40 protein-coding genes and 1 other annotated feature are annotated in these 42,226 nt (G+C 54.5%); of the genes, 17 read left to right on the forward strand and 23 right to left on the reverse strand.

The features are described from left to right. Positions 1 to 133 precede the first annotated feature (133 nt). Positions 134 to 280 (reverse strand): pleiotropic regulatory protein RsmS, encoded by a 147-nt coding sequence (gene rsmS / locus M987_RS10855; RefSeq protein ID WP_014069162.1) that lies wholly within the window; start codon positions 278 to 280, stop codon positions 134 to 136. A 12-nt stretch (positions 281 to 292) separates the two neighbouring features. Continuing rightward, positions 293 to 820, reverse strand: a complete 528-nt coding sequence (gene priC / locus M987_RS10860; protein ID WP_014069163.1) for a primosomal replication protein N'' — start codon at positions 818 to 820, stop codon at positions 293 to 295. A gap of 50 nt (positions 821 to 870) precedes the next feature. Between priC and M987_RS10865 the strand changes: the two genes are divergently transcribed. The 9 genes from M987_RS10865 to M987_RS10905 all read left to right on the forward strand — a co-directional run bounded on the left by M987_RS10865 (position 871) and on the right by M987_RS10905 (position 10,275). Continuing rightward, entirely contained in the window at positions 871 to 1,248 is a 378-nt protein-coding gene (locus M987_RS10865; protein ID WP_014069164.1) for a DUF454 family protein, read from the forward strand. Between the two features lie 153 nt (positions 1,249 to 1,401). Further along, positions 1,402 to 1,953, forward strand: a complete 552-nt coding sequence (apt, locus tag M987_RS10870) for an adenine phosphoribosyltransferase (RefSeq protein ID WP_000127359.1) — start codon at positions 1,402 to 1,404, stop codon at positions 1,951 to 1,953. An 88-nt stretch (positions 1,954 to 2,041) separates the two neighbouring features. Next, positions 2,042 to 3,970 carry a DNA polymerase III subunit gamma/tau gene (gene dnaX, locus M987_RS10875; RefSeq protein ID WP_014069165.1) on the forward strand — a complete coding sequence of 643 codons (1,929 nt, stop codon included), beginning with the start codon at positions 2,042 to 2,044 and terminating at the stop codon, positions 3,968 to 3,970. After that, positions 3,300 to 3,364: a sequence feature (DnaX frameshifting element), on the forward strand. (Overlaps the previous gene by 65 nt.) A 54-nt stretch (positions 3,971 to 4,024) precedes the next feature. Further along, positions 4,025 to 4,357, forward strand: coding sequence for a YbaB/EbfC family nucleoid-associated protein (locus M987_RS10880; protein ID WP_003858972.1), 333 nt, complete (start codon positions 4,025 to 4,027; stop codon positions 4,355 to 4,357). Beyond that, positions 4,357 to 4,962, forward strand: coding sequence for a recombination mediator RecR (gene recR / locus M987_RS10885; protein WP_014069166.1), 606 nt, complete (start codon positions 4,357 to 4,359; stop codon positions 4,960 to 4,962). The genes M987_RS10880 and recR overlap by 1 nt, the downstream gene beginning before the upstream one ends. 110 nt (positions 4,963 to 5,072) lie before the next feature. Beyond that, complete coding sequence (gene htpG, locus M987_RS10890; protein WP_014069167.1) at positions 5,073 to 6,947, forward strand: molecular chaperone HtpG; 1,875 nt, start codon at positions 5,073 to 5,075, stop codon at positions 6,945 to 6,947. A gap of 228 nt (positions 6,948 to 7,175) precedes the next feature. Further along, positions 7,176 to 7,820 carry an adenylate kinase gene (gene adk / locus M987_RS10895; RefSeq protein ID WP_014069168.1) on the forward strand — a complete coding sequence of 215 codons (645 nt, stop codon included), beginning with the start codon at positions 7,176 to 7,178 and terminating at the stop codon, positions 7,818 to 7,820. A 125-nt stretch (positions 7,821 to 7,945) separates the two neighbouring features. Next, complete coding sequence (gene hemH / locus M987_RS10900) at positions 7,946 to 8,908, forward strand: ferrochelatase (RefSeq protein WP_014069169.1); 963 nt, start codon at positions 7,946 to 7,948, stop codon at positions 8,906 to 8,908. A gap of 62 nt (positions 8,909 to 8,970) precedes the next feature. Next, complete coding sequence (locus M987_RS10905) at positions 8,971 to 10,275, forward strand: inosine/guanosine kinase (protein ID WP_014069170.1); 1,305 nt, start codon at positions 8,971 to 8,973, stop codon at positions 10,273 to 10,275. 117 nt (positions 10,276 to 10,392) lie between these two features. Here the strand turns inward: M987_RS10905 and ybaL are convergent, their stop codons facing one another. After that, positions 10,393 to 12,069 carry a YbaL family putative K(+) efflux transporter gene (ybaL, locus tag M987_RS10910; RefSeq protein WP_014069171.1) on the reverse strand — a complete coding sequence of 559 codons (1,677 nt, stop codon included), beginning with the start codon at positions 12,067 to 12,069 and terminating at the stop codon, positions 10,393 to 10,395. Between the two features lie 232 nt (positions 12,070 to 12,301). Beyond that, the gene (locus tag M987_RS10915) at positions 12,302 to 13,522 is read right to left on the reverse strand and encodes an MFS transporter (RefSeq protein ID WP_014069172.1); all 1,221 of its coding nucleotides are present in this window, start codon (positions 13,520 to 13,522) and stop codon (positions 12,302 to 12,304) included. Between the two features lie 169 nt (positions 13,523 to 13,691). On the opposite strand from M987_RS10915, the gene ushA reads away from it, so the two are divergent. Continuing rightward, the gene (gene ushA / locus M987_RS10920; RefSeq protein WP_014069173.1) at positions 13,692 to 15,344 is read left to right on the forward strand and encodes a bifunctional UDP-sugar hydrolase/5'-nucleotidase UshA; all 1,653 of its coding nucleotides are present in this window, start codon (positions 13,692 to 13,694) and stop codon (positions 15,342 to 15,344) included. 133 nt (positions 15,345 to 15,477) lie between these two features. Here ushA and ybaK read toward each other — a convergent pair whose 3' ends face one another. The 3 genes from ybaK to copA form a co-directional block, all read right to left on the reverse strand. Continuing rightward, a complete protein-coding gene (gene ybaK / locus M987_RS10925) occupies positions 15,478 to 15,957 on the reverse strand; it encodes a Cys-tRNA(Pro)/Cys-tRNA(Cys) deacylase YbaK (protein WP_014069174.1) in 480 nt (159 codons plus the stop codon). Between the two features lie 199 nt (positions 15,958 to 16,156). Then, complete coding sequence (locus M987_RS10930) at positions 16,157 to 16,951, reverse strand: TraB/GumN family protein (protein WP_014069175.1); 795 nt, start codon at positions 16,949 to 16,951, stop codon at positions 16,157 to 16,159. 50 nt (positions 16,952 to 17,001) lie between these two features. Continuing rightward, complete coding sequence (copA, locus tag M987_RS10935) at positions 17,002 to 19,500, reverse strand: copper-exporting P-type ATPase CopA (protein WP_014069176.1); 2,499 nt, start codon at positions 19,498 to 19,500, stop codon at positions 17,002 to 17,004. A 108-nt stretch (positions 19,501 to 19,608) separates the two neighbouring features. On the opposite strand from copA, the gene cueR reads away from it, so the two are divergent. Next, a complete protein-coding gene (cueR, locus tag M987_RS10940; protein ID WP_014069177.1) occupies positions 19,609 to 20,019 on the forward strand; it encodes a Cu(I)-responsive transcriptional regulator in 411 nt (136 codons plus the stop codon). On the opposite strand, the gene M987_RS10945 is transcribed toward cueR, so the two are convergent. The 4 genes from M987_RS10945 to M987_RS10960 form a co-directional block, all read right to left on the reverse strand. Continuing rightward, positions 20,016 to 20,468: an NfeD family protein gene (locus M987_RS10945; RefSeq protein WP_014069178.1), complete on the reverse strand. Its 453-nt coding sequence runs from the start codon at positions 20,466 to 20,468 to the stop codon at positions 20,016 to 20,018. The genes cueR and M987_RS10945 overlap by 4 nt on opposite strands. After that, a complete protein-coding gene (locus M987_RS10950; RefSeq protein WP_014069179.1) occupies positions 20,465 to 21,379 on the reverse strand; it encodes an SPFH domain-containing protein in 915 nt (304 codons plus the stop codon). The genes M987_RS10945 and M987_RS10950 overlap by 4 nt, the downstream gene beginning before the upstream one ends. 151 nt (positions 21,380 to 21,530) lie before the next feature. Beyond that, a complete protein-coding gene (locus tag M987_RS10955; protein ID WP_014069180.1) occupies positions 21,531 to 22,385 on the reverse strand; it encodes a hypothetical protein in 855 nt (284 codons plus the stop codon). A 533-nt stretch (positions 22,386 to 22,918) separates the two neighbouring features. After that, positions 22,919 to 24,163, reverse strand: a complete 1,245-nt coding sequence (locus M987_RS10960; RefSeq protein WP_014069181.1) for a collagen-binding protein — start codon at positions 24,161 to 24,163, stop codon at positions 22,919 to 22,921. A 418-nt stretch (positions 24,164 to 24,581) separates the two neighbouring features. On the opposite strand from M987_RS10960, the gene fetA reads away from it, so the two are divergent. Both fetA and fetB read left to right on the forward strand, forming a co-directional pair. Beyond that, positions 24,582 to 25,253: an iron efflux ABC transporter ATP-binding subunit FetA gene (fetA, locus tag M987_RS10965; protein ID WP_014069182.1), complete on the forward strand. Its 672-nt coding sequence runs from the start codon at positions 24,582 to 24,584 to the stop codon at positions 25,251 to 25,253. Then, a complete protein-coding gene (gene fetB, locus M987_RS10970) occupies positions 25,246 to 26,028 on the forward strand; it encodes an iron efflux ABC transporter permease subunit FetB (protein WP_014069183.1) in 783 nt (260 codons plus the stop codon). Before fetA ends, fetB begins: the two co-directional genes overlap by 8 nt. Before the next feature lie 49 nt (positions 26,029 to 26,077). Here fetB and M987_RS10975 read toward each other — a convergent pair whose 3' ends face one another. From M987_RS10975 to tesA, 3 genes are read right to left on the reverse strand one after another with little or no spacing between them, the layout of a single operon-like run. After that, positions 26,078 to 26,932, reverse strand: a complete 855-nt coding sequence (locus M987_RS10975) for a thioredoxin family protein (protein WP_014069184.1) — start codon at positions 26,930 to 26,932, stop codon at positions 26,078 to 26,080. 59 nt (positions 26,933 to 26,991) lie between these two features. Beyond that, a complete protein-coding gene (locus tag M987_RS10980; protein WP_176408567.1) occupies positions 26,992 to 27,801 on the reverse strand; it encodes an SDR family oxidoreductase in 810 nt (269 codons plus the stop codon). Then, positions 27,782 to 28,414, reverse strand: a complete 633-nt coding sequence (gene tesA / locus M987_RS10985; protein WP_041162005.1) for a multifunctional acyl-CoA thioesterase I/protease I/lysophospholipase L1 — start codon at positions 28,412 to 28,414, stop codon at positions 27,782 to 27,784. Before tesA ends, M987_RS10980 begins: the two co-directional genes overlap by 20 nt. Here tesA and ybbA point away from each other — a divergent pair. From ybbA to M987_RS11000, 3 genes are all read left to right on the forward strand, one after another. Continuing rightward, positions 28,385 to 29,071 carry a putative ABC transporter ATP-binding protein YbbA gene (gene ybbA / locus M987_RS10990; RefSeq protein ID WP_014069187.1) on the forward strand — a complete coding sequence of 229 codons (687 nt, stop codon included), beginning with the start codon at positions 28,385 to 28,387 and terminating at the stop codon, positions 29,069 to 29,071. The genes tesA and ybbA overlap by 30 nt on opposite strands. Then, positions 29,068 to 31,482, forward strand: coding sequence for a putative ABC transporter permease subunit YbbP (gene ybbP, locus M987_RS10995; protein ID WP_014069188.1), 2,415 nt, complete (start codon positions 29,068 to 29,070; stop codon positions 31,480 to 31,482). The genes ybbA and ybbP overlap by 4 nt, the downstream gene beginning before the upstream one ends. 182 nt (positions 31,483 to 31,664) lie before the next feature. Beyond that, a complete protein-coding gene (locus M987_RS11000; RefSeq protein ID WP_014069189.1) occupies positions 31,665 to 32,810 on the forward strand; it encodes a porin in 1,146 nt (381 codons plus the stop codon). Between the two features lie 90 nt (positions 32,811 to 32,900). Here M987_RS11000 and mnmH read toward each other — a convergent pair whose 3' ends face one another. The 7 genes from mnmH to ppiB form a co-directional block, all read right to left on the reverse strand. Beyond that, positions 32,901 to 33,971 carry a tRNA 2-selenouridine(34) synthase MnmH gene (gene mnmH / locus M987_RS11005; protein WP_014069190.1) on the reverse strand — a complete coding sequence of 357 codons (1,071 nt, stop codon included), beginning with the start codon at positions 33,969 to 33,971 and terminating at the stop codon, positions 32,901 to 32,903. 86 nt (positions 33,972 to 34,057) lie between these two features. Further along, entirely contained in the window at positions 34,058 to 35,125 is a 1,068-nt protein-coding gene (purK, locus tag M987_RS11010) for a 5-(carboxyamino)imidazole ribonucleotide synthase (protein ID WP_014069191.1), read from the reverse strand. Then, a complete protein-coding gene (gene purE / locus M987_RS11015; protein ID WP_014069192.1) occupies positions 35,122 to 35,631 on the reverse strand; it encodes a 5-(carboxyamino)imidazole ribonucleotide mutase in 510 nt (169 codons plus the stop codon). Before purE ends, purK begins: the two co-directional genes overlap by 4 nt. A gap of 174 nt (positions 35,632 to 35,805) precedes the next feature. Further along, complete coding sequence (locus M987_RS11020) at positions 35,806 to 35,991, reverse strand: hypothetical protein (protein WP_014069193.1); 186 nt, start codon at positions 35,989 to 35,991, stop codon at positions 35,806 to 35,808. Between the two features lie 70 nt (positions 35,992 to 36,061). After that, entirely contained in the window at positions 36,062 to 36,271 is a 210-nt protein-coding gene (locus M987_RS11025; RefSeq protein ID WP_014069194.1) for a YdgH/BhsA/McbA-like domain containing protein, read from the reverse strand. 151 nt (positions 36,272 to 36,422) lie between these two features. Then, on the reverse strand, positions 36,423 to 37,145 hold the full coding sequence (lpxH, locus tag M987_RS11030; protein ID WP_014069195.1) for a UDP-2,3-diacylglucosamine diphosphatase: 723 nt from the start codon (positions 37,143 to 37,145) through the stop codon (positions 36,423 to 36,425). Positions 37,146 to 37,148: 3 nt separating this feature from the next. After that, a complete protein-coding gene (gene ppiB, locus M987_RS11035; protein WP_014069196.1) occupies positions 37,149 to 37,643 on the reverse strand; it encodes a peptidylprolyl isomerase B in 495 nt (164 codons plus the stop codon). Positions 37,644 to 37,817: 174 nt separating this feature from the next. Between ppiB and cysS the strand changes: the two genes are divergently transcribed. Next, positions 37,818 to 39,203, forward strand: coding sequence for a cysteine--tRNA ligase (cysS, locus tag M987_RS11040; protein WP_014069197.1), 1,386 nt, complete (start codon positions 37,818 to 37,820; stop codon positions 39,201 to 39,203). A gap of 87 nt (positions 39,204 to 39,290) precedes the next feature. On the opposite strand, the gene malI is transcribed toward cysS, so the two are convergent. Continuing rightward, entirely contained in the window at positions 39,291 to 40,307 is a 1,017-nt protein-coding gene (gene malI / locus M987_RS11045) for a Mal regulon transcriptional regulator MalI (protein ID WP_014069198.1), read from the reverse strand. An 86-nt stretch (positions 40,308 to 40,393) separates the two neighbouring features. Next, the gene (locus M987_RS11050; RefSeq protein ID WP_064555856.1) at positions 40,394 to 41,893 is read right to left on the reverse strand and encodes a PTS transporter subunit EIIC; all 1,500 of its coding nucleotides are present in this window, start codon (positions 41,891 to 41,893) and stop codon (positions 40,394 to 40,396) included. Positions 41,894 to 42,226: the final 333 nt, after the last annotated feature.

A 42,226-nucleotide genomic window follows, 5' to 3' on the forward strand; every position in this document is an offset into this window, starting at 1 on the left:
CGCCTCGCCCCGGCCTACAGGAAACGCTTCGGCGATTTTCGGCCGGACCATGGCCGCCGCTGTAAGCCTTTTATTTCAATGGCGTTATTTCATCGCGGAATAAAGACAAAAATTACTGGGGAACCTTTTCCCCTCAGGATGAAGGTAATTTACCCTCAAAATCTTTGCGTACAATCTCCAGCGCCTTCAACACTGTCTCTACCGGGAGCTCATGATTCTCCAGCAGCATAATCAAATCAACGGCCAGTTTGACCTCATCGGGGGCATTTTCCAGTGACATTCGCGGCTCCTTTTAGCGGGTCAGACGTTCTATAACGCGTTCAATTTCATCCAGCGCCTGACGGCAGCGGACAAGGCGTCCTTCCAGGGCGGTGATTTCTCGCATCAATAATTGCTGTTCTTCCAGGGTTTCACTGTTGCTGAGGCGCGTTTCACGCTCGCGCTTCATCTCAAACAGGCGGCGTTCAAATTCCTGGTTCTCGAGCCGCTTGCGCTGCCATTTGCCCGCACCCGATGAAGCGCTGTCCCACATACGCAGCGGCCAGGCCGCAATTTCACGGTGCAGGGCGGTTATCTGTTCGGTGAGGTGCTCCGCAAGCCAGGCCACCTGTTCGGCGTGCTCGCTCTGAACCGCGTGGCGCAACTCATCGAGGTTCGCCTGTGCCTCATCAAGATAATCCTTTATCAAGGTGCTGCGGGTGCGAAAAAGCTGCCGATCAAAGCGCGGTTTCAGCGTTGCATGTCCCATCAGCGGTGTAGCCTGCTCACGCAGAAGCGCCATCTGATTTTGCAGCGTATTCAGAAGCAAGTCTGTTTTCAATCCGCTCTCCAGTGGTAAAGTAGCCGTTCAGTTTGATAACGATTCGCATTATGAAGCGTACTATTCTAATCATCATTGGCTGGCTCGCGGTAGTGCTTGGCACTCTGGGCGTTGTTTTACCGCTCCTGCCAACCACGCCTTTTATTCTGCTGGCGGCCTGGTGCTTCGCCCGTTCTTCGCCACGCTTTCACCACTGGCTGTTGTATCGTTCATGGTTTGGCGGTTATCTGCGCCACTGGCAAAAACATCGTGCGATGCCGCCTGGCGCAAAGCCACGGGCGATTGCCGTTATCCTGTTAACCTTCGCCATATCGTTATGGCTGGTGAAAATGATGTGGGTACGCATCCTGCTGCTGGTGATCCTGACGTGTCTGCTCATCTTTATGTGGCGGATCCCGGTGGTTGATGAAAAGCAACAAAAGCACTGACGCCTTATAATGTCTGTTGCAATTATCTTGCGTAGCCAGTAAATTCGACCGTTTTCGAGCACAGGTGCACCTGGTTAAAGGTTAAACAATTGTTACCTTTGCCAACCTCTTACGTGCGCTGTGAGTAACACTGTTTTATTTAGGCACAAACCGATGACCGCAACTGCACAGCAGCTTGAATATCTGAAAAACAGCATCAAAAGCATCCAGGATTATCCAAAGCCTGGCATTCTTTTCCGTGATGTCACCAGCTTGCTGGAAGACCCGAAAGCGTACGCGCTCAGCATTGAACTGCTGGTTGAGCGTTATAAGAACGCCGGGATCACCAAAGTAGTAGGTACTGAAGCCCGTGGCTTCCTGTTTGGCGCACCGGTTGCGCTGGCGATGGGCGTTGGCTTTGTGCCGGTGCGTAAACCACGCAAGCTGCCACGCGAAACCATTGCAGAAAGCTATGAGCTGGAATACGGCACCGATCAGCTGGAAATCCACGTTGATGCGATCAAGCCAGGCGACAAAGTGCTGGTGGTGGACGATCTGCTGGCGACTGGCGGCACGATTGAAGCGACCGTGAAGTTGATCCGCCGTCTGGGTGGTGAAGTGACTGACGCCGCATTCATCATCAACCTGTTCGATCTGGGCGGCGAGCAGCGCCTGGAAAAACAAGGTATTACCAGCTACAGCCTGGTGCCATTCCCGGGTCACTGATCCCGATAGTCACAACCTCGCTCAATGGGTGAGGTTGTGATAGCATTCCCCTCCATAAATTCACCTTCCAGCGTTGCAGAGCCTGCCCATGAGTTATCAGGTGTTAGCCCGTAAATGGCGACCACAAACCTTTGCTGACGTTGTCGGTCAGGAACATGTGCTGACGGCCCTGGCGAACGGCTTGTCGCTAGGTCGCATCCATCACGCCTATCTTTTCTCCGGCACCCGTGGCGTCGGTAAAACTTCTATTGCCCGTTTGCTGGCAAAAGGTCTGAACTGCGAAACCGGGATCACCGCGACACCCTGTGGCGTGTGTGATAACTGCCGCGAAATCGAGCAAGGCCGTTTTGTCGATCTGATTGAGATTGATGCCGCCTCGCGCACCAAAGTCGAAGATACCCGCGATCTGCTGGATAACGTCCAGTACGCACCGGCGCGTGGGCGATTTAAGGTCTACCTGATCGATGAAGTGCACATGCTGTCGCGTCACAGCTTCAACGCCCTGCTGAAAACGCTGGAAGAGCCGCCTGCGCATGTGAAATTCCTGCTGGCGACCACCGATCCGCAAAAGCTGCCGGTGACGATTTTGTCTCGCTGCCTGCAATTCCATCTTAAGGCGCTGGACGTTGAACAGATCCGCGCTCAGCTTGAGCATATTCTCGATGAAGAGAAGATTGTTCATGAGCCACGTGCCCTGCAACTGCTGGCACGCGCGGCAGACGGCAGTCTCCGTGATGCATTAAGCCTTACCGATCAGGCGATCGCCAGCGGTGACGGTAAACTCTCGACCGATGCGGTCAGCACCATGCTCGGCACGCTGGACGATGACCAGGCGCTGTCGCTGATTGAAGCGATGATCGCCGCCAACGGCGAGCGTGTGATGTCGCTGGTCAACGCGGCGGCTGCACGCGGCGTTGAGTGGGAAGGGCTGTTGGTTGAAATGCTCAGCCTGCTGCACCGCGTGGCGATGCTGCAACTTTCTCCATCGGCCATTGGTGCCGATATGGCGGTGATAGAACAGCGGATGCGTGAACTTGCCCGCACCGTGCCGCCAACTGATGTGCAGTTGTATTATCAGACGCTGCTAATCGGCCGCAAAGAGCTACCGTTTGCACCTGACCGCCGTATGGGCGTTGAGATGACCCTACTGCGCGCGCTGGCGTTCCACCCGCGGATGCCGCTGCCGGAGCCGGAAGTCCTGCAACAATCTTTTGCCCCGGTCGCGCCCACGGCTGTAATGTCGCCACAGCAGGTGCCACCGCAGCCGACACCGCCGCCACAGCAAAATGTGCCGCTGTCGGACGCCACCAGTTCGGTGCTTGCCGCACGAAGCCAGTTGCAACGTGCGCAGGGAGCAACCAAACCAAAAAAGAGTGAACCGGCAGCGCCAGGCAGAGCGCGGCCGGTAAATAACGCCGCGCTTGAACGACTGGCTTCGGTAACGGAGCGCGTGCAGTCGCGCCCTGCGCCATCCGCGCTTGAGCAAAAAGCCCCGGTGAAGGAAGAGGCTTATCGCTGGAAAGCGACCACGATTATCGAAACGGTAAAGGAAGAGGTCGCGACTCCGAAAGCGCTGAAAAAGGCGCTGGAACATGAAAAAACGCCGGAACTGGCCGCGAAGCTGGCCGAAGAATCTATTGAGCGCGATGCCTGGGCCGCAGAGGTCAGCAAATTACAGCTGCCGAAGCTGGTGGAGCAGGTAGCGCTTAATGCCTGGAAAGAGCAGGACGGCAATCAGGTTCGCCTGCATCTGCGTCCGGGGCAGCGGCACCTGAATTCCCCGGGTGCGCAAAAAGCGCTGGCTGAGGCGCTCGCCACATTACAGGGTTCGCCGGTTGAATTGACTATCATTGAAGATGATAATCCGGCGGTGCGAACGCCACTGGAGTGGCGACAGGCTATTTATGAAGAGAAGCTCGCGCAGGCGCGTGAGTCGATTATTGCGGATAACAACATCCAGACCCTGCGCCGGTTCTTCGATGCAGACCTGGATGAAGAGAGTATTCGCCCCATTTGATCGTGAGTCTGACTTACGGTTGTAATCATTAAACGTGAAAGAAGAGAGAAGCCTATGTTTGGTGGTAAAGGCGGTCTGGGTGGCCTGATGAAGCAGGCTCAGCAGATGCAGGAAAAAATGCAGAAGATGCAGGAAGAGATCGCTCAGTTGGAAGTCACGGGTGAATCTGGCGCGGGTCTGGTCAAAGTGACCATCAACGGTGCGCACAACTGCCGCCGCGTTGAAATCGATCCAAGTCTGCTCGAAGACGACAAAGAGATGCTGGAAGATCTGGTTGCTGCGGCGTTCAACGATGCTGCTCGCCGTATCGACGAAACTCAGAAAGAGAAAATGGCCTCTGTATCCAGCGGTATGCAACTGCCGCCGGGCTTCAAGATGCCATTCTGATGCAAACCAGTCCGCTGCTCACGCAGTTAATGGAAGCACTGCGCTGCCTGCCGGGCGTTGGCCCGAAGTCAGCGCAGCGCATGGCGTTCACGCTCTTGCAGCGCGACCGCAGCGGCGGGATGCGCCTGGCGCAGGCTTTAACCCGCGCCATGTCAGAAATTGGTCATTGTGCGGATTGCCGTACGTTTACCGAGCAAGACGTCTGTAACATCTGTTCAAACCCGCGTCGTCAGGAAAACGGTCAGATTTGCGTGGTGGAGAGTCCGGCGGACATCTACGCTATCGAACAAACCGGGCAGTTTTCGGGGCGCTATTTCGTGCTGATGGGGCATCTCTCTCCGCTGGACGGTATTGGCCCGGATGATATCGGTCTTGACCGCCTTGAACAGCGTCTTAAGTCCGAAACGATCAAAGAGGTGATCCTCGCCACCAACCCAACGGTGGAAGGGGAGGCAACGGCCAACTACATCGCCGAACTGTGCGCAGAGGCAGGCGTTGATGCCAGCCGTATCGCCCACGGCGTACCGGTTGGCGGCGAGCTGGAAATGGTCGATGGCACCACGCTATCGCACTCTCTGGCCGGACGTCACAAGATTACTTTCTGAACAAACGGAGGCTGCGATCGTGGCCTCCGCTTGAAAACTCTCTTATCTATCCCCATCTTTCACTCAACGTTTTAAAACCCCATTAAATGGCATTGTTGAGGTCGACTTAGATGAAAGGACAAGAAACCCGTGGTTTCCAGTCAGAAGTAAAACAGCTTCTGCATCTGATGATCCATTCCCTTTATTCCAATAAAGAAATCTTCCTGCGTGAGCTGATTTCCAACGCCTCCGATGCGGCGGACAAGCTGCGTTTCCGTGCGCTGTCTAAGCCGGATCTGTATGAAGGCGACGGCGATCTGCGCGTGCGTGTCTCTTTTAATCAAGAGAACCGCACGCTGACCATCGCCGATAACGGCATTGGTATGACCCGTGATGAAGTCATTGACCATCTCGGCACCATCGCTAAATCAGGCACCAAAGCGTTCCTGCAATCCATGGGCTCAGACCAGGCTAAAGACAGCCAACTGATTGGCCAGTTTGGTGTGGGCTTCTACTCTGCATTTATCGTGGCGGACAAAGTGACCGTACGCACCCGTGCTGCGGGTGAGAGTGCTGAAAACGGCGTGTTCTGGGAATCCCAGGGTGAAGGCGAGTACACCGTTGCGGATATCACCAAAACGGATCGCGGGACTGAGATCACTCTGCACCTGCGTGAAGGCGAAGACGATTTCCTGAACGACTGGCGTGTACGTTCGATCATCAGCAAGTATTCCGACCATATCGCGCTGCCGGTTGAGATCGAAAAACAGGAAGAGAACGACGGCGAAACCGTAGTTTCCTGGGAGAAGATCAACAAGGCGCAGGCGCTGTGGACGCGCAACAAGTCTGAAATCAAAGACGAAGAATACAACGAATTTTACAAGCACATCGCCCACGACTTTACTGACCCGCTGACCTGGAGCCACAACCGTGTGGAAGGTAAGCAGGAGTACACCAGCCTGCTGTATATCCCGGCACAGGCGCCGTGGGATATGTGGAATCGCGATCACAAGCACGGCCTGAAGCTGTATGTCCAGCGCGTGTTCATCATGGATGAAGCCGAGCAGTTCATGCCGAACTACCTGCGTTTCACCCGTGGTTTGATCGATTCCAACGATCTGCCGCTGAACGTCTCCCGTGAAATCTTGCAGGACAGCACCGTCACCCGTAACCTGCGTAACGCGCTGACCAAACGCACGTTGCAGATGCTGGAAAAACTGGCGAAAGACGATGCTGAAAAATATCAGACCTTCTGGAAACAGTTCGGCCTGGTGCTGAAAGAAGGCCCGGCGGAAGATTCCGGCAATATCGAAGCCATTGCTAAGCTGCTGCGCTTTGCCTCCACGCATACTGACTCTTCAGCACAGACCGTGTCGCTCGAAGAGTACGTCGCACGCATGAAGGAAGGGCAGGAGAAGATTTACTACATCACCGCCGACAGCTATGCCGCCGCGAAGAGCAGCCCGCACCTGGAGCTGCTGCGTAAGAAAGGCATCGAAGTTCTGCTGCTTTCCGATCGCATCGACGAATGGATGATGAACTACCTCACCGAGTTCGCCGGCAAAACCTTCCAGTCCGTTGCCAAAGCCGATGAATCCATCGACAAGCTGGCAGATGAAGTGGATGAAACCGCGAAAGAAGCCGAAAAAGCCCTGGAGCCGTTCGTTGAGCGTGTGAAAACCTTGCTGGGCGACCGTGTGAAAGAGGTGCGTTTCACGCATCGTCTGACCGACACCCCGGCGATTGTCACCACCGATGCCGACGAAATGGGCACCCAGATGGCAAAACTGTTCGCTGCGGCGGGCCAGGCGATGCCGGAAGTGAAATATATCTTCGAGCTGAACCCGGATCACCCGCTGGTCAAACGCGCGGCAGATACTCAGGACGAAAGCCAGTTTGCCGAGTGGGTTGAACTGCTGCTGGATCAGTCTCTGCTGGCCGAACGCGGTACGCTGGAAGATCCTAACCTCTTCATTAAACGTGTGAATGCGCTGCTGCTGGCGTAACTGACCACCTACCCCTCACCCTGCCCTCTCCCCAAAGGGGAGAGGGTGTTCAAATTCCCTCTCCCCTATGGGGAGAGGGTTAGGGTGAGGGGGAATCAATCGCACTAACCCAAATATTCTCCCTCATTAACCGTTTCAGCCGTCCCGCCTTCCTTGAGCCACGTCCGTTCTGGTGGTATTGTTTAGCGCTTTTGAAAAATTGAACCAACTTTTGAGGGGATTTTCGCAATGCGTATTATTCTGCTTGGCGCTCCGGGCGCGGGTAAAGGAACTCAGGCTCAGTTCATCATGGAGAAATACGGTATTCCGCAAATCTCCACCGGTGACATGCTGCGCGCCGCTGTTAAATCTGGCTCCGAGCTGGGTAAACAAGCGAAAGACATCATGGACGCAGGCAAACTGGTTACTGACGAACTGGTTATTGCTCTGGTTAAAGAGCGCATTGCTCAGGAAGACTGCCGTAACGGTTTCCTGCTGGACGGCTTCCCACGTACCATCCCACAAGCTGACGCCATGAAAGAAGCGGGCATCAACGTAGACTATGTTCTGGAATTCGACGTGCCAGACGAGCTGATCGTTGACCGTATCGTGGGTCGTCGCGTACACGCTGCTTCTGGCCGCGTTTACCACATCAAATTCAACCCGCCTAAGGTTGAAGGTAAAGACGACGTGACCGGCGAAGAGCTGACCACCCGTAAAGACGATCAGGAAGAGACCGTGCGTAAGCGCCTGGTGGAATACCATCAGATGACTGCGCCGCTGATCGGCTACTACTCTAAAGAAGCGCAGGCGGGTAACACCAAATACGCGAAAGTAGACGGCACCCAGGCTGTTGCTGACGTTCGTGCAGAGCTGGAAAAAATCCTCGGCTAATTGCACTTCTCTCACCCGGGTTCTCCGGGTGAGAAATCTTCTCATTTTCCCTTTCGCTGTAATTGGTTTCGTTTAATCGCATTTCCGCTACAATTGACAACCATTCAAATGGTTAAGAGGCGTGAATGAGTCAGGCGAAAACCGGCATCCTGCTTGCCAATCTGGGTACTCCAGATGCACCCACTCCAGAAGCGGTAAAACGTTACCTGCGACAATTTCTGAGCGACACCCGCGTCGTGGATACCCCGAGACTGCTTTGGTGGCCGCTGTTGCGCGGAGCCATTCTGCCGATTCGTTCCCCGCGTGTGGCGAAACTCTATCAGTCCGTCTGGATGGAAGAGGGGTCGCCGCTGATGGTCTACAGTCGTCGCCAGGAGAAAGCCCTTGCGGCCCGTTTACCGGATATGCCGGTGGCGCTGGGAATGAGCTACGGCAAACCTTCGCTTGTCAGTGCGGTTGATGACCTGCTTTCACAGGGCGTTGATCATATCGTGGTGCTGGCGCTTTATCCGCAATACTCTTGCTCGACGGTTGCCGCGGTATGGGATGAACTGGCGCGTATTCTGGCCACTCGCCGCCGTATTCCGGGTATCACGTTCATTCGCGATTACGCTGATAACGCACTCTATATTAAAGCGCTGGCAAGCAGTGCCCGGGCATCGTTTGCAAAACACGGTGAGCCGGATGTGTTGCTGCTCTCTTACCACGGTATTCCTCAGCGTTATGCCGATGAAGGTGATGATTATCCTCAGCGCTGCCGTGATACCACGCGAGAGCTGGTTTCAGCGCTCGGATTGCCGCCAGAGAAAGTGATGATGACCTTCCAGTCGCGCTTTGGCCGCGAGCCGTGGCTCACGCCGTATACCGATGAAACCCTGAAAATGCTGGGCGAGAAGGGCGTGAAACACGTTCAGGTGATGTCGCCGGGCTTCTCGGCAGATTGCCTGGAAACGCTGGAAGAGATAGCGGTGCAAAACCGGGAATTTTTCCTGGAGGCTGGTGGTACGAAATACGAGTACATTCCTGCACTTAACGACGATTCAGAGCATATCGATATGATGGTGTCGCTGGTGGCAAACAGCCGCTGATCGCGCTATAGGCCGGGTTTGTGCTACCATTCCCGGCCCATATTCTTTGCATAGCTCATACCATGAAATTTCCCGGTAAACGTAAATCCAAACATTACTTCCCCGTCAATGCCCGCGATCCGCTGCTGCAACAAATTCAGCCGGTAAACGAAACCAGCGCTGCATGGGTGGTCGGTATCGATCAGACCCTGGTGGATATTGAAGCGAAAGTGGATGACGCGTTTGTCGAACGTTACGGTTTGAGCGCCGGGCATTCACTGGTCATTGAAGACGACGTTGCCGAAGCGCTGTATCAGGAGCTGGTGCGTGAAAACCTGATCACCCACCAGTTTGCCGGTGGCACCATCGGCAACACCATGCACAACTATTCCGTGCTGGCCGATGACCGTTCCGTATTGCTGGGCGTGATGTGCAGCAATATCGAGATTGGTGGCTATGCCTATCGCTACCTGTGCAACACTTCCAGCCGTACCGATCTGAACTATCTCCAGGGTGTCGACGGGCCAATCGGCCGCTGCTTTACGCTTATCAGCGATTCCGGTGAACGTACCTTTGCCATAAGCCCTGGCCACATGAATAAACTTCGCGCCGACAGCATCCCGGAAGAAGTGATCGCAGGCGCATCTGCGCTGGTATTGACCTCCTATCTGGTCCGCTGCAAGCCAGGTGAGCCGATGCCGGAAGCCACCATGAAGGCGATCGAGTACGCGAAGAAATATAACGTGCCAGTGGTACTGACTCTGGGCACCAAATTCGTGATTGCCGACAACCCGGAGTGGTGGCAGGCGTTCCTGAAAGAGCACGTTTCGATTCTGGCGATGAACGAAGAAGAAGCGGAAGCGTTAACGGGGGAGAGCGATCCGCTGCTGGCGTCGGACAAAGCGCTGGACTGGGTGGATCTGGTGCTCTGCACCGCCGGGCCGGTTGGGTTATACATGGCAGGCTTCACTGAAGAAGAGAGCAAGCGCAAAACACAGCATCCGCTGCTGCCGGGCGCCATTGCCGAATTCAACCAGTACGAATTCAGCCGCGCTATGCGTCATAAAGATTGCCAGAACCCGCTGCGTATTTACTCGCACATCGCGCCGTATATGGGCGGGCCTGAGAAGATCATGAATACCAACGGCGCGGGCGACGGAGCACTGGCCGCGCTGCTGCACGACATTACCGCCAACGCGTACCACAAAACCAATGTGCCTAACTCCAGCAAGCACAAGTTCAGCTGGCTGACCTATTCGTCGCTGGCGCAGGTGTGTAAGTACGCTAACCGCGTGAGTTATCAGGTACTGAACCAGCATTCCCCGCGCTTAACGCGTGGCCTGCCGGAAAGGGAAGACAGCCTCGAAGAGGCGTACTGGGACAGGTAAAAGAAAACCCCTCACCCTAACCCTCTCCCCATAGGGGAGAGGGGATCGCACGGAGCCGTCTTTTCTCCCTCGCCCCTTTGGGGAGAGGGCGGGGTGAGGGGGCATACCGCATCAAACTTACCCCGTCACCGCCTCTTCAACCGGCGGCTTCTCCAGCAGCGTCAGCATCGTATTCGCAATCTCACGCTCACCCATCACCACCTGATTGGCACCACGCTCGGTAATGTACTCCACTTCGTCGTCATAATGGGCGCGGGCGATAATCTCAATATGCGGGCACTTCTCGCGGGCGGATGCCACAATCTCACCGGCTTCGTAGCCATTTGGAATGGTCAGCAGCAGCCAGCGGGCGCAGTCCAGATGCGCCAGGTTCATTATCTCTTCATTTGCCGCATTGCCCAGCACCGCGCGAATGCCGCGCTCGCGCAGCTCATCAACGCGGGTTCGTGAGGTTTCAATCACCACCAGCGGCACACCCTGCGCCATCAGTTTCTCACCCAGCAGGCTGCCCACGCGGCCAAAGCCGACCAGCAGCGCATGGTTGCAGATATCCACCGGGATCTGCTTCTCTTCTTCGATAGCCTCTTCCAGCGTCTGCTCTTCGAGCGTTTCGGTTTTATCGAGATATTTTTCCAGCAGCGCGAACAGCACCGGGTTCAGCATGATGGACAAAATAGCCCCTGCCAGCACCAGGTTCTGCCCGGCCTGCGGCAGCAGGTTCAGCGCCATCCCCAGCCCGGCGAGGATGAAGGCGAACTCACCAATTTGCGCCAGGCTGGCGGCGATGGTCAGCGCCGTACGCGGCGAGTGGCCAAACATGCGCACCAGGAAGAAAGCGGCAACCGACTTACCAAAGATGATGATCGCCAGCGTACCCAGCACCGCCAGCGGCTGCTGGATCAGGACAAGTGGATCGAACAACATCCCGACGGAGACGAAGAACAGTACGGCGAATGCATCGCGCAGCGGAAGGGTGTCGTGCGCGGCACGGTGGCTCAGCTCGGATTCGTTCAGCACCATCCCGGCAAAAAATGCACCCAGCGCAAAGGAGACATCAAACAGCTCCACGGCGCCAAAGGCGATACCCAGCGCCAGGGCGAGCACTGAAAGAGTAAACAGCTCGCGGGAACCGGTCGCGGCGCTGCGGGACATTATCCAGGGTACAAGACGGCGACCCACCAGCATCATAATGGCGATAAACGCCACAACCTTACCGATGGTGATACTCATATCCAGCGCCAGAGAAGCAAAACCGACGTTATCTTTTTCCATCATCCCGGCAACGGCTGGCAGCAGAACCAGCGTCAGTACCATCACCAGGTCTTCAACAATCAGCCAGCCTATCGCGATTTGCCCGCGCTGGCTGTCTATCAGCTGTCTCTCTTCAAGCGCGCGCAGCAACACCACGGTACTGGCGGTGGAAAGACACAGCCCAAACACGATGCCGGTCATCAGTGACCAGCCAAGCACGGCCGAAAGCGCCATCCCCAGCAGCGTCGCCACCCCTATCTGGGCGATCGCTCCTGGTATGGCGATAGACTTTACCGCCATCAAGTCCTTCAGAGAGAAGTGCAGACCCACTCCGAACATCAGCAGGATCACGCCCAGTTCTGCCAGTTCAGGAGCCAGTTTGGTATCCGCCACAAAGCCCGGCGTAAAAGGACCCGCCAGTACACCCGCTAACAAATAGCCCACAAGAGGAGAAATTCGCAGTTTATTGGCAATCATGCCGAGGATAAAAGCGAGCACAAGTCCACCAACAATGGTGGTGATTAGCGGTGTGGCGTGATGCATTCCGTCTCCTTTCGTGGTGGGGTGTTCCATTTTTGGTGAAAAACCAAAAAACCGAGTTACAGTTTATGACAATTTTTACCGACATGTTTATGAATAATTGTTGAAGTTTGAATAAAACAGCAATAAGCGTGAAAAAAAGCAGATTTTGACAAATTCAACGGGAAGAAGAAGAGGAAAGCCTTATGGCATCAGGGAGTTTGGCCGCCAAAGTAAAACTTTGACGGCCGGTAAATTACGCTTTGTGACGGTTGTCAGGCAGGAATATGGTCAACATCCCCAAAAGTGGCAGGAAAGCACAGATTTTATAAACCAGGAAGATACTGGTGTGATCGGCAACCATCCCTAACACCGCGGCACCCAGGCCGCCCATACCGAAGGCGAAACCGAAAAATAGCCCGGAAACCATACCGATACGCCCCGGAAGAAGCTCCTGAGCGTAGACCAGGATGGCGGAAAACGCCGAAGCCAGAATAAAACCAATGATGACGGTCAAAATGCCCGTCCATTCAAGGCTTGCGTACGGCAAAATGAGCGTAAAGGGGGCAACACCGAGGATAGAGCCCCAAATGACATATTTACGCCCAATTTTATCGCCAACAGGCCCGCCAATTACCGTACCTGCGGCTACCGCAAACAGGAATGCAAACAGATGGAACTGCGCGTTTTGTACCGATAATCCGAACTTTTGCATCAGATAAAAGGTGTAATAGCTGCTGATGCTCGCCATATAGAAGTATTTCGAGAAAATCAGCACCAGCAGTACGCTAACTGCCAGAATAACCTTGTTGCGAGGCAGGGGATTGGTAACCTTTACTGTAGGTTTTCCCTTGTTCACCCGATGCTGAGCGGCGTACCAGCGGCTAATCTGCGCCAGCACGATAATCGCCAGCAGGGCGGCCAGGACAAACCATGCCACGTTGCCTTTGCCGTAAGGGGCAATGATCACTGCCGCCAGCAATGGGCCGAGCGAACTGCCAAAGTTGCCGCCGACCTGGAACAGAGACTGCGCCAGCCCGTGACGCCCGCCAGAGGCCATACGCGCCACGCGGGAAGATTCCGGATGGAATACCGAAGAGCCAGTACCGACGAGCGCAGCGGCAATCAGCACCGCTTCAAAGCTGCCCGCTATTGCCAGCAATACCAACCCGCTTAAGGTGAAGCACATGCCAATCGGCAGTGACCACGGCATCGGATATTTATCCGTCCAGTAGCCCACCACCGGTTGCAGCAGCGACGAGGCCAGCTGGAAGGTCAGGGTGATCATCCCGATCTGTACGAAGGTTAATGAAAACTCAGACTGCAATAACGGGTAGATCGCCAGAATCAGAGACTGGATCATATCGTTGAGCAGATGAGAAAGACTGATTGCGCCTAAAACTTTAAAGGACGTACGCGAGTGTGGCGGCGACGCCGGAGAGCCCGTAACGGGCTGGGTTGATTCACTGATTGCCATAGAGATGAATACCACGTCGTTTGTTATTAGAAATGCAGGGTGTAATTATTATCCAACTAACATACCCGTCTGTGACATTTGAAGAAAGTCGCAATTCTGAAAACTTATTTGTCTATTCTTGTTACTCATTGTAATTTTTGCGTTTGTCTATGGGTCAGGGAGAGAAGAGATGAAGTTAATGAAGCGTGGCGTGGCGCTCGCGCTGATCGCCGCATGGGGGCTGACAAGCCTGCCTGCACAGGCGTATGAAAAAGACAAAACCTACAAAATCACCATTCTGCATACCAACGATCACCACGGCCATTTCTGGCGCAGCGAATACGGTGAATATGGCCTTTCCGCCCAAAAAACGCTGGTGGATGGCATTCGCAAAGAGGTCGCCGCCGCAGGGGGCAGTGTGTTGCTGCTCTCGGGCGGGGATATTAATACCGGCGTACCGGAATCCGATTTACAGGATGCAGAGCCCGATTTCCGTGGCATGAATTTAATTGGTTACGATGCGATGGCCGTGGGTAACCATGAGTTTGATAATCCGCTGACCGTTCTGCGCCAGCAGGAAAAATGGGCTAAATTCCCGTTCCTCTCGGCCAATATTTATCAGAAAAGCACCGGTGAGCGCCTGTTTAAGCCGTGGGCGCTGTTTAAGCGTCAGGATCTGAAAATCGCGGTTATTGGTTTAACCACCGACGACACGGCGAAAATCGGCAACCCGGAATACTTCACCGATATCGAGTTCCGTAAACCGGCAGACGAAGCAAAGCTGGTGATTCAGGAGCTCCAGCAGAATGAAAAGCCGGACGTGATTATCGCCACCACGCATATGGGGCACTACGATAATGGCGAGCATGGCTCCAATGCGCCGGGTGATGTCGAGATGGCGCGCAGCCTGCCAGCGGGCTCTCTGGCAATAATTGTGGGTGGTCACTCACAAGATCCGGTATGTATGGCGTCTGAGAATAAAAAGCAGGTGGATTACGTACCAGGCACACCGTGTGCGCCAGACCGGCAGAACGGTATCTGGATTGTTCAGGCTCACGAGTGGGGTAAATACGTCGGTCGTGCGGACTTTGAGTTCCGTAACGGCGAGATGAAACTGGTGCACTACCAGCTGATCCCGGTCAACCTGAAGAAGAAAGTCTCTTACCCAGACGGGAAAAGTGAGCGCGTACTTTACACCCCAGAAATTGCTGAAAACCAGCAGATGCTCTCGCTGCTGACGCCGTTCCAGAATAAAGGCAAAGCGCAGCTGGATGTGAAGATTGGCACGCTCAATGGCCGCCTGGAAGGTGACCGCAGCAAAGTCCGCTTCGTGCAGACCAATATGGGGCATCTGGTGCTGGCAGCGCAAATGGCGCGTACCAGCGCAGACTTCGGCGTGATGAGCGGCGGCGGTATTCGTGACTCCATTGAGGGCGGGAATATCACCTATAAAGATGTGTTGAAGGTTCAGCCATTTGGCAACGTGGTGGTGTATGCCGACATGAGCGGTAAAGAGGTTATCGACTACCTGACCGCCGTGGCGCAGATGAAACCCGATTCGGGAGCGTATCCGCAGTTTGCCAACGTCAGTTTTGTGGCGAAAGACGGTAAGCTCAATGACCTCAAAATCAAAGGCGAGCCGGTTGACCCTGGCAAAACCTACCGCATGGCAACACTGAGCTTTAACGCCACGGGCGGCGATGGCTATCCGCATATTGATAATAAACCGGGCTATGTGAATACCGGCTTTATTGATGCGGAAGTGCTTAAGCAGTTTATTCAGCAGAATTCGCCGATTGACGTGAGTGTGTATGAGCCGAAAGGTGAGGTGAGCTGGCAATAACAGCGCTATTTTGTTCGCCATTTTGAACGCGGGCAATGCTCGGAATCCTCACGTACTCTGTGTACGCTCCGGTTCCTGCGCGTTGTCCGCGTCCAAACTGTCTTCACCAATAACGCGCTGTCCAGGACAATAATCAATCCCTACGCGCAATATCCGCAAATTTCGCGTCCAGCATTTTCGCCAGATCGCCCGCCGCCAGTTCAATATCCAGCCCGCGCTTGCCGCCTGAAATATAGATAGTGTCGAATTCCTGGGAAGGGGCATCAATCAGCGTTGGCAGACGTTTTTTCTGCCCCAGCGGGCTGATCCCACCCACCAGATAACCGGTGGTGCGTTGCGCAACCATTGGATCCGCCATGTCGACCTTTTTTGCGCCCAGCGCTTTGGCGACTTTTTTCAGATCCAGCTGACCCGCCACCGGCGTGACCGCCACGGCGAGGTGTTTCATATCGCCATTCACTGCAACCAGCAGCGTTTTGTAAACCTGGTCGGCATTCAGCCCCAGTTTACGCACCACTTCATCACCAAAGTTAGTTTCATTCGGATCGTGATCGTAAGTGTGGATCCTGAAAGAGATTTTGTTTTTTTCGAGTAATTTAACGGCGGGAGTCATAGCTATCCTTCTTACGACAGACAATTCATGCCAAGAGCATACGCCTGACGTTTGTCTAAAAAATAGCACCATCTTGCGCAATAGTATTGGCAGTGATGGTCACTTTGAGCGACAATCGGCTCAACCGAAGGTCTCCTTCGGCATAATAAAAACGATGAAATTCCTCTTTGACGGGCCAATAGAAATATTGGCCATTTTTTTATTTCAGCAGTGACGGCAAATTCCCTTCTCCGTACAAATGTAACGCCCCCACGGCGACCACATAATGCCCGGCTGGCAGCGCATTCAGTGTATGTTTCCATGCCCGGTTACGCTCGTTCATCAGGACATCATACAACGACTGGCTGAACGTGGCGGGTAATTCTGGTTTGTCGTTTACGGGCGGCGTTTCAAGCCACCAGCTCACCATCACCTGAAGCAACCGTGCGTTGGTATGCCAGTGGGTCAGGGTATCATCCAGCAATAATAAGCCATCATCAGGAAGCTGGCGTAAGAGCTCAACCTGGCTTTGTGCACCTTCCAGCTCAATGATCGGCAGGCTTTGTGCCCGGGCGGCGTGAAGGAGTTGGTAATCAATACCGTACTCGCCCCGCAACCCCAGACGCTGCGCCTGTGTCGCCTGAAGCACCATGGCAATCTGCCACAGGGGCTGGGTTTCCAGCATTGACAGTGATACGCCCAGCTCATCGGCTACGCGTGTCAGTTCGGCAAGCTGGGTGTCATTCAGGCGCTCGCTGAGCGGAGGTGGGATATCCAGATCGGCAAAAGGGGATTCACTGCCGGAAATATCGGCTTCAACAACCAGAGCATCCGCGTTACGCAGCAGTTTGAGCAGGGAAGGCGGGAGAGGCGACATCCCGGAAGTTCCCATATGGATGCTGCCAACCAGGTGCAGATGTTGTCCGCCAGAAAGTGAGATATCCATGCCCGGCCAGGCATAACGGCGGGGGAACAGGGCGCGAAACGATGTTTTTATACGATTAAACAGACTCATACGCGCTCCATGAACGGAAAGGTTCATGCTAGCGCGTAGGAGCCGAAGGTTCAATCTTTCGGTTTGAACCGCAACAGCCGGTTTGCGTTACTGACTACAGTAATGGACGACAGTGCCATTGCTGCGCCAGCCACTACCGGGTTGAGTAGCGTGCCGGTCAGCGGCCACAAAATCCCGGCGGCGATCGGAATGCCGAAACTGTTGTAGATAAATGCCCCTAACAGGTTCTGCTTCATATTGCGCAACGTGGCTTTTGAGATGGCCAGTGCATCCGCAACGCCCATCAGACTGTGGCGCATCAGGGTGATCGCCGCCGTCTCGATGGCGACATCGCTGCCGCCGCCCATCGCAATCCCCACATCGGCCTGAGCCAGTGCTGGTGCATCGTTGATACCGTCCCCGACCATGGCCACCTGGCGTCCCTGGTTTTGCAGTGCCTTGATGGCATCGGCTTTACCCTCTGGCAGTACCCCGGCAATCACCTCATCAATACCGGCCTCGCGGGCAATGGCGTTTGCCGTTGTCGGGTTATCCCCGGTCAGCATCACCAGGCGATAGCCCGCACGGTGCAGGCGTTTCAGGGCATCCACGCTGTCCTGGCGCAGCGGATCGCGTACGGCAATCAGAGCCACCGCTTTGCCGTCTACAGCCAGCAGTACCGGTGTCGCGCCCTGAGATGCCTGCGCTTCCAGTTCACTGTCCAGTGCTGACGTATCGATACCCTTTTCACTCAGCAGCGCCTGGTTACCCAGCAGCAGCGCGTGTCCTTCTGCTTCACCGCTGACGCCCAGCCCACGCAGGGTGCGGAAGTTATTCACTTGCGGCAGGGCTGCATCCGCTGCTTTATCGAGAATGGCGCGGGCCAGAGGATGACTGGAACCTTGTTCCAGCGCAGCTGCCAGACGCAGCGCATCGGCTTCGGCGATGCCTGCGGTGTGCACCGCGACCACCTGCGGTTTACCTTCGGTAAGGGTGCCGGTTTTATCAAATACCAGCGTATCGAGCGTGCTGGCGCGTTGCAGGGCGTCGGCGTCACGCACCAGGACACCAAACTCGGCGGCACGACCCACGCCAGAGATAATCGACATCGGCGTGGCCAGGCCAAGTGCGCAAGGACAGGCGATGATCAAAACCGTGGTGGCAATCACCAGGGTGTAGACAATCTGCGGCGCCGGGCCGAAGAAATACCAGATAGCGGCGCTCAGCAGGGCGATACAGACCACCACGGGCACAAAAATGGCGGAGATTTTATCAGCAAGCTGGCCAATCTCAGGCTTACTGCTCTGGGCCTGACGCACCATACGGATAATGCGCGACAGTGTGGTGTGGCTGCCAACAGCATTGGCGCGGAACAGTACGCTACCGTCCTGCACCACCGTACCGGCGTGTACTGCATCCCCTAGGGATTTTTGCTGTGGGATAGGTTCCCCGGTCAGCATGGCTTCATCAAGCCAGGCATCACCCTGAGTGATTTCGCCGTCAACAGGAACACGGTCGCCGGTGGTCAGGCGCAGCGTCATACCCGGCTGAACCTCGGCCAGCGGGACATTTTTCTCGCCGTCGTCTGTGACGACACGTGCGGTTGGCGGCGTTAAATCAAGGAGTCTTTCCAGCGCCTTAGAGGAGCGCTGACGCGCACGGGCTTCGAGCATATGGCCTAAGTTAATCAGGCCGATAATCATCGCGCTTGCTTCGTAATAAAGATGGCGCGCTTCCATCGGGAACCACTGCGGCCAGACGTTGACGCTCATCGAATAGAGCCAGGCCGCGCCCGTGCCAAGTGCGACAAGCGTATCCATCGTCGCGGTGCGATTTTTGAGGCTTTTCCAGGCGCTCGAATAGAAGTGACCCCCGGCGAAGACCATCACGCCGAGCGTAATCACACCAATCACCAGCCACAGCGTGCGGTTATCGTCAGTGACCATCATGTTGTCACCGATCATGCCCCATACCATTACCGGAATACCGACCAGCAGCGCGACAATCGCCTGCCAGCGGAAGCGTTTCATGGTGGCTACTGCCGTTTCCTGCTGGCGTTCGCGGCGCCTGGCATCGTCTTCGATGGCCTCTGCACCATAGCCTGCTTTTTCGACGGCCTGCACTAAATCTGCGGCGGAGGCACTGCCCATAATGAGCGCAGTACGCTCCGCAAGGTTGACCCGTGCCTGTGCGACGCCCGGTACGGCCTGCAATGCATTTTGTACCCGGGAAACGCAGCTGGCGCAGCTCATGCCGTTGATCAGCAGCTGTTGGCTGTCATCAATATCATCAGCTACCGGAAGCTCAGGAGTGGCCGCTGTCAGTGCTTCCGACGGGAGTGATGACTCTGCCAGCGGTTTAGCCTTTGGGTGGCTTAACTCCGCTCCGTAACCGGCTTGTTTGATGGTATCGATCAGCGCATCGGCGCTGGCGCTACCGGTGACGGCTGCATGATCGATAGTCACGTCCGCGCTTTCCACATCAGGACGCTGTTCCAGGCTTTCTTTAACGCGTTTGACACAGTGGCCGCAGGAGAGGCCGTCCAGTGTCAGATCAATTGTGTGAGACATAACAAAACTCCCGTATAATTATCTGGTCAGTTATTGACCTTCATAATGCTTTTCGCTAACTGTTATGAAGGTTAAACCTTCCATCAAGGGGAAGGTCAAGGGGGAAATGTGAATATCAGTGATGTTGCGAAAAAAACCGGATTGACCAGCAAAGCGATTCGTTTTTATGAAGAGAAAGGGCTGGTTACACCACCACTGCGCAGCGAAAACGGCTACCGCAGTTATACGCAACGGCATCTTGATGAGCTGACGTTACTGCGTCAGGCAAGGCTGGTAGGCTTTAACCTGGAAGAGTGCGGCGAACTGGTGAACCTGTTCAACGATCCGAAACGCCACAGCGCAGACGTCAAAAAACGTACCCTGGAGAAGGTTGCTGAAATTGAGCGCCATATCATTGAGCTACAGGCGATGCGGGAACAACTGCTGGGGCTGGCGGCGTCCTGTCCGGGGGATGACAGCGCCGATTGTCCGATTATTGATAATCTTACCGGTTGCTGCCATCGCAAGGCCAATGCTTAACAGGCTTTCACGCGCAGGGTAATACCTTCCACCGCAATGACCTCAACCCGCGTTCCTGCGCTGAGGTCATCATCTGCCACCACCGGCCACGAGCTATCACCCACGCGCATGTGTCCGCGGCCATTCACCAGCGTGGTGTCCAGCGTAAAACGCTTGCCGACAATCTGCTGCCCGCGCTGATTCAGATGGGCATCTACCGGTTTCTGCGCCTTCACCCGCGTGCTCAGCCAGCGCCACCACAGCCAGGCCGCAACCAGCGTCAGCACGGCAAACAGCGCGCCCTGCCATGCCCAGTCCAGCGGGATAAGCCACACCAGCAACCCGGTGATCACGGCAGCGATACCGCTCCAGAGCAGGTAACCGTTGCCGCCAAGCATCTCTGCTGCCAGTAATAAGCCACCGAGGCTTAGCCAGAAGGCATGAGGATGTGCAACGATGAGCTCAATCATTTCTTACGCTCGTTTCCGCTATCCTTAATGAGCTCGGCAATCCCGGCAATTGAGCCCATCAGGCTGCTGGCATCCAGCGGCATCATCACCACTTTGCTGTTATTCGCAGAGCCAATCTCTTTCAGCGCATCGGTATATTTTTGTGCCACGAAGTAGTTAACGGCCTGGATATCACCGGCAGCAATGGCTTCGGACACCATCTGGGTTGCACGGGCTTCCGCTTCTGCGGAACGTTCACGCGCCTCAGCCTGAAGGAACGCAGACTGGCGATCGCCTTCCGCTTTCAGGATCTGCGATTGTTTTTCCCCTTCTGCTTTCAGGATCTCTGCCTGACGTACACCTTCGGCCTCAAGGATATAGGCACGCTTGGTACGTTCGGCCTTCATCTGGGCGTTCATCGATGCGATCAGTTCCGCTGGTGGGCGCACGTCACGGATTTCAATACGGGTGACTTTAATTCCCCACGGATTTGTCGCCTCATCCACAATGTGCAGCAGACGTGTATTAATGCTGTCGCGCTGGGAGAGCATTTCGTCCAGCTCCATCGAACCGAGCACGGTACGGATGTTGGTCATCGTCAGGTTAACAATCGCCAGTTCGAGATTGCTGACCTCATACGCCGCCTTAGGCGCATCAATCACCTGAATAAAGCAGACCGCATCAATGGTGACGTTGGCGTTGTCTTTGGAGATGATTTCCTGAGAGGGGATATCCAGTACCTGTTCCATCATGTTGATCTTACGACCGATTCTGTCCATGAAAGGCACGATAAGGCTTAAACCAGGCTGCAACGTATTGGTGTAACGACCAAAGCGTTCAACGGTCCACTGATAACCCTGCGGGACAATTTTGACACCCGCACCGACGATAACCAGTGCGACGAAAATAAGGACAGGAATAACGATGAGCATAAAACCTCCTGTTTTGAATGCTGTGATGAGAAGAATTGTGTGTTTGTTGTTCGTAAGTATATCGGCTATTGGCCAGAAATTCGCCCCTGTAAAGAGGTGGGAAGTGGATGATAGCTAATAAAAAGCCCTGCTAGATAACAGGGCCAGAGGATCAGGCTACCTGATGGGTGTAAGAAAAGTCCGCGATAAACTGCTCGCCCGCGTCGGCGATGGCTTTGGATAAACCCTGGTAGTAATTTTCCAGCCCAATGGCTTCAATTTGCTGGATATGCTCGCGGACCGGGGCGCAGAAAAGTACCGCGTTACCCGCCTCAACACGTTTGTTGTTTGGGGGAAGATCTCCTGCGATCGCTTTAAACCATGTTCTGATCCCCTGTTTTAAGCTGTGTGGGGCTTTCGACAAGTTTTCGATACCGGTCAGCACTTGCAGGGTAGGGAACTCATCGGCAAAAACGGCCGTTTTCATGCGTTCGAAGAACTGACTGAAAAGCTCAAATGAGCCCAGATCGGTGACACGAGGCTTGGTGGTTTTACCGTTTTTGTTACCGAGCTTGCTGGCTTCTGGCGTGGCTGCCGGAACTGCGTTGACCTTGTGCAGATCCAGGCCGAACAGCAGGTTACAGTGCGCGCGGCGCTCTTTAAGCGGGTAGGACATCAGCACATCGATAAACTGGGTGGCTTTTACATCCGCAAGATCGTGGTTGATGAGCCACTGTGAACGCGCGAATTCAGCCGGAGTGACAAACCAGTCTGGCACTTCATCGTAACGTTTTGATTTGCCCTTACCGTCAAACTCAATAAAGTGCGCGCCATCATCAAAGGCGAATTTGCAGTTTTTGAAACTCCCGATCGTGGTATTAACGATGAGCGCCTTTTTGACGAAATCAACAACCTCTGCACCGATGACAAAACTTGTGAGTTCCGAAGAATTGATGACTTCCATTAATGTTTCTACAGTAGGAACACCAGGCTTCAGGGAAGAGAACTCATAAAATATATGTGTCATGCTGCATACTTCCTATAGTGATAAGCGTGCCAATTTGTCCGCCAAAAAGTGTAACACCACTCTATGTCTGAGGCTATTAGCTCTGCGTGCGGGAACTCTGGCGAGATCACAAATGGAAGATATACGTTACTTTTTAATGTCAACATGTCAAACAGGATTGACATATTAAAGACTCATTTTTTTAAGAATCGTGTCTTTTTCTCATCTGAGTAGATGAATACATTAAATACACTTAACTAAGTCTGTGCTTAGATACAAAAAAGCCGCCAGAGCGGCGGCTTTATTACGATACGTTTATGTGTGGCGTGAGGGTTATTTCAGGTAGCCGACGAACCCTTCGCCCTGCTTTAATAGCGCAACTTTGCCGCTCTTACAGACAACAATGTTGTAAAGACCCTGACGATAGCTTTTCGCTGAAGCTTGTTTTTATCCAGCGCGGTAAGCATCTTCAATTTCATCCTGACACCTTAATTAATAAGAAAAAGTTAACAGGTCGTGTTTATGAAGACCTGAGCATGGCATGGTGAGGGAAATCAGAAATCGCCAGAAATACCGGCACCTGCCATCCAGCCGCTGTCGAAGGATGTTGACGCCTGCATGTTTACCGCGACATGGCTAGTCAGCCCTTTCTGAAGACCGCCGGCCAGTGCTGCTCCGTCGCCGTTTGCCGTACCGGTGGAAAGTGCCCATGCGTTGTCGGAGTGGTAGTGCAGGCTGGACATGGCTGCCGCGTTGTTCAGGCCACGCTTCAGATCGTCTCGGGTATCCTCAATGTCTTTCGCGTTACGATCGATTTTCTGACTGTTTTGAGAAATCGCGTCCGAGTTGTTGCTCACTTTGCTACGTGTGGCCTGATCAATGTAGTAGGTATTTACATGCTGAACCGTTGTGATCGTATTTGTGCCACTCGTCGTGGTAACCGGGACTTTGGTGGACGGCTTCAGGCTGGTTACCGGAATAACAGTTCTGTTCGTGGTCGGAGTAATGACGGGGGGCGCGATCAGAGCAGCCTGCTTTTTGGCGATATCCTGGCGGTAAAGCGTCGGGTTCACGGTTGGTACGGTCTGCGTGACAGGTGTTGGCACCTTCATTGGCTGCGGCGTGAGCTGAGTTGGCAGCACCGGGGTTTTCTGTGGTACAGACTGTACGATCGGCGTTGGTACCTTGATTGGCTGCGGTGTGAGCTGAATTGGCAGCACCGGTGTTTTCTGCGGCACGGACTGTACGATCGGCGTTGGCACCTTCATTGGCTGCGGCGTGAGCTGAATTGGCAGCACCGGGGTTTTCTGTGGCACAGACTGTGCGATCGGCGTTGGTACCTTGATTGGCTGCGGGGTCAGCTGGTTCGGAAGCACCGGGGTTTTCTGCGGCACAAACTGGGTGATCGGTGTCGGTACGTTCATTGGCTGCGGTGTCAACTGGGGAAGTAATTTTTGTGGTGCCGCTGTGCGAAGTGCAAACTGCGCGGCATCAACCTGAAGCCTGCCTAATCGGGCATCCTGACGTGTCTGAGCCACTCGTTTGAGTGCCGCATCGTATGCTTGTGATGCATCTATGGCTTGTGTCGAGTTTGGGCCGTGCATAACGAGCGCATTCCCCTTCGCAAGATTGGCAAGATGCTCGTTATACATCGCCGTGCTATACGATTTATTCGCAAGGTGGGAGAATTGCTGCGCGCCCTGAAGGTTTGCGAGTGCTTGTTCAGGGGTTATTGCATATGTCGCTGGCACAATGCACAGAGCAACAGCAGAGGCCAACAATTTAACGGTGGTTTTCATCTTTTATTTCCTGACGGTAGTACCGGGAGTTAATTTAAGTCAGTTAAGTTTTATGACTTTTGAATTGAGTTCTTTCGCTTATGGCAGGCTTTTTTTTGTGTTTTTTAGACTTTTTAGTGTCTTTTGTTTGGCTGATTCTAGAGTGTGTGAAAGTGTGTATTTTTGACTTTAATCATTAAAAAGTGTTTATGAAGTTAATATTTAATCACTTTAACTCTGCATTTAGTCTTGTGGTTTCAGATGAGGTGCGCGTTTTTTTTGATCGAAAAATCGTTTAAACCTGCTCTTTACGAGGTTTTTTGGCGGGGAATGGGAAAAAAGAGGCGTTTCTGAAGCGGCTTTTTTGTGTCAGTAGGTCATTCGAATGTATACATTAAGTCTTTTTAAAGTCTTAATGTATACAATCACTGGAAACAATATGAACGACAAAAACGTGATTTTGCATATCAAGGATGTCGGGTATCGTGCCGGAGAGAACACCATTCTTCAGCATGTCGATTTTTGCCTTTCTCCTGGTGAATTCAAACTGATAACAGGTCCGTCAGGCTGTGGCAAAAGTACACTGCTGAAGATTGTTGCGTCCTTACTCAGCCCAACCGAGGGGACAATTCTGTTTGAAGGAAAGGACATCGCTTCACTGTCGCCCGAAAGCTATCGGCAGCAGGTGTCATACAGCGTGCAAACACCTTCGCTGTTTGGCGACACGGTTTACGACAACCTGATCTTTCCGTGGCAGATCCGCGGGAAATCACCAGAACCCGAAAAACTGATTGCCGACCTTGCCCGCTTCGGATTGCCGCAAGAAACCCTGACCAAATCGATAACCGAGCTTTCTGGCGGGGAAAGGCAGCGCGTATCCCTGATCCGTAATTTGCAGTTTTTACCAAAGGTACTGCTGCTGGATGAGATAACCAGCGCGCTCGACGAGAGCAACAAGCGCAATGTTAACGACATCATCCATCGGTATACCCGCGAGCAGAACATCGCTGTGCTGTGGGTTACGCACGATGCAAACGAAATTACCCATGCGGATGATGTCATCAGGCTTCAGCCGCAGGGCGGGAAAATGCAGGAGGCAAACCGTGGGTGAGCATAATATAACCAACGAATCGCTGGCGCTCTCTCTGGTGCTGGTGCTGGTGGCGATTGTCGTCAGCTACCGTGAAAAACTGGGGCTGGAAAAAGACATTCTGTGGAGTATCTGCCGGGCGGTAGTTCAGCTCATTATTGTTGGCTATGTGCTGAAGTACATTTTCAACGTCAACAACGCGGTACTGACGCTGCTGATGGTGCTCTTTATCTGCTTCAACGCGGCGTGGAATGCGCAGAAGCGGAGCAAATATATCGATAAGGCGTTTGTTTCGTCGTTTATCGCGATCACGACCGGTACCGCATTAACGCTGGCGGTGCTGGTATTGTCAGGCTCGATTGAGTTTACACCTATGCAGGTTATCCCCATTTCAGGGATGATTGCGGGGAATGCCATGGTGGCCGTGGGGCTATGCTACAACAACCTGGGGCAGCGCTTTAGCAGCGAACAGCAGCAGTTACAGGAAAAACTAAGCCTGGGTGCGACACCGAAAGTGGCCTCGGCACGCCTGATCCGCGAGAGTATTCGTTCGTCTCTGATCCCAACGGTCGATTCCGCAAAAACGGTCGGGCTGGTGAGTTTGCCCGGGATGATGTCAGGGCTGATTTTTGCCGGGATCGACCCGGTAAAAGCGATTAAATATCAGATTATGGTGACGTTCATGTTGTTGTCTACCGCGAGCCTGTCGACCATTATCGCCTGTTATCTGACGTATCGTAAATTCTACAATTCACGCCATCAGCTGGTGGTGACGCAGTTGAAAAAAGCGAAATAAGGCTGGGTATTGTAGGCCCGGTAAGCGTAGCGCAACCGGGCTTTTTTTCTTAGTAGAGCAGCGCGTAAAGCTGGCGGCGATACTTCGATGCCAGTGCATCACCCGTGCCCAGCGCGGCAAGGATCTCCTGGAACATCTTACGCGCCTGGCCATCCGCGGCGGCCAGATCTTTTTGCAGATGGCTGAACAGCAGTTCCAGCGCCTCTTCGTTACGCCCCACCTGATGCAGCTGCAACGCCAGCTGGCTTGCCAGCGCAGCATCGGCCGGATTACTGGCAACCTGCTGCTGGAGCTGCTGAATTTCAGGAGTATCCGCCGCCTGTTTCAGCAGTTCAATCTGCGCGACCAGACCCTGATAGCGCGTATCCTGATCCTGAAGCGGGACCGTTTTCAGCACCGCTTCCGCATCTTCTGAGCGGTGCAGGGCAATCTGCGTTTCTGCCAGCAGCAGGCCAATCTGGCTATTCTGATTCGACAGTTGCCAGGCGTCTTTCAACAGTGGCAGGGCTTCGTCGTACTTGCCTTCCTGCATCAGCGCGACGGCTTCCTGAGCCTTAATTTCTTCTTCACGTGGCAGCACTTTATCCAGCAGCGCACGAATAACCTCTTCAGGCTGCGGCCCCTGGAAACCATCGACAGGCTGGCCATTCTGGAACAGATAGACCGTAGGGATTGAGCGCAGGCCAAACTGAGAAGCCACCATCGGCTCGGCGTCGCAATCCAGCTTCGCCAGAATAAACTGACCATTGTATTGCGCGGCCAGGCTTTCCAGTACCGGCGTCAGTTGCAGACAGTGTTGGCTGCGTTCAGACCAGAAGTAGAACAGCACCGGTTTGGTCATCGACTGTTCGAGTGTCTGATGCAGGTTAGCTTCAGTAATGTTTACGATATTCTGTGCGGACATACGTCATTCTCTGTTTATCAGTTTGTTCTTACATGGGGGGCAAGCCGCGTTGCTTCAACTCAACCGTGTAAAATTTTGTCCATCACCCGGCCAGGAAGCAGGCGTTTTAACCAGCCGACGGCATGGGTGACCAGCGTCACCGGATAGCGCATTTTTGGACGATCGCTTTCGAAAGCATGGCGCACTTTGGCGACAACCGCTTCCGGGCCCAGCGTAAAACGTGCGGCAATACCGGGATTTTCGACCGGCTTGTCTGACTGCGTCTGGTTAACGTTGTCGGTAAAGCGGGTACGAATCGGGCCGGGTTCAATCAGGCTCACCTTAATCCCGCTGTGACGCAGCTCCATACGTAATGCGTCAGACCAGGCTTCCAGCGCATACTTACTGGCGGCATAGGCACCGCGGCCGGGGGTAGAAATCAGCCCCATCACGGAAGACGTCATCACGATACGCCCTTCGCCGTGTGGCAGCATAGCGGGGAGCAGACGCATGGTGAGCTGATGCACGCCAAAGAAGTTAGCCGAAAACTGCTGCTCCAGCTGTTCACGGGAGATGGTGGGGAGTGGGCCGTAAACACCGTATCCTGCATTGTTGAAAAGACCGAACAGGCGATTGTTGGTCAGGGCAATGACCTCATCGGCCGCGTGCTCAATACTTTCCGGTGAATCCAGATCCAGCAATACGCCGGTAAAACCCATGCCCTTCATGCGTTCGACATCTTCGGGTTTACGGCAGGCTGCCAGAACCCAAAATCCCTGACGTTTTAATTCGAGGGCACTTTCAAGACCAATACCGCTGGAACATCCTGTTATTAAGACCGATTTTTGCATAACTTTACCTGTCAGGATCTCAGCTGTGTGACGAGTCATGTTTAACTAAAGGGGCCAGTCGTGTTGCCATCCAGTCGGCAATAAACGGCTGAGCATCGTGATTGGGGTGGATACCGTCGTCTTGCATCCATTGGGGTTTCAGATAGACCTCTTCCATGAAAAATGGCAGCAGCGGAATATCAAACTCTTTGGCAAGCTTCGGGTAGATCGCGCTAAAGGCCTCATTATACCGACGACCGTAGTTGGCGGGCAGACGAATTTGCATGAGCAACGGTTTTGCATTCGCGGCCTTTATGTCCTGCAAAATAGTGCGCAGCGTTTGTTCCGTCTGCTGTGGCTGGAAGCCGCGCAATCCGTCATTACCGCCAAGCTCCACCAGCACCCAACGTGGCTGATGTTGTTTGAGAAGGGCAGGCAGACGCGCCAGCCCCTGTTGTGAAGTATCGCCGCTGATGCTGCCATTAATGACCGGTGTTTTTGTCTGCCATTTGTCATTAAGCAGCGCAGGCCACGCAGCGTTAGCGGCCATGCGATAGCCGGCGCTCAGGCTGTCACCCAGTACCAGCAACGTATCTGCCGCTGCCGCGCGGAAGGTCAACAGAATCAAAAACAGGAAGGGCAAATGCCAGCGGAAAACATTGTTGAAGTTCATCGTCTTAAGAAGTCCGTCGGTCAGGGTGAACACGAGCTGTCCATCCTCACCGGAGTTGAACTTGTTGTCAAACGCGCCGAAACCCTGGCGCTGATCGGTGAGTCGGGTTCCGGGAAATCGACGCTACTGGCTATTTTAGCCGGGCTGGATGATGGCAGCAGTGGCGAGGTTAACCTGGTTGGCCAGCCGCTGCACGCGCTTGATGAAGAAGCCCGCGCCGCACTGCGTGCCAGACATGTCGGCTTTGTCTTTCAGTCCTTCATGTTAATTCCCACCCTGAATGCGCTGGAAAACGTAGAGCTTCCTGGCCTGTTACGCGGTGAAAATACCCGCGAGAGCCGTGACCATGCCAAAGCACTGCTGGAACAGCTGGGGCTTGGGAAACGCCTTGACCATCTCCCGGCTCAGCTTTCCGGCGGCGAGCAGCAGCGCGTGGCGTTGGCACGTGCATTTAATGGCCGCCCGGAAGTGCTCTTTGCCGATGAACCTACCGGTAACCTTGACCGCCAGACCGGGGATAAAATTGCCGATCTGCTGTTTTCGCTCAACCGCGAACACGGCACAACGCTGATTCTGGTCACCCACGATCCGCAGCTTGCCGCCCGTTGCGATCGCCGGTTGCGGCTGGTCAACGGTGAACTTCAGGAGGAAGCATGATTGCCCGCTGGTTTTGGCGAGAATGGCGCTCGCCATCGCTGCTGATTGTCTGGCTGGCGTTAAGCCTGGCGGTGGCCTGCGTACTGGCGCTTGGCAGCGTCAGCGATCGCATGGAAAAAGGCTTAAGCCAGCAAAGCCGCGAATTTATGGCCGGCGATCGGGCATTACAAAGCTCACGAGACGTGCCGCCCGCCTGGATTGAAGAAGCCCGTAAGCTGGGGCTGAAAGTGAGCGAGCAGCTCAGCTTCCAGACCATGACGTTTGCCGGGGACACGCCGCAGCTGGCGAGCGTTAAAGCCGTCGATGGTATTTATCCGATGTACGGTGAGCTGCAAACCAATCCGGCGGGGTTAAAACCTGCGCCTGGCACGGTATTGTTAGCCCCGCGACTGATGGCGTTGCTGAACCTGAAAACAGGCGACAGTATTGATGTCGGCGATGCCACCCTGAAAATTGCCGGGGAAGTGGTGCAGGAGCCTGATTCGGGGTTTAACCCTTTCCAGCTTGCCCCACGGTTATTAATGAACACCGCTGATGTGGCAAAAACCAACGCAGTTCAGCCGGGGAGCCGTGTCACCTGGCGCTACAAGTTTGGCGGCACGCCCGCCCAGCTGGACGCATACGAAAAATGGCTCTTGCCGCAGTTAAAACCGGAACACCGCTGGTACGGGCTGGAGCAGGACGAAGGCGCGCTTGGCAAATCGCTTGAGCGTTCACAGCAGTTCCTGTTGCTCTCTGCGCTGCTCACGCTGCTGCTGGCCGTGGCGGCAGTGGCGGTGGCGATGGGGCACTACTGCCGCAGCCGCTATGACCTGGTCGCTATCCTCAAAACTCTTGGGGCGGGCAGGGCGCAATTGCGTAAGCTGATTGTCGGCCAGTGGTTAATGGTACTTGCACTGTCAGCGGTTACCGGCGGCGTAATGGGAGTACTGTTTGAACACGTGCTGATGATGCTGCTTAAACCGGTGCTGCCTGCCGCACTGCCTCCTGCAAGCTTCTGGCCATGGCTCTGGGCCGTGGGTGCGATGGTGGTGATTTCCTTGCTGGTGGGGCTGCGCCCATACCGGCTGCTGCTGGCCACACAGCCACTGCGCGTGCTGCGTCGTGATGTCGTGGCCAACGTCTGGCCGTTGAAATATTACCTTCCTGCGATTGTGGTGGTCGTGGTGGGGCTGCTTGTCTGGCTGATGGGAGGCAGTACCTTGCTCTGGGCCGTGCTGGCGGGAGCAGTGGTGCTGGCGGTACTGTGCGGCGTGCTGGGCTGGATGCTGCTTAACGTACTGAAAGGGTTAACGATAAAATCGCTGTCCGTGCGTCTGGCGGTAAACCGTCTGCTGCGTCAGCCGTGGTCAACGCTGAGCCAGCTCTCTGCATTTTCGCTGTCGTTTATGCTGCTGGCGCTCTTACTGGTGCTGCGCGGCGATCTGCTGGACAGATGGCAGCGGCAGCTCCCGCCTGAAAGCCCGAACTATTTCCTGATCAACATCGCACCTGAGCAGGTCACGCCGATGAAGGCGTTCCTCTCTGAGCATCATATTGTGCCTGAATCCTTCTACCCGATTGTTCGCGCGCGCCTGACGCAAATCAATGGCAAGGTGACGGAGGGCAATCAGGATGAGGCGCTTAACCGTGAACTGAACCTGACCTGGCAGGACAAACGCCCGGATCATAACCCGATCACCGCCGGAACCTGGCCGCCAAAAGCCGGGGAAGTGTCGATGGAAGAGGGGCTGGCGAAACGCCTGAACATCGGGCTGGGAGATAAGGTCACCTTTACCGGTGACACGCAGGACTTCAGCGCTACGGTCACCAGCCTGCGCAAGGTTGACTGGGAAAGTCTGCGGCCGAATTTCTTCTTTATCTTCCCCGCGGGCGCACTGGACGGGCAACCGCAGAGCTGGCTGACCAGTTTCCGCTGGGAGAACGGCAACGGTATGCTGACCCAGCTGAACCGTGAGTTCCCGACTGTGAGCCTGCTGGATATTGGCGCGATCCTGAAACAAGTGGGACAAGTGCTGGAGCAAGTGAGCCGCGCCCTTGAAGTGATGGTGGTGCTGGTGACGCTCTGCGGTGTGCTGTTGTTGCTGGCTCAGGTGCAGGTCGGGATGCGCCAGCGCCATCAGGAACTGGTGGTGTATCGTACGCTGGGGGCCGGGAAACGTCTGCTGCGCACTACCCTGTGGTGCGAGTTTGCCCTGCTGGGACTGGTGGCGGGCCTGGTGGCTGCCATTGGCGCTGAAACGGCGCTGGCGGTGCTCCAGACCCGGGTCTTTGACTTCCCGTGGGAGCCAGACTGGCGGTTGTGGATCACGCTGCCTGTTTGCGGTGCGGTGCTGTTGTCGCTGTGCGGCGGCTGGCTCGGTACGCGGCTGTTAAAAGGCAAAGCGCTGTTCCGTCAGTTTGTCAGTTAGTTGAGTTCCGTGATGATTACGTACCGGTTTATATGCTGGTACGTAATCATTTAGTAGCACAAATCGATAATACCCATCATTTTAGTAGCACAAATCATTAAAAAACCGCCCACACAGCCCTATATTTTCCAGTTAATATTCACCTGCTAAATATTTAGCAGCGTGTCTATCAAGGAAAAATAATGACTATAAAAAAAACAGCGCTGGCGGCAACGATCGGCGCGGCAGTGGCATTGACGTCTTTCGCAACTCAGGCGGAAATCACTGTTCTGAAACAAGATCCACAGGCGGGCGATCCGCTGAGCCGTCTTAACTTCACCGTTGGCGGCAGTATCCGTCCTCAGTTCAACATGATGACTGGCGACGGCGATAAAGGTTCCTACAAACGTAATGGCTTCGACGGCGGCACCCGTTTCCGTTTCGCAGCAGATTACTATCTGTTTGATGACATCAGCTGGGTAAGCTACTACGAGCTGGGTGTGAACATTCCTGCGCTGTTCGACTGGGACAACCACTACGCAGAAGGTGCAAACAACACCTCTCGCCGTATGCTGTATACCGGTCTGAAGAGCAACACCTGGGGTACGCTGACCTTCGGTCAACAGAACAGCGTTTACTATGATGTGGTTGGCGCGAAAACCGATATCTGGGACTACGACATGATCGGCCAGGCACCAGGTAACGGTATCAACGGCGATTACGACGGTTCTTATCGTTCACGCAAAATGCTGAAATATAAGAAAACCGTGGGCGATGCTGATATCTATGCATCTTACCTGTTCGAAGACGGTGAATACCTGCCAGGCAACGGCCTGCGTTACAAACGTAAAGGCGGCGGCTCACTGGGTCTGGATTATCACCTGACCAAAGATCTGAGCTGGGGTACGGCGTGGAACTACACCCGCGCGGAAATGCGTAACCCGGAAAACAGCGACAGCAAAACCTACGATCAGAACATCCTGGGTACGGCGCTGAGCTGGACGCCTGACAACTGGACCTTCTCCGCGGGCGGCGGCTGGTACCAGAACTTCATGACCACCAAAAAAGTATCAACCAACAATTACTTTGCCGGTGACGCATGGGGTATCGAGTACTTCGCGGGCTACAAATTCCCAATCGGTCAGTATGCGGTTAAATCCATCCAGCCTTACTTCATGGGCGATCGCATCGAATACGTGAATGGTCGTAACTACCAGCGTATCGACAACGGCGTGGGTATCAGCTTCCAGCTGGATTACGGTTTCCGTGTTGACTACGAACACGTATTCACCTCCAGCACCGACGATCTGGGCGATATGAACCTGGTGCGTCTGCGTTACGACTTCTAAGTCGTCTGTTTCCCCGGTGGCGCTGCGCTTACCGGGGCTACAAAAGCAATCGTAGGCCGGGTAAGGCGCAGCCGCCACCCGGCTTGTTTTTCAGCACAAAAGCCACTCGGCAACGTCTTCAAACTTCCCGCGATACACAATCTTCTCTGCTTTTTTCTCCAACTGATAGCTGTACATCGGGTCGTAATAATCGTTAAGCAGGGGCGCAAGCCAGCTAAAGTGCGCTTCGGTGCTGCCGGAACGCTGCTGTTCCAGAAGTGCGCTATCTAATAACGCGGTAAATTCAGCAAAGCGCTGTAGCCCAAGACGGCGGCGAATGGCAAACAACCCGTGGTGCAGATACTCGCTGTACTCCTTCCAGCCTGCCTCTTCCCCATACGCGGCAGAAAAATCGGCCCACATATGGTCGAAATACTCTTCGCGCAGGCGCTCAAGGCGAATGTCGAACGGGTCATCGACCACCACAATTGACGACTGAACCATGCGATCGCGCAGGCACTCCGGGAGGTGGTTGGAGCCAATCATGCGGCCTTCGTCTTCCAGCACCCAGCGTGCGGCATCTTTTTTTAACAGCTCAATCGCCAGCTGGTTTTCGAAACTCGCCTGTGAAAGCTGCGGCTGGAGCGTGCGGCCAAACGATGAACCTCGATGATGCGCCAGCCCTTCCAGATCAACCCCCTGCGCGTGTTGCTTCACCAGCAGAGTTTTACCGCTGCCGGTACAGCCGCCAATCAACACCATCGGTTTTTGCACCTGCTCAATAGTGGCCTGAATGGCTGCCTGACGCAGCATCTTATAGCCGCCCTTCACCAGTGGATAATCAACGGCGGCCTCTTTCAGCCAGGCCTGGGCGATATGCGAGCGCTGTCCGCCACGCGCGCAGCAGAAATAGCCGTTGGGGTTTGCCAGGCTTGCTTCGCGCCAGGCCTGAATGCGTGCCTCGCGTGTGTCGCCTTTCACCAGGCTATGACCGAGCGCCAGTGCGGCTTCAGGCCCCTGGCGTTTATAGCAGGTGCCAACGGCGGCACGTTCGTCGTCGTTCATCAATGGCAGGTTGATTGCGGCGGGCATCGCGCCCTGTGCGAATTCGATCGGCGCGCGAACGTCGATTAAAGGGGTATCAGACGCGAGGATCGCGCGATAGTCCGTTCCATCGTTCATGGTGATTCCAGAAGAAAACTAAGCAGTAATGATGGGCGGGATTTTACGCCGGGGACGTTGAAGATCAACTCCCCGGCGGGGGAGACTTACGCGAGTTTCGACTGTGCCCAGACAATCCCGCTGGCGTACTCTGGCGGCAGCAGCGGAATAATGGCTTCAAGCGTCGCGCTCAGACGGCCTTCATCAGTATCGTTCAGGTTAAGGTGACCCACCTTACGCCCCGGACGCACCTCTTTGTCGTACCAGTGCAGATGTACCAGCGGTAGCTTCAGCCAGTCGTAGTTCAGATCGGTACCGATCAGGTTGATCATTACCGACGGACTGTTCACTACCGGCTGCGGCAGCGGCAGGTCAGTAATGGCACGCAGGTGCAGCTCAAACTGGCTGATGGATGCGCCGTTTTGCGTCCAGTGTCCGCTGTTGTGCACGCGCGGTGCCAGTTCGTTGATCAGCAGCCCGGCAGGGGTGACAAAGCACTCCATCGCCATCACGCCCACATAACCCAGCTCATGCATGATGGCTGAGAGCATATCTTCTGCCTGTGCCTGCTGTGCGGCATTCGCCTGTGGGAAGGCGACGCTGGTGCGCAGAATGCCATCCTGGTGCAGGTTGTGGGTCAGCGGATAAAACACGGTGCTGCCATCGTGTGCACGCGCGCCAACCAGCGAGACTTCGCCGCTAAAGTTGATGCCCTGCTCAACAATGCACTCGCCGTAGCAATCGTCCGGCAGTTCGGCGGTTTCGCTGGCACGTAAGCGCCACTGCCCGCGACCGTCGTAGCCGCCCACGCGACGCTTCACAATCGCCAGTTCGCCAAGCATGGCAAACACATCGTTCCATTCGCTTTTATCGGACAGCAGTTGCCACGGCGCGGTCGCCAGACCAAGCTTGTCGAACAGCTGTTTTTGGGTCAGGCGGTCGGCAATGACTGGAAACACGTCGCGGTTAACAAAAGCGTTATGACGCGCCAGCTCACGGGTCAGGGCTGTTTCCGGCCAGCGTTCGATCTCGGCGGTGATCACGCTCTGATGAAAAGGCACGGCTTCCGGTTCGGCATCCAGCCCGACGGGCCAGACGGAAATCCCCAGCGGTTCGCCGGCCTGGCGCAGCATCCGGCCTAGCTGACCGTTACCGAGAACGCAAACCTGTTTCATGCCGCACCCCGCGGATCCGGGTTATCCAGCACTTCGTCGGTCTGGGCTTTACGCCACTCAGCCAGACGCTGATGCAGGGCTTTATCGTGAGTCGCCAGAATCTGTGCGGCCAGCAGCGCAGCGTTTGCCGCACCGGCTTTGCCAATCGCCAGCGTACCCACCGGAATACCGCGTGGCATCTGAACAATAGAGTAAAGGCTGTCAACGCCGCTTAATGCTGCGCTTTGTACCGGAACACCTAATACTGGCACCAGCGTTTTTGCGGCAATCATGCCTGGCAGATGTGCTGCGCCGCCCGCACCGGCAATGATCACCTCGTAACCGTTCTCTTCAGCGCTTTCGGCAAAGCTGAACAGTTTATCGGGGGTACGGTGTGCGGAAACCACTTCAACGTGGTGCGGAACATTCAGGATTTCGAAGATTTCGGCGGTGAACTGCATGGTAGCCCAGTCGCTTTTGGACCCCATCACGATGGCGACACGCGCCGGATTATTGCGGGAAGACATGCGTCTTAAAACTCCTGTGGTGCGAAACACACTGCTTTCGAGGGCACAGAGAATAGCATGTAATACGGGCAAGGAAAACGGTTGCGCGGCTAAAACTTGAGCCGTTGTGGCCACCCGCGCATAACAAAACAGACCGCATCTGGCGGTCTGTTTAGCGAAAATTTCTGGCGATTTTTACAGGAGATTTCCTGCTGTCAGGTTTTCTTTATCGAATGCATGGCCGACATCAATATGATTTTCCATGCTGGTGTCGATATTCGAACCTGCTTCTGGGGTGGAGAAGCGATTCTCCGCCGCCATCGCGCCAGTGGACAGGACAGCGGCCAGCAGCAGGGTGCTCATGATGCTGATTGTTTTCATTCTTCGTTCCTTGCTCATCGTATTGTCGCTGTCGCTTGTCTGTTTACTGGCGGCACGGCAATCAGGGGTCTTATTTAGTCAGTTCTGCAGTCATGTGAACGCGGTTGTTGAACTGTGCGCTGGTGATTTTGTATGACGCACCCTGTTCAGCAGCCTGTGCGGCAATTTTGGCTTCTGCGCGGTCAATGGTGGAGGCGGTAGCACTGACGCTCTGAGCGAAAGAACCGAAAGAAATCAGAGAAAGAGCGGCAACTGCAACGAAAGTTTTGATGGATTTCATGGTCGTATTCCTTAAGTGTTTTGTCTGTAGTAGGGCGTGCTGCCCTGATGTGATAAATAATAGACCGACCAAGGATTGATTAAAATCGAAACAATTTGCCGATATCATTCAAAAAAACTGAATGCATTTGATCATTTAGTGCGGTGGGGTATCAGAAAGGAAATGCGATCAATTCCACGCTCTCGGGCGTGACTTTAACCATTGAGCCTTCGCTGTGCCAGGCACCCAGCACGATGCGATGCGCGGGTTCGCCGTTGGTGGTAAGCGAATGGACGTCCGGGCGATGGGTATGACCGTGGATCAGCCATTGCACTCGGTGTTTTTCCATCACATCGATAACCGCCTGTGGGTTAACGTCCATGATGGTCATTGATTTGCTGCTGTTGGCGGCTTTACTGCCTGCGCGCATTTTCGCGGCAATGCGATTGCGGATAAACAGCGGCAGTGCCAGGAACAGCGTCTGGATCCACGGGGTGTGGACTTTGGCGCGAAACGCCTGGTAGCCGGTATCGTCGGTGCAGAGCGTATCGCCGTGCATGATCAACACCTTGCGGCCATACAGGTCGAGTACCTGTTCTTCCGGCAGTAATGTCATACCGCTTTCACGGGCATAACGTTTGCCGAGCAGGAAATCACGGTTGCCGTGGATGAAGTAGCAGGGGACCCCGGAATCAACCAGCGCCTTAATGGCGGCGGCAATGTCGTGGTGCAGCGGGTTGGGATCGTCGTCGCCAATCCAGGCTTCAAACAGGTCGCCCAGAATGTAAAGCGCATCGGCGCTTTTGGCTTCACCGCGTAAAAAACGCAGAAAACCGGCGGTGATCGCCGGTTCTTCTGTTTGCAGGTGTAAATCTGCAATAAAGAGTGTCGCCACGAATTACTCGCTGACGGTCACGCTTGTAATCACAACGTCTTCTTTAGGAACGTCCTGGTGCATACCGCTGCGGCCAGTAGAAACGCCTTTGATCTTGTCAACAACGTCCATACCTTCAACCACTTCTGCGAATACGCAGTAGCCCCAGCCTTGCAGGCTTTCGCCAGAGAAGTTCAGGAAGTCGTTGTCAGCTACGTTGATGAAGAACTGCGCGGTTGCTGAGTGTGGAGCCTGAGTACGGGCCATTGCCAGCGTACCACGGGTGTTTTTCAGACCGTTGTTTGCTTCGTTTTTGATCGCTTCTTTAGTTTCTTTCTGGTTCATACCAGGTTCGAAACCGCCGCCCTGGATCATAAAGCCGTTGATCACACGGTGGAAGATGGTGTTGTTGTAGAAACCTTCGCGGCAGTAGTCCAGGAAGTTTTTAACTGTTTCAGGCGCTTTGTCATCAAAAGTCTTGATTACGATATCGCCATGATTAGTGTGGAAAGTAACCATTTTTGCATCCTGTTCCGTTATTGTGGTGCGTCAACCCGTGTTCGGGTCACATATAGGGGCTTGTTATAGCATAACCACAGGATGCGATCACCTTGCATTGTGTGCTGCTTCGGGTTTGAATTACGGGTAGAATACCCGGTTTTCGTCCACACACGTGTTTACATGGAATCTTCGATGTTAAAAATCTTTAATACAATGACGCGCCAAAAAGAGGAATTTAAACCTATCCATGCCGGGGAAGTCGGCATGTACGTGTGTGGTATTACGGTTTACGATCTCTGTCACATCGGCCATGGCCGCACTTTTGTTGCTTTTGACGTGGTTTCTCGTTACCTGCGCTTCCTGGGCTATAACCTGAAGTATGTGCGTAACATCACCGACATCGACGACAAAATCATTAAACGCGCTAATGAAAACGGCGAGAGCTTTGTCGCGCTGGTGGATCGTATGATCGTTGAAATGCACAAAGACTTTGATGCATTAAATATTCAGCGCCCGGACAGCGAGCCGCGTGCGACCCACCATATTCATGAAATTATCGATATCACTGAGAAGCTGATCGAACGGGGTCACGCCTATGTGGCGGATAACGGCGACGTGATGTTCTCTGTGCCAACCGATCCGGCTTACGGCAAATTGTCCCGTCAGGATCTGGATCAGTTGCAGGCCGGTGCGCGCGTTGACGTCGTCGACGTGAAGCGTAACCCGATGGACTTTGTCCTGTGGAAGATGTCCAAAGAGGGTGAGCCAAGCTGGCCATCCCCGTGGGGTGAAGGCCGTCCTGGCTGGCACATCGAGTGTTCCGCGATGAACTGCAAACAGCTGGGCAACCATTTCGATATCCACGGCGGCGGCTCTGACCTGATGTTCCCGCACCACGAAAACGAAATTGCGCAGTCTACCTGTGCGCACGGCGGCGAGTACGTTAACTACTGGATGCACTCCGGGATGGTGATGGTTGACCGCGAGAAGATGTCGAAATCGCTCGGCAATTTCTTCACCGTGCGTGACGTACTGAAGTATTACGATGCAGAAACCGTGCGTTACTTCCTGATGTCCGGCCATTATCGCAGCCAGCTGAACTACAGCGAAGAGAACCTGAAACAGGCCCGCTCTGCGCTGGAGCGCCTGTATACCGCACTGCGCGGTACCGACAAATCGGTGGCAGCCGCCGGTGGCGAAGCCTTTGAAGCGCGTTTTGTTGAAGTGATGAACGACGACTTCAACACTCCGGAAGCCTACTCCGTGCTGTTCGATATGGCGCGTGAAGTGAACCGCCTGAAATCAGAAGATATGGCAGCGGCCAATGCGCTGGCGTCCCATCTGCGTAAGCTCTCTTCGGTACTCGGTCTGCTGGAGCAGGAGCCTGATGTATTCCTGCAAAGCGGTGCACAGGCAGACGATGGAGAAGTGGCAGAGATTGAAGCGTTGATCAAAGCACGTCTTGAAGCGCGTCAGGCGAAAGACTGGGCGGCGGCAGATGCGGCGCGTAACCGTCTGACCGAGATGGGTATCATTCTTGAAGATGGCGCGCAGGGTACCACGTGGCGTCGTAAGTAAGTCTGTACGCCCGGTGGCGCTGACGCTTACCGGGCCTACAACATCATGACCATAGGCCGGGTAAGGCGTAGCCGCCACCCGGCTTTTTTACGCCGATTCCCTCGCAATAAGCTGCCCGGAGAGGGTGATCCGCTGGGTTTGCAGTTCCGGCTCTTTCAGCTTGCGAATAATCAGCCCGGCGGCCTGACGCCCGGTTTCCTCGCTGGCTGACGACACGTAGGTGAAGGACGGCGAGGTGAGATTGACGTGCAGCATATCCTCAAAACCCACCAGCGCGACCTGCTGGGTTAAAAACACATCTTTCCCGACGGTGCGGCCAACATGATGAATGCCGGAAATCGAGCCGATCATGGCATCGGGAGAGTGGCAGAGCAGGGCGGTAATGGTGTTGTTCTTCTCAAGAAGCTGGCGGGTGACAAAACTGGCCGCCTGGGTGTCGTCGCTACAGGCGGGAGCGGACTCTTCGCGATTCACCAGGCCGTACTGGGCCATTGCGCTGCGAAATCCCAGCAAACGCTGCTCCCGGATAAGGCAACCTTCACGCCCGCCAATATAGGCAATATTGCGATGTCCACGCTCGATAAGATAGCGTGTGGCGAGGTTAGCCGCCTGGCGGTTATCACGCATCACCAGATTGCAGGGCTCATTTAACAGCGACTGGGACACCACAACCAGCGGTAACGGGCAATCACGGATCTGAGGGGGCAAGGTCGACGTGCGAGTATCCGACGCCAGGTAAATAACACCGGCAACACCCTGTTGTTTAAACGAAAGCAGGCTGCGTTCCAGATGTTCATGATCGTTGAGCGGCTGGCCAAGAAAAACCATGTATCCCTGTTTTTCCAGCTCCTGAACAATGCTCGCCATCACTTTGATGGAAAAACTGTCGCTGAAATCACGCAGGATCAGGCCAATAAGGTTGGAGGTGTTGGCGCGAAGATTGGCTGCGGCCGTGTTGTGCACATAGCCAAGCGTATTGATGGCAGCATGGACTTTCTCAATGGTGGCTTCTGAGATTTTCCCTTTCTGGCGCAATACCAGAGAGACGGTTGAAACCGAGACACCCGCCTGTTTTGCGACATCAATGATGCTGACTTTCTTCAAAACCGCTCCCTGAAATTTACCGATTATCAGCCAGATACAACAATGCGTCTCCCAGACTACAGGAGACGCGTCGTGCAGGCATCTTATTATTTGCCGATCATCGTGGACATGGTCTGGGCAATAAACTGTGCTCTGGCACCGAAAATCACCTGAATACCGTTGTCGCCCACGAAGACGACGCCGCGAGCCCCCAGTCCGTTAAGACCGTCTTTATCCACGTCATCACTTTTTGACACTTCCAGACGCAGACGGGTAATGCAGGAACCGACAGAATCGATGTTCTGTGCGCCGCCCAGCAGGCTGATGATTTCTGTTGCCAGTTCGGTGTCGGTTTTATCATTCGCGTTGGCGGTCACTTCAGTACGACCCGGTGTTTTCACGTCGAAACGACGGATAACAAAGCGGAACGTGAAGTAGTAAATCAGCGCCATCGGAATGCCAATGATGATGGCGCTCAGGAAGTTGGTCTGATAGCCGTTAAACGATGGCAGGATCCCAAAGGACAGGTAATCGATAAAGCCCGCAGAGAAGGACTTGGCGATATGCGCATGTAACAGGTACATCGTCATATAGGCCAGGCCCGCCATGATGGCGTTAAAGACATACAGAATCGGTGCCACAAAGATAAAGGTGAATTCAACCGGCTCGGTGATCCCTGTCAGGAAGCAGGTCAGCGCCGCAGAGAACAAAATACCGGCAGCAATTTTTTTATTTTTGGTGTGAGCTTCGTGATACATCGCCAGACATGCCGCAGGCAGTGCGAACAGCATCAGCGGGAACTCACCCTGCATGAATTTACCGGCGTTCTGGTAGGTATCGCTGCTGAAGGATTTCACCCCTTCTTCCAGCATCTTGAACCAGATGGTCTGGTCGCCGTGGATAACCTGGCCCGCCTGGGTGGTGTAATCCCCGAACGAGTACCAGAAGGACGGATACCAGATGTGGTGCAGGCCGAGCGGGATCAGTGCGCGTTCCACCAGACCAAAGATAAAGGTCGAGGCCGCCTGATTATCGCCGTTCACAACAACAGAGAGCGCATCAATACCGGACTGAATATGCTGCCAGACATACGGCAGCAGCAGGCCGAGTACAAACGACAGGAATGCCGTCGCAATTGCCACGAAACGTTTACCGGAGAAGAAGCCGAGGAATTCCGGCAGCTGCATGGTATGGAAACGGTTGTAACACCACGCGGCGAGAATACCGCAGATAAGTCCGCCGAATACGCCCATTTGCAGCGTCGGAATACCCACAACCATAGCGTATTTCCCGCCCTGGGAGGCCATTTCCGGCGTGATACTCAGCACCGTGCTGATGGTGATGTTGGTGACAAACACCGACACCGCCGCCGACAGCGCCGCAATACCGGATTCCGATGCCAGACCCACGGCGGAGCCAATGGCGAACAGCATCGGCAGGTTATCAAAAATAACGCCGCCAGCGTTCATCATCAGCGGCAGGTGGAATTTATCCCCGAAGGCCAGTAACAGACCTGCGGCAGGAAGCAGTGAAATTGGCAGCATTAATGCGCGACCAATCATCGATAACTTTGACAGCGATTTAACAAACCCTGATATCAGACTCATGCTGATCTTCCCCCGAGTAGCGCCTTTTTTGGCGCTGTTATTGTAAGTAGAACGTTTTAGTAGAACGTTCTACTTATCGTGATGAAAGCATGAATTTCGTGCAACTTAAATTTCACATTCCAACAGAGGAAATAGTGATTTTTTGAAGTTGATCGATAATTAACCGTGATAGATGTGGGGGATTTTTATCCCCTCTCCCTGTGGGAGAGGATTCCCCAGTAATGTTTGTCTTTATTCAGCGATGACATTACGCCATTGAAATAAAAGACTACTAGCGACTCCATGGTCCGGCTGAAAATCGCCGAAGCGTTTCCTGTAGGCCGGGGCGAGGCG

This window comes from Enterobacter soli ATCC BAA-2102 (assembly GCF_001654845.1).
GTDB classification, from domain to species: Bacteria; Pseudomonadota; Gammaproteobacteria; order Enterobacterales; family Enterobacteriaceae; genus Enterobacter; species Enterobacter soli.

What these genes read in the sequence shown, in the direction of transcription:
- purK (WP_014069191.1), bottom strand. Translation starts at nt 35,125, where the DNA reads ATGAAACAGGTTTGCGTTCTCGGTAACGGTCAGCTAGGCCGGATGCTG.
- M987_RS10905 (WP_014069170.1), top strand. Translation starts at nt 8,971, where the DNA reads ATGAAATTTCCCGGTAAACGTAAATCCAAACATTACTTCCCCGTCAAT.
- copA (WP_014069176.1), bottom strand. Translation starts at nt 19,500, where the DNA reads ATGTCTCACACAATTGATCTGACACTGGACGGCCTCTCCTGCGGCCAC.
- M987_RS10865 (WP_014069164.1), top strand. Translation starts at nt 871, where the DNA reads ATGAAGCGTACTATTCTAATCATCATTGGCTGGCTCGCGGTAGTGCTT.
- M987_RS11020 (WP_014069193.1), bottom strand. Translation starts at nt 35,991, where the DNA reads ATGAAAACAATCAGCATCATGAGCACCCTGCTGCTGGCCGCTGTCCTG.
- ushA (WP_014069173.1), top strand. Translation starts at nt 13,692, where the DNA reads ATGAAGTTAATGAAGCGTGGCGTGGCGCTCGCGCTGATCGCCGCATGG.
- M987_RS10960 (WP_014069181.1), bottom strand. Translation starts at nt 24,163, where the DNA reads ATGAAAACCACCGTTAAATTGTTGGCCTCTGCTGTTGCTCTGTGCATT.
- ybbP (WP_014069188.1), top strand. Translation starts at nt 29,068, where the DNA reads ATGATTGCCCGCTGGTTTTGGCGAGAATGGCGCTCGCCATCGCTGCTG.
- M987_RS10880 (WP_003858972.1), top strand. Translation starts at nt 4,025, where the DNA reads ATGTTTGGTGGTAAAGGCGGTCTGGGTGGCCTGATGAAGCAGGCTCAG.
- tesA (WP_041162005.1), bottom strand. Translation starts at nt 28,414, where the DNA reads ATGAACTTCAACAATGTTTTCCGCTGGCATTTGCCCTTCCTGTTTTTG.
- htpG (WP_014069167.1), top strand. Translation starts at nt 5,073, where the DNA reads ATGAAAGGACAAGAAACCCGTGGTTTCCAGTCAGAAGTAAAACAGCTT.
- M987_RS10945 (WP_014069178.1), bottom strand. Translation starts at nt 20,468, where the DNA reads ATGATTGAGCTCATCGTTGCACATCCTCATGCCTTCTGGCTAAGCCTC.
- recR (WP_014069166.1), top strand. Translation starts at nt 4,357, where the DNA reads ATGCAAACCAGTCCGCTGCTCACGCAGTTAATGGAAGCACTGCGCTGC.
- M987_RS11025 (WP_014069194.1), bottom strand. Translation starts at nt 36,271, where the DNA reads ATGAAATCCATCAAAACTTTCGTTGCAGTTGCCGCTCTTTCTCTGATT.
- ppiB (WP_014069196.1), bottom strand. Translation starts at nt 37,643, where the DNA reads ATGGTTACTTTCCACACTAATCATGGCGATATCGTAATCAAGACTTTT.
- fetA (WP_014069182.1), top strand. Translation starts at nt 24,582, where the DNA reads ATGAACGACAAAAACGTGATTTTGCATATCAAGGATGTCGGGTATCGT.
- cysS (WP_014069197.1), top strand. Translation starts at nt 37,818, where the DNA reads ATGTTAAAAATCTTTAATACAATGACGCGCCAAAAAGAGGAATTTAAA.
- rsmS (WP_014069162.1), bottom strand. Translation starts at nt 280, where the DNA reads ATGTCACTGGAAAATGCCCCCGATGAGGTCAAACTGGCCGTTGATTTG.
- M987_RS10930 (WP_014069175.1), bottom strand. Translation starts at nt 16,951, where the DNA reads ATGAGTCTGTTTAATCGTATAAAAACATCGTTTCGCGCCCTGTTCCCC.
- ybbA (WP_014069187.1), top strand. Translation starts at nt 28,385, where the DNA reads ATGCCAGCGGAAAACATTGTTGAAGTTCATCGTCTTAAGAAGTCCGTC.
- adk (WP_014069168.1), top strand. Translation starts at nt 7,176, where the DNA reads ATGCGTATTATTCTGCTTGGCGCTCCGGGCGCGGGTAAAGGAACTCAG.
- M987_RS10975 (WP_014069184.1), bottom strand. Translation starts at nt 26,932, where the DNA reads ATGTCCGCACAGAATATCGTAAACATTACTGAAGCTAACCTGCATCAG.
- dnaX (WP_014069165.1), top strand. Translation starts at nt 2,042, where the DNA reads ATGAGTTATCAGGTGTTAGCCCGTAAATGGCGACCACAAACCTTTGCT.
- M987_RS10955 (WP_014069180.1), bottom strand. Translation starts at nt 22,385, where the DNA reads ATGACACATATATTTTATGAGTTCTCTTCCCTGAAGCCTGGTGTTCCT.
- apt (WP_000127359.1), top strand. Translation starts at nt 1,402, where the DNA reads ATGACCGCAACTGCACAGCAGCTTGAATATCTGAAAAACAGCATCAAA.
- mnmH (WP_014069190.1), bottom strand. Translation starts at nt 33,971, where the DNA reads ATGAACGATGGAACGGACTATCGCGCGATCCTCGCGTCTGATACCCCT.
- M987_RS10980 (WP_176408567.1), bottom strand. Translation starts at nt 27,801, where the DNA reads ATGACTCGTCACACAGCTGAGATCCTGACAGGTAAAGTTATGCAAAAA.
- hemH (WP_014069169.1), top strand. Translation starts at nt 7,946, where the DNA reads ATGAGTCAGGCGAAAACCGGCATCCTGCTTGCCAATCTGGGTACTCCA.
- ybaL (WP_014069171.1), bottom strand. Translation starts at nt 12,069, where the DNA reads ATGCATCACGCCACACCGCTAATCACCACCATTGTTGGTGGACTTGTG.
- ybaK (WP_014069174.1), bottom strand. Translation starts at nt 15,957, where the DNA reads ATGACTCCCGCCGTTAAATTACTCGAAAAAAACAAAATCTCTTTCAGG.
- M987_RS10915 (WP_014069172.1), bottom strand. Translation starts at nt 13,522, where the DNA reads ATGGCAATCAGTGAATCAACCCAGCCCGTTACGGGCTCTCCGGCGTCG.
- M987_RS11050 (WP_064555856.1), bottom strand. Translation starts at nt 41,893, where the DNA reads ATGAGTCTGATATCAGGGTTTGTTAAATCGCTGTCAAAGTTATCGATG.
- purE (WP_014069192.1), bottom strand. Translation starts at nt 35,631, where the DNA reads ATGTCTTCCCGCAATAATCCGGCGCGTGTCGCCATCGTGATGGGGTCC.
- M987_RS11000 (WP_014069189.1), top strand. Translation starts at nt 31,665, where the DNA reads ATGACTATAAAAAAAACAGCGCTGGCGGCAACGATCGGCGCGGCAGTG.
- M987_RS10950 (WP_014069179.1), bottom strand. Translation starts at nt 21,379, where the DNA reads ATGCTCATCGTTATTCCTGTCCTTATTTTCGTCGCACTGGTTATCGTC.